At 38.2% G+C, this 54,553-nt stretch carries 47 protein-coding genes and 1 pseudogene; 8 read left to right on the top strand and 40 right to left on the bottom strand.

Annotation, left to right across the window (positions count from 1 at the left end):
* Positions 1-2,862: 2,862 nt before the first annotated feature.
* The 4 genes and pseudogenes from gmk to ACYQ21_RS02875 form a co-directional block, all read right to left on the bottom strand.
* Positions 2,863-3,432: pseudogene (gmk, locus tag ACYQ21_RS02860) on the bottom strand (guanylate kinase); the annotation flags it as partial.
* A complete protein-coding gene (locus ACYQ21_RS02865) occupies positions 3,425-3,982 on the bottom strand; it encodes a hypothetical protein (RefSeq protein WP_460054931.1) in 558 nt (185 codons plus the stop codon). The pseudogene gmk and the gene ACYQ21_RS02865, both read right to left, overlap by 8 nt.
* Positions 3,983-5,833 (bottom strand): DNA topoisomerase, encoded by a 1,851-nt coding sequence (locus ACYQ21_RS02870; RefSeq protein ID WP_460054934.1) that lies wholly within the window; start codon positions 5,831-5,833, stop codon positions 3,983-3,985. It abuts the gene before it with no gap.
* 157 nt (positions 5,834-5,990) lie between these two features.
* Positions 5,991-11,405 carry a hypothetical protein gene (locus ACYQ21_RS02875; protein WP_460054937.1) on the bottom strand — a complete coding sequence of 1,805 codons (5,415 nt, stop codon included), beginning with the start codon at positions 11,403-11,405 and terminating at the stop codon, positions 5,991-5,993.
* Between the two features lie 223 nt (positions 11,406-11,628).
* On the opposite strand from ACYQ21_RS02875, the gene ACYQ21_RS02880 reads away from it, so the two are divergent.
* Entirely contained in the window at positions 11,629-11,916 is a 288-nt protein-coding gene (locus ACYQ21_RS02880; RefSeq protein ID WP_460054940.1) for a helix-turn-helix transcriptional regulator, read from the top strand.
* A 407-nt stretch (positions 11,917-12,323) separates the two neighbouring features.
* Here the strand turns inward: ACYQ21_RS02880 and ACYQ21_RS02885 are convergent, their stop codons facing one another.
* From ACYQ21_RS02885 to ACYQ21_RS02975, 19 genes are all read right to left on the bottom strand, one after another.
* A complete protein-coding gene (locus ACYQ21_RS02885; protein ID WP_460054942.1) occupies positions 12,324-13,529 on the bottom strand; it encodes a hypothetical protein in 1,206 nt (401 codons plus the stop codon).
* A 348-nt stretch (positions 13,530-13,877) separates the two neighbouring features.
* The gene (locus ACYQ21_RS02890; protein WP_460054945.1) at positions 13,878-14,147 is read right to left on the bottom strand and encodes a hypothetical protein; all 270 of its coding nucleotides are present in this window, start codon (positions 14,145-14,147) and stop codon (positions 13,878-13,880) included.
* Between the two features lie 186 nt (positions 14,148-14,333).
* The gene (locus ACYQ21_RS02895; RefSeq protein ID WP_460054946.1) at positions 14,334-14,852 is read right to left on the bottom strand and encodes a SemiSWEET family sugar transporter; all 519 of its coding nucleotides are present in this window, start codon (positions 14,850-14,852) and stop codon (positions 14,334-14,336) included.
* Positions 14,849-15,370, bottom strand: coding sequence for a hypothetical protein (locus ACYQ21_RS02900; protein WP_460054948.1), 522 nt, complete (start codon positions 15,368-15,370; stop codon positions 14,849-14,851). Before ACYQ21_RS02900 ends, ACYQ21_RS02895 begins: the two co-directional genes overlap by 4 nt.
* A gap of 39 nt (positions 15,371-15,409) precedes the next feature.
* Positions 15,410-17,503, bottom strand: coding sequence for a hypothetical protein (locus tag ACYQ21_RS02905; protein ID WP_460054950.1), 2,094 nt, complete (start codon positions 17,501-17,503; stop codon positions 15,410-15,412).
* Between the two features lies 1 nt (position 17,504).
* The gene (locus tag ACYQ21_RS02910) at positions 17,505-17,984 is read right to left on the bottom strand and encodes a hypothetical protein (RefSeq protein ID WP_460054952.1); all 480 of its coding nucleotides are present in this window, start codon (positions 17,982-17,984) and stop codon (positions 17,505-17,507) included.
* 69 nt (positions 17,985-18,053) lie between these two features.
* Positions 18,054-18,539 (bottom strand): ImmA/IrrE family metallo-endopeptidase, encoded by a 486-nt coding sequence (locus tag ACYQ21_RS02915; RefSeq protein WP_460055034.1) that lies wholly within the window; start codon positions 18,537-18,539, stop codon positions 18,054-18,056.
* A gap of 6 nt (positions 18,540-18,545) precedes the next feature.
* The gene (locus ACYQ21_RS02920) at positions 18,546-21,479 is read right to left on the bottom strand and encodes a hypothetical protein (protein ID WP_460054953.1); all 2,934 of its coding nucleotides are present in this window, start codon (positions 21,477-21,479) and stop codon (positions 18,546-18,548) included.
* 81 nt (positions 21,480-21,560) lie between these two features.
* Complete coding sequence (locus ACYQ21_RS02925; protein WP_460054955.1) at positions 21,561-25,148, bottom strand: hypothetical protein; 3,588 nt, start codon at positions 25,146-25,148, stop codon at positions 21,561-21,563.
* A 136-nt stretch (positions 25,149-25,284) separates the two neighbouring features.
* Complete coding sequence (locus ACYQ21_RS02930; RefSeq protein WP_460054957.1) at positions 25,285-25,788, bottom strand: hypothetical protein; 504 nt, start codon at positions 25,786-25,788, stop codon at positions 25,285-25,287.
* Positions 25,778-25,981, bottom strand: a complete 204-nt coding sequence (locus ACYQ21_RS02935; protein WP_460054959.1) for a hypothetical protein — start codon at positions 25,979-25,981, stop codon at positions 25,778-25,780. The genes ACYQ21_RS02930 and ACYQ21_RS02935 overlap by 11 nt, the downstream gene beginning before the upstream one ends.
* Positions 25,981-26,298, bottom strand: a complete 318-nt coding sequence (locus ACYQ21_RS02940) for a hypothetical protein (RefSeq protein WP_460054960.1) — start codon at positions 26,296-26,298, stop codon at positions 25,981-25,983. Before ACYQ21_RS02940 ends, ACYQ21_RS02935 begins: the two co-directional genes overlap by 1 nt.
* A 102-nt stretch (positions 26,299-26,400) precedes the next feature.
* Positions 26,401-26,859, bottom strand: a complete 459-nt coding sequence (locus tag ACYQ21_RS02945; protein ID WP_460054961.1) for a hypothetical protein — start codon at positions 26,857-26,859, stop codon at positions 26,401-26,403.
* Positions 26,860-27,016: 157 nt separating this feature from the next.
* Positions 27,017-27,430, bottom strand: coding sequence for a nucleoside-diphosphate kinase (gene ndk / locus ACYQ21_RS02950; RefSeq protein ID WP_460054964.1), 414 nt, complete (start codon positions 27,428-27,430; stop codon positions 27,017-27,019).
* A 22-nt stretch (positions 27,431-27,452) separates the two neighbouring features.
* Entirely contained in the window at positions 27,453-27,890 is a 438-nt protein-coding gene (locus ACYQ21_RS02955) for a hypothetical protein (protein ID WP_460054966.1), read from the bottom strand.
* Positions 27,891-28,658: an ABC transporter ATP-binding protein gene (locus ACYQ21_RS02960; protein ID WP_460054967.1), complete on the bottom strand. Its 768-nt coding sequence runs from the start codon at positions 28,656-28,658 to the stop codon at positions 27,891-27,893.
* Positions 28,648-29,487, bottom strand: a complete 840-nt coding sequence (locus tag ACYQ21_RS02965; protein WP_460054969.1) for an ABC transporter permease — start codon at positions 29,485-29,487, stop codon at positions 28,648-28,650. Before ACYQ21_RS02965 ends, ACYQ21_RS02960 begins: the two co-directional genes overlap by 11 nt.
* Positions 29,488-29,526: 39 nt before the next feature.
* Entirely contained in the window at positions 29,527-30,528 is a 1,002-nt protein-coding gene (gene trpX / locus ACYQ21_RS02970; RefSeq protein WP_460054972.1) for a tryptophan ABC transporter substrate-binding protein, read from the bottom strand.
* Between the two features lie 48 nt (positions 30,529-30,576).
* Complete coding sequence (locus ACYQ21_RS02975; protein ID WP_460054976.1) at positions 30,577-31,041, bottom strand: hypothetical protein; 465 nt, start codon at positions 31,039-31,041, stop codon at positions 30,577-30,579.
* Between the two features lie 201 nt (positions 31,042-31,242).
* On the opposite strand from ACYQ21_RS02975, the gene ACYQ21_RS02980 reads away from it, so the two are divergent.
* The 3 genes from ACYQ21_RS02980 (at position 31,243) to ACYQ21_RS02990 (ending at position 34,673) form a co-directional block, all read left to right on the top strand.
* The gene (locus tag ACYQ21_RS02980; RefSeq protein WP_460054979.1) at positions 31,243-32,871 is read left to right on the top strand and encodes an Rqc2 family fibronectin-binding protein; all 1,629 of its coding nucleotides are present in this window, start codon (positions 31,243-31,245) and stop codon (positions 32,869-32,871) included.
* A gap of 272 nt (positions 32,872-33,143) precedes the next feature.
* Positions 33,144-33,467, top strand: a complete 324-nt coding sequence (locus ACYQ21_RS02985; RefSeq protein WP_460054981.1) for an STM3941 family protein — start codon at positions 33,144-33,146, stop codon at positions 33,465-33,467.
* A gap of 228 nt (positions 33,468-33,695) precedes the next feature.
* Positions 33,696-34,673 (top strand): L-lactate dehydrogenase, encoded by a 978-nt coding sequence (locus tag ACYQ21_RS02990; RefSeq protein WP_460054982.1) that lies wholly within the window; start codon positions 33,696-33,698, stop codon positions 34,671-34,673.
* A 76-nt stretch (positions 34,674-34,749) separates the two neighbouring features.
* Here ACYQ21_RS02990 and ACYQ21_RS02995 read toward each other — a convergent pair whose 3' ends face one another.
* From ACYQ21_RS02995 to ACYQ21_RS03030, 8 genes are all read right to left on the bottom strand, one after another.
* The gene (locus ACYQ21_RS02995; RefSeq protein ID WP_460054984.1) at positions 34,750-35,706 is read right to left on the bottom strand and encodes a Gfo/Idh/MocA family protein; all 957 of its coding nucleotides are present in this window, start codon (positions 35,704-35,706) and stop codon (positions 34,750-34,752) included.
* Positions 35,707-35,784: 78 nt separating this feature from the next.
* Positions 35,785-37,167, bottom strand: coding sequence for a PTS sugar transporter subunit IIC (locus tag ACYQ21_RS03000; protein WP_460054987.1), 1,383 nt, complete (start codon positions 37,165-37,167; stop codon positions 35,785-35,787).
* 80 nt (positions 37,168-37,247) lie between these two features.
* Positions 37,248-38,102, bottom strand: coding sequence for a DUF7916 family protein (locus ACYQ21_RS03005; protein ID WP_460054990.1), 855 nt, complete (start codon positions 38,100-38,102; stop codon positions 37,248-37,250).
* Between the two features lie 2 nt (positions 38,103-38,104).
* Positions 38,105-39,154 (bottom strand): oxidoreductase, encoded by a 1,050-nt coding sequence (locus ACYQ21_RS03010; RefSeq protein WP_460054993.1) that lies wholly within the window; start codon positions 39,152-39,154, stop codon positions 38,105-38,107.
* 20 nt (positions 39,155-39,174) lie between these two features.
* Positions 39,175-39,498, bottom strand: a complete 324-nt coding sequence (locus ACYQ21_RS03015; RefSeq protein ID WP_460054996.1) for a PTS sugar transporter subunit IIB — start codon at positions 39,496-39,498, stop codon at positions 39,175-39,177.
* A gap of 159 nt (positions 39,499-39,657) precedes the next feature.
* Entirely contained in the window at positions 39,658-41,046 is a 1,389-nt protein-coding gene (locus ACYQ21_RS03020; RefSeq protein WP_460054998.1) for a PTS sugar transporter subunit IIC, read from the bottom strand.
* Positions 41,047-41,058: 12 nt separating this feature from the next.
* Complete coding sequence (locus ACYQ21_RS03025) at positions 41,059-41,382, bottom strand: PTS lactose/cellobiose transporter subunit IIA (RefSeq protein WP_460055000.1); 324 nt, start codon at positions 41,380-41,382, stop codon at positions 41,059-41,061.
* A 19-nt stretch (positions 41,383-41,401) separates the two neighbouring features.
* Positions 41,402-42,379 carry an aldo/keto reductase gene (locus ACYQ21_RS03030; protein WP_460055003.1) on the bottom strand — a complete coding sequence of 326 codons (978 nt, stop codon included), beginning with the start codon at positions 42,377-42,379 and terminating at the stop codon, positions 41,402-41,404.
* 231 nt (positions 42,380-42,610) lie between these two features.
* On the opposite strand from ACYQ21_RS03030, the gene ACYQ21_RS03035 reads away from it, so the two are divergent.
* Positions 42,611-43,330 carry a GntR family transcriptional regulator gene (locus ACYQ21_RS03035; protein ID WP_460055006.1) on the top strand — a complete coding sequence of 240 codons (720 nt, stop codon included), beginning with the start codon at positions 42,611-42,613 and terminating at the stop codon, positions 43,328-43,330.
* Positions 43,331-43,382: 52 nt separating this feature from the next.
* Here the strand turns inward: ACYQ21_RS03035 and nadA are convergent, their stop codons facing one another.
* The 8 genes from nadA to ACYQ21_RS03075 all read right to left on the bottom strand — a co-directional run bounded on the left by nadA (position 43,383) and on the right by ACYQ21_RS03075 (position 51,087).
* The gene (gene nadA / locus ACYQ21_RS03040; protein WP_460055008.1) at positions 43,383-44,495 is read right to left on the bottom strand and encodes a quinolinate synthase NadA; all 1,113 of its coding nucleotides are present in this window, start codon (positions 44,493-44,495) and stop codon (positions 43,383-43,385) included.
* 49 nt (positions 44,496-44,544) lie between these two features.
* Positions 44,545-45,411 carry a carboxylating nicotinate-nucleotide diphosphorylase gene (gene nadC / locus ACYQ21_RS03045; protein ID WP_460055011.1) on the bottom strand — a complete coding sequence of 289 codons (867 nt, stop codon included), beginning with the start codon at positions 45,409-45,411 and terminating at the stop codon, positions 44,545-44,547.
* Between the two features lie 7 nt (positions 45,412-45,418).
* A complete protein-coding gene (nadB, locus tag ACYQ21_RS03050) occupies positions 45,419-46,909 on the bottom strand; it encodes an L-aspartate oxidase (protein WP_460055013.1) in 1,491 nt (496 codons plus the stop codon).
* Between the two features lie 164 nt (positions 46,910-47,073).
* Positions 47,074-48,009, bottom strand: a complete 936-nt coding sequence (gene ftsX, locus ACYQ21_RS03055; protein ID WP_460055015.1) for a permease-like cell division protein FtsX — start codon at positions 48,007-48,009, stop codon at positions 47,074-47,076.
* The gene (gene ftsE, locus ACYQ21_RS03060) at positions 48,002-48,697 is read right to left on the bottom strand and encodes a cell division ATP-binding protein FtsE (RefSeq protein ID WP_031365686.1); all 696 of its coding nucleotides are present in this window, start codon (positions 48,695-48,697) and stop codon (positions 48,002-48,004) included. Before ftsE ends, ftsX begins: the two co-directional genes overlap by 8 nt.
* A 74-nt stretch (positions 48,698-48,771) precedes the next feature.
* Positions 48,772-49,872, bottom strand: coding sequence for a peptide chain release factor 2 (gene prfB, locus ACYQ21_RS03065; RefSeq protein WP_332407220.1), 1,101 nt, complete (start codon positions 49,870-49,872; stop codon positions 48,772-48,774).
* A 22-nt stretch (positions 49,873-49,894) separates the two neighbouring features.
* The gene (gene queG / locus ACYQ21_RS03070) at positions 49,895-50,950 is read right to left on the bottom strand and encodes a tRNA epoxyqueuosine(34) reductase QueG (RefSeq protein WP_460055019.1); all 1,056 of its coding nucleotides are present in this window, start codon (positions 50,948-50,950) and stop codon (positions 49,895-49,897) included.
* A gap of 14 nt (positions 50,951-50,964) precedes the next feature.
* Positions 50,965-51,087 carry a hypothetical protein gene (locus tag ACYQ21_RS03075; protein WP_460055022.1) on the bottom strand — a complete coding sequence of 41 codons (123 nt, stop codon included), beginning with the start codon at positions 51,085-51,087 and terminating at the stop codon, positions 50,965-50,967.
* A 182-nt stretch (positions 51,088-51,269) separates the two neighbouring features.
* Here ACYQ21_RS03075 and ACYQ21_RS03080 point away from each other — a divergent pair, with 182 nt between their 5' ends.
* Positions 51,270-52,151 (top strand): metallophosphoesterase, encoded by an 882-nt coding sequence (locus tag ACYQ21_RS03080; protein WP_460055024.1) that lies wholly within the window; start codon positions 51,270-51,272, stop codon positions 52,149-52,151.
* A gap of 65 nt (positions 52,152-52,216) precedes the next feature.
* Entirely contained in the window at positions 52,217-52,744 is a 528-nt protein-coding gene (ntdP, locus tag ACYQ21_RS03085) for a nucleoside tri-diphosphate phosphatase (RefSeq protein ID WP_460055026.1), read from the top strand.
* Positions 52,745-53,029: 285 nt separating this feature from the next.
* Here the strand turns inward: ntdP and scrK are convergent, their stop codons facing one another.
* Positions 53,030-53,911 (bottom strand): fructokinase ScrK, encoded by an 882-nt coding sequence (scrK, locus tag ACYQ21_RS03090; RefSeq protein ID WP_460055028.1) that lies wholly within the window; start codon positions 53,909-53,911, stop codon positions 53,030-53,032.
* Positions 53,912-54,104: 193 nt separating this feature from the next.
* On the opposite strand from scrK, the gene ACYQ21_RS03095 reads away from it, so the two are divergent.
* On the top strand, positions 54,105-54,553 hold a 449-nt coding region (locus tag ACYQ21_RS03095), incomplete at its 3' end, for an ISAs1 family transposase (RefSeq protein WP_460055031.1).

Raw genomic sequence — 54,553 nt, forward strand, 5'->3', positions numbered from 1 at the left:
GCACAAGTCCTTGATAGCACTTGCGAAAAAATGAATTTTTCGTAGGCTTATTTAGTGTACCTTAGTTTCATAAATCTTGTAAAATAAATTTACAAGTCTTACTTGACTTATTACCACTAGACTTAATTTTTTTGGACACAATGGCGATTGGTTTTTGTGCACCCTTTTTTAGGGTGTACTGACAATATTAATTTTTTTCAAACTTTTCCTCTTTTCTTCTTTCATTTAGTTAATATTGTGATTTGCCGATTTCATTTTAGCCGATATTTATCTTACCTGTCCTTTGGATTTATTGGAAATATTTTCCATAAGTTTTGAAATTTTATCTACCTTAGCTCTTTCCAAAACTTTACCTGCGTTCGGAAAAGAGGAATTAATAGCTTCAATTTCTACACGGTTAGTTTTCAAATCATGTGCAATCATGCCAACTGGTTGTTGAACTGTATTACCAGAACTCTCAATTATAAAGGGAACTTCCGAATCATTTGAAGGTTTAATTCCAACTTTTAGATACTCTTCATTCAGAGCCTTTTCAAGCTTTTCGTTATTTTCAAATCCAGCAACAAAGAAATCATTAGAGCCATCTGATAGGATAAGGCTATACTCCTTATTCATGCTTTGTTCTAAAAATTCACGGTTCTCATATTTAGAAGATACGCCAACCAACTGATTATCTAATTTCTCAATAAGCTCAGTTCTCAAAGCTTTTTCATCAGAAGTGATTCTTGCTCTCTCCAAATCTGATGTTGAAACTGTGGATAGCAACCCCTTATTATCAGAGCCTTCGATGACCTTAGCCTCTCTTTTACTCACTTCTTCAACATGATAACCATAATCTTCGCAAATTTCCCGATTAGAAATACCTTCAGGCTGACAAGGTTCATCATCTGATTGAGAAAGTTCTACCACACGTTCAGCAGCTGCCTCTAATGCTTCTTTTTCCGATTGATAAACCATTCCAGCCTTGAAGCCATTTAGTTGTTCATCAAATACTGCAAAATAACGATTACCAAAATTTTCAAACTTATCATGCAATAATGCTTCAATCGCATCTTTGGTTTCAAAAAATGAGTCATAAGGGGCTGAATCAAACAAATTAATAACTGTATCAGAATCAAGACAAATGTCCCGTGAATGTAGCTCAGACATCATTTTTTCGTATGTTTCAACTTCATTGTAATAATCGTCCATCCAATACCTCAAATCTGAATCATCCTCTGCCATATCACTAATTTCACTAAAAGTACCTTTAGTCTGTTGCATCAAATTATTAGTTAGGGCGAGTATTTCAACATCTAACAATTTAGTCAGTTCAAAATCGTCAAGAGCATTTTGGGAATAATAATCAATATCCGAAATTTCTTGACCGTTGATTTTGCCCTCAATCCAACCTGTTTCAACCAATGTTTTTTGGAATTGAAGAGAAGTGCCTTCCACTTTGGTGCTTTCTTCTTGATTGTTTTCATCTTGGAAAGCAAATTTTTCTACTTCTTGAACAAAATCCTCTCCCAAACCTCTATCAGAATACTGTTCTTGAAGTGCTTCTAGAAAACTTCTATTATCCAAAAACGTATTCTCACCAATTTTGATATTCAAACCTTCTTCTTCAAAAGAGAATCTTGCCTCCGCAATATCTTGTATCATGATGCCACCAATATCTATCTTGTCACGATTATCAAAAATATATTTTTCAGCAGCTTTCTTATCTCTTTTAAATTGCAAGTCTGTCTTCAGCCAAATTCTTTCAGCTTCTTCGCTTGGTAAAAAATTAAAAGATTTGGTATTCAACTCTGTAGCAGCATAATCAAATCCTTTCCCACTAAGATCAGCCGTCAATAAATCAAATCCTTCATTATCTGAATTAAATTCAAATTCAACATCAGTAATTGTAGAGTTGTGTTGTAGTAAACGACTATTAGCGCCCCTTAAATCACCAAGAGCTAAAGCTGCCATGATATCATCATATTGTCGTTCCACTTCTGGAGAAATCTGAACATGGTTCAAAATATGGCGCTTCAATGCTTCAATTCGTTCAGGGAAATATTTCTGATAAAGTATTTCTGTTTCTTTTAGATATTGAGCAGTTTCAGTAGGCAATGCTTCACTTCCTGACTCAGCCTCAGTATAAAAAGCTATCTCACTATGTTCGTCCACCTCAACTTCTGGAAAATCGCTATCTGATACATTAGCAAATCTTTGTCTCATGTCAGAATATGGACTATACAAAAAGTCTGTTAGATTGCTATAAGAATAGCTAGAGACTTTAGGAAATACCTTATTATCTGGATCATTCGCATACAACATCATCAACTCATCATCCCATGTTCCAACACCTGTTTCAAAACGAAGCCCATATATCGCATCTGGAAAAGCACTATCATGAGGTAATTCTGGTATATCTGCTTTGAGTTGTTCCCAAGCATTTTCCATTGTTTCTACATAATAAGAAATTAAACCTCTTACTTCTTCAAGTTGATCATGTTCTAATAACCATTTCACTTCCACATCAAGCGTAAGTCGATCGTCAAATGATTCTGACATATTTTTAGGGATTGATGCTCCTGAGATTTCTAATGCCTCCTTAAATGAATGAAAAACTCCATCATCATCATAAAAAGCTCTGGTAGATTGGATTAATATTTTTTGTTCATCTGTTAAGATTGAATTATCATCAAGATCAAAGTCATCACTTAGCATATCCAAATCGGATGCAAAGGTTTTTGCAGGATAATCATCCGTTTCCTCTATTTTTTCATAAGGCGTATCTAACCAATCGGGTGATCGCCCATAGATTTCTTCCCATGTGGGTTCATTTTTACTTTCAATCTTAACATCTGTCATCTTCTCCCTCTTTCTATCATGAATGATTGCTACCACCTGCTCAGCAGCAACTGCAACATCAGCATTAACAACTATGTGATCATACTCGCCCATAGCAGCAAGTTCTTCAATTGCTTTATCAAGACGATAGTTGACAATCTCGTTAGATTCCGTGCCACGGCCACGCAAGCGCTCACGCAGCTCATTCACATCAGGTGGTGCAAGAAAAATAGAAACACTATCAGGCATCACCCTTTTAATTTGTCGTGCCCCTGCAATATCGACTTCCAAAAAAATATCCTTGCCTTCAGATAAAGTTTGTTCTACATAATCAATCGGTGTCCCATAAAAATTTCCGACATACTCAGAATATTCAAGTATTTGCCCATCTTTGATTTTTTCTTCAAATTTTTCACGATTTGTAAAAAAGTAATCTTTCCCTTCTATTTCACCTGGTCTTTTGGAACGAGTTGTCATTGACACCGAATATTCAAACTGATTTCCTTCGGTTTTAAAAACAGCATCTCGAACTGTTCCTTTTCCAACACCAGAAGGCCCCGAATAAATAATGAGCAAGCCACGTCCAAGTCTGTTTATTTCAGTATCAGTCATCATCATCTTCACCTTCTTCTTCATCTTCATCTCCAAAGAGACTTGCTGCTTCAAGTAGCCCAGCGATACCACTTTTTACTGGTTTCTTTTTCTGAGTCTTTTCACTTGATACATCTGAAATCGCCTTAGAAACGCTCTCTCGCGACTCGTTTTTTTCAACATTTTCAGTGGCAGGTACGCTTACCTCTGGCTCTACTATTTTTGTTGGTTCTTCAGTTAATTTTGATTTAACTTCTGATTCAAATGATAAATTCTGTGCCTCAATAGTTTTACCAGAATATAAAGCTTCAAAATCAATTTTACCTAGTTGGACTTTTGAAATTTCGTCAATTTTAACTTCAGGTTCTGCCGATTGATTTTGGCCACTTTGTAAAACCGCATATTCAAAATTAATTTCTTCATCGAGAAAAATTTTATTTACAAAATCTTTCTGAACAATAAAGAAGTCCATGTCATTTGTAGAGTTAGCCTGCTTAACCCCAAGTTCGATGACTGTCTCTCCGTTTACCTTAATAAAATTTGCACTTTGTAAAATACCATTGATTTTCATTTACTCACCTACTCCTTTAAATTTACGAATTTCTTTTACTAATTCTTCCTGAACGACATTAACAAAATCATTCATTTGAACCTTACCTTGGCCAATCAGTTTTAAGATTTTTTCCCACTTGCCTGTTGTCTCTGGATCTATAAATTGACTACCAGTCATTGCATTAATTAAGTTAATCCCTTTTTCAAGGGGGAATAGCTCTTTCTTTTGATTCTTTTTAATATATCCTTTATCTTGGACCACTCTAAGAATTGATGCACGTGTTGCTGGTGTACCAATCTTATATTTCACTTTCATGATACTACCAATCATAGTCGACTCGGTAATTCTGGCAGGCGCTCTAGTTGTATCTTGTTTAATTTCTGGTTTAACAGTTATCTTCTGACCTTGAGTAAAATCAGGAAGGATATTGTCCTTTTTCTCAGTATCTTCAAAAACTTGAAAGCCCATATCAATAATTTTATTTCCTGTAACATAAAAGAGTGACTCTCCATCCCTAACTCTCACAACCGTTTCATCATAGACATAATCTGGTGCAAACATCAACGCTACTCGTTTAAGCACTGCAAGATAAATATCTTTTTTAATTGGTGCAATTCGTTTGGCTAACTCAATCTCATTTTGATATGCTTTTCGTTTTTTAATATCCCATTTTTGTTCTGCCATAACTATCGGGCTAATTTCTTCAACAACAAGAAAATTTTCAATTTCTTCAGCTGTTGCAATGACATCAGTTGGCATGATAGCGAAATGCTCTTTAACTTTTTTTTCGTTCACATACTTACTTCGTGGTGACATATTGGTATTTTTGAACTCAATGCCAACACGTGCCTTGGACACTTCCAAATTCTCTTTGAGTATTTCAAAATGTTCAGGTGTAATGTATGAAATTCCTGTTCTGGGATAAGTCAATAAACCCAAAGGTTCTTGATAAAGTTCTTGAGCTGCGGTCAACACATCTTCAGGAGAATACCCCCATTTTTTTGAAGCATACTTTTGCAAACTATCTAAATCAAATAATTTTTTTGAACTCTGAGATTTTCTCTCAACTTCGATATTCTCGACTTCAGCAATTCCAGTTAGAGTGGAAAAAATATTTTCCGCTTCTGATTGTTCAAAATATTTTTCTTCATTGACAAAATTAATATTTTCTTCCTGATCACTGAGCGACAGTTTCCAGTAATCTTCTGGTACAAAATTTTCTATTTCTCTATCATTATCAATGACAATCTTAACGATGGCACTTTGTACCCGTCCAACAGATAAAGCCCCTTTCTTAAGAGTACCGTTGTTTTGCGAGTGCAAAGTAATAATTGGCGACATATTGTAACCAATCAAATAATCTGCTTGGGACCGTGCTTCAGCTTCATAATAAAAATTGATAGTCTCAGAAGCATTTTTTAGATTTGTAAATGAATCCCTCAATCCTTTCGCAGTAGTTGAGTTAATCCAAGCACGATATCTTAACTTTTTAATGCCATTCGGAATCAAATTAAGAATCGTGTATCCAATTCGTTCCCCCTCCCGATCGGCATCCGTGGATAGAATAATTTCATCAGCTATCTTAACCTCTGATTTAATTGTGGCAAACCGCTTTTTAATATCTTCGTCTCCTTTTTTGATTGAGTAAGAGAACTCAGGAAACCACGGGAAATTATCCATGGTCCATTTAGGCGGCTGAATATTTGTCTCTACTAAATGACCACGTGCTGCAACAATATGTAACTCACCTGATAAATATTTAGAATCCTTTATAATAAGGACATAACCTTTTTTCTCTACCGTTCCAAGCGCTGCGGCAATACTACGTTGTTGGTCTGGTTTCTCCGCCAGTATTAATTTGACTACCATTTGTTCCTACTTTCTTTTTATCTATAAATTATTCTCTCAATAATTCGATTTCCTGAAAAAAAAGGAACAAAAAAGACAGTATTTAGAGCGATTTAAAACCGATATTAATCATAAATTGACAATCAAAAAAAGCCACGATTTCTCGTGACTTCTTGATTTATTTCTTAGCAGAAGATTCAGAAGTTCTACCATCCAAATCTTTCTTAACTGCAGCTTTCAACTCCTCCACAGCCTTGCTAATGGCTTTAGTATTTTCCACCAATTGCGCATAGGTAGGATTTTCAATCTTACTTGTATCAAGAGCGACAATCTTTTCCATTGCTTTTTTAACAGAGGTTGGATAATCTTCCTTGAGTTTTTCGTAAGTTTCATAAGCATCCGTCATAGCCTTATTAGCGACCTTTACGATTGCAGCGTTTTCTGCATTTGCCTTATCAGCCATTTCTTGCGTAATTTTGGTCACATCGTACTCACTTGATACAACAAAACCATCAGATTCTACTGCATTTTTTAAGTCAACAATTGCTTTTGTTAAATCATCAACAGTTGATTTAACATTCTTAGCAGGATCAAGAGCCACAATCGCTTTAATCGCTACCTCAACTGTGTTAGGTACAGGCTGCTTAGCTGATTTATAAGCATCATAAACATTTGTCATCAGAATATTTGCAATGTCTACCGCTTCATCCATGGTTTGTGAATCAGTTTTACCAGTGTCTGGATTGACAGTTTTATCCTCATCTGGTTTTGGCATATTATTCACGGGATCCTTTGGATTATTTGTGGTATCTTCTTGTGTGTCAAGCGAGCCATCACTAGCTGAATTACCTTCAACAAATTTTTCAATAATTGGTTTGATCATAGGTGGCCGAACGTGTGATTTGTTTGTCTCACCTTTCTTATTCCAATAATCAATGTTGGCATTATTGGTTGCAATGATAGTGGTTTGATTCGGGATAACAACAGTATCATCCTTAGTCAGATAATTCAGCTCTTGCTTAGCGGTCGCACCTTTAAGCGTTGCACCACGAACAATTAAGGTAAGCCGTGAATATTTTCCTTTTTCAATATTGGTACCACCTTTACCAAGGTCATCAAATTTATCAGCATATTGTGCTTTCAAAACTGCCTTGATATCAACTTTACCATCACCACCTTTAGGATTTGTACCTGAAATCGTGAACCATGATGTGATATCATTATTTTCACCATCTTGAATCAAAATCGCATAATCCTTTTGAAGATTTTCAAAATGTTCAGTAATAACAAGCGAACCTTCACCATCAAAGTTATAGTACTCAGGCACTTTGAAGGAATTCTTCCATGAATACTCTTTATCATGTTCTGATAGTGCTGCAGCTGTTTCAGGTGTATCAGCTTTCAACCAGGTCTTTTCATCATCTACTGAGACTTCCTTTTTATTTCCGTCTGTTCCTGTTTTATCAAACGGTGTCGGAGGGGTCACATTCACTTTAGCAATATTGGTATCTTTCTGTTTAGAGAAATAATCCATATTGAACGTTGGATTCACTTGAATTGTCGTTTGGTTAGGAATTGTCTCCTTACCGTCTTTGATGAATGGTGTCTCAGTCTTAGAATCAACACCTTTTAGAGAAACATCTGAAACAATCATCTCAAGTTTTGCCATCGCAACATCAGTGATATCATCAAATTCAGCAGGAGTTTTAGCAGTTGCTAAAATAGCCACATTGTTACCTGATTTTGCTCCTAATGACAAAGTAAAGTGATCCGTGATATCTTTACCGTTTTGCAAAATCTTAACTTGTTTGGCTAAGTCAATATTTGGCAACTGCACGTTAGCGATGTGTTCCTTCAAGACAAGCTCTTCAACATTATTATACATGGTCAACTTAAATGTATTGCGCCATGTATAAAGACCATCATGATTTGGCAGGTCTTTTTCTGTTGCCCATGTTTTTCCGCCATCGATGGATACATCCTTAACCGCTTCAAGTTCCGTTGGTTTTGGTGGTGTCACGGTCGCAACTGGTGTACCAGCTGATTTAGAAAATAGATCATTTTTAAGACTTGGATTGACTTCGACTGTTGATTGATTCGGAATCACTTCCTTACCATCTTTAACAAATGGTTTTTCCGACTCTAAAGTAACACCCTTAAGAGTTTGGCCATTTACCGTCATGATTAATTGAGTCATAGCGGTATCTGTGATATCATCAAAATCATTTGGCGTTTTGGCAGTTGCGATAATATCAACAGTATTGCTACCTGCTTTACCCACTACCATTTTAAGCGCAAACTTACTTGTGATATCCTGAGCATTTTGAGTGATTTTAACATCTCTATTGATGTCAAAGTTTGTAACTTGAACATTGGCAAAGTGATCCGTTAAAATCAGCTCATCATAATTGTTAAACTTAGACAATGTGAAGGTATTTTTCCAGTCATAAACACTGTCATGACTTGGCAGTTTACCATCTTTGACAAAAGTTTTGCCATTATCGACTGATACCTTTTTATCAGCCGCAACATCCGTTGGTTTTGGTGGCGTTACTGTTACTTTATTTGATTCAAGATGATTCGGCTCATCTGCAGCTGGTGTTTTATCTAACCAGTCCATATTGGCAGTATCAGGCACTACTTCTTTACCATCAGTGATATAAGCTACCTCATCTGCAGCATTCGTCTGGCTTAACGTTGTTCCAATGATATATAGAGACAAAGTGCCACCAATTCGAGTATATTTACTTGGATCATTTGCTCGCCATGACAGTGTAACAGTACCTTTTTTACCGTCCTTATAAAGCCCCAATGCCTTGATACTTTCCGCTGGATTACCCGTTTCTTTGCCATTAACTAGCCACTTACCTGTAGCTGTAATGTCATTTCCTTTGGCATCCAACACCTTAGCTGAATCAAAGACTTGAATGTCTTCCATTGGATCATTCAGGATTAGCGTCGTATAATCTGCATGATCAGTCAGCTGATAATCAATTTTATAGTTATACTTTTGGTTATGTGTATCAAGCTTTTCGTTTGTCACATAATTTCCGCCCTCTTTGGCAACTGCTTTTTTAACACTAGGGGTATTAAATTTAGGCGTAACTGTCACTTTATTTGTTACCTTACTCCAAGGCTTATCATCAAGTGTTTTACCAGTTGTCGTCCCAGTATTATCGGTTTTCAACTCCTCAGCAGTTTGTTTTTGAACATCAATATTAACCAAAGTATCAATGACGATATGATAAGTATGGCCATAGAAATCAGAATTCAAATCGTTTAGCTTATCAGCTTTAGCTGTCGCTGTAATTTTGTTTCCTGATTGCTTCAATGTCAATCTGTCTGCTGCATCATTACCTTTTTCATCAATGATTTTTACAGATTGAATTTTGGCAGTTGTGGGCACATCATCTCCCATCACAAAACCAAGATAAGCACCATCAGCTGGCACTTCTTGTGCAACATCAAAAATCCAATGCGTATTAGGTGTTGTCACACTACCATTGATATCCTTACCACCATCTGTTACTGTTTTGACAGGTGTTGGCGGTGCAGGTGGAACCTTAACTTTAACGTCAACTTTGTTTGAATCAAGGTGACCTGGTTCATTCGTGGCAGGTGTTGTGTCTTTATAATCAAGTGCTGAAACATTTGGTACAACAACCATTGAATCAGAAACATATTGCTTCAAGTCTGCTGCATCAGCATCATTAAGTGTGACACCAGAAAATTGAAGTGCGATATTACCACCAACACGAGTGTAGGTAGAAGGTGTATTAGCAATCCATTTAAGGGAAACTTGCGCTTTTTTACCATCTTCAGATGCTTTTAACGCTTTCAGAGCAGCACTTGGATTGGTAACCTCAGCACCATTGAGAGACCATTTCCCTGAACTTGAAATATCTTTTCCTGAGCTATCCACAACTTTGACAGAATCAAAAGTTTGAACATCTTCAAGTGGATCGCTTAAAGTTAAACTAGCATAATCCACATGATCACTTAACGTGTAATCGACCTTGTATTCATATTTTTGAGTAAAGCCTGAGAGGGTGGCAGAATTTACCCAATTTTTACTATCAAGAGATACAGATTTCTTGATTGTTGGTGCCACGAATTTAGGCTCTGATGTCACATGGTTCGTTGTTTTGGCCCATGATTTATCTTCTGGCCCAGTAAATGTTGAAGTTGCTGCATTATCTGCTTTTAGCTGAGTACCCGTTTTTGTTTGATCACTGATATCAACTAAAGTTGTGATAACCAAATCATACGTTTCACCATAGAAAGCATCTGCACCAAGTGTTGCATTTGCTTTGGCTTCAACACTTTGGCCATTCACTGTGACGTTGAAACGTTTATTTGGACCGTCAGTTGAGACATCCGTCCCATTTTTAGTCACTACTTTTACAGACTGAATCTTAGCGGATGCAGGTACATCGTCATGCAGTGTAAATGTCGCATATTTCGTCCCAATCATCTTATCGAGTGTAGGCACTTCTTGTTTAACGTGATAAACCCATGATTTATCAGGAGTAGTCGTTTTACCGTTAATATCAGCTGAACCATCGGTAACTGATTTTGTTGGTGCTGGCGGTTCTGGAACATCTGGTTTTGGAATCACAACACCCTTGGGCTGTCCTAAAATATCTAGGCGGAAGCCAGCGACATTGCTTGCAGTAATTTGGGCTCTAGCACCTACATTGACACCACCAAACTCATAGGGGGCTTGGAAAGCCATACGCAAAGAAGAACCTTTACCAACACCATAGTAGGCAGTTTTAGCTAAACCTTCCTCGCCGTCATAGTCGGTCCAGTCCGTGGTTACGACAAAGTTATCTGGGAATCCAGCACCTTGATAGTTATTAAGAGTTGTCCCACTCGGTGCAAAAGCGCCTAAATTGGACTGCGTTTCATGAAGTCCCTGTTTAACATCAATATCAGACCAGAGTGCAATCACGCCTAAAGACACTGGCGTATTTGTGCCATGAAGATAATAAGAAATTGATGAGTCAATTGCTTGAACACCTGCATAGTTTCCACCAATACCATGACTAGTTAAATTAGTCGTGCCATTTGTCCCAATAAAATCAGTATCATCAAAGCCAACTGATGGTGGTAAAACACCATTAGGGTTAAATCCATTGTAAGTAATCACAATATCAACTGCTCTACCATCTTTATCTTTGGCAACATTTGTGAAACGAATTTTAGTACCTGCTTGAAGCGTGAAGGCTTTACCATCGGCTCTCATAAATTGATTTTTAGCACCCCAGTCCATAAAGATGGAAGCATAATAATTCTTAGCAGAGCCTAAATCGGTTGTATTAGCCTCTCCTAAAATTTCGGTTTTTCCCGCACCATCCCATTTTAAAAATGTAAAGTAAGTACCATTTTGCATGATTTCATTTTTGGCAGCTTTATCAACATTTAATACTGCACTACCGTTAGTTTGAAGATTCATTCCACCTACAAGTGCTGAAACTGATTGTGTGCTGACACTAACCCCACCAGCCACTAAGGCTAATGCCGTTGCGGCATAAAGCCATTTTTTTCCTGACTTCCATTGTCGAAAGCTTATTTTCTTGTTTTTGTTCAAGAGAGTTCTCCTTTGAAATTTTTATTTACTAGTTTAATAGCTAGCTTACCTTTATTTTATAAATATTTTTAAAACAGATAAAAAAAGGCACATAAAAAACACGACTTTGAAAAATCGTGTTTTTAAACTATCAAATTTACAAATTATAAATTATAAGAAGAAATCTACTATTTCTTCATTGCATCACAAAAAAATGGTATAATCGAGAGAAGGGAGAATGCTTATGTTGAATCGAAATCATAAAATCGCCGTTGATGTATCTAACTTTTCATCAGCTGATACACTAAAAGAAACAATGAAGCATTATCAAATTACGCAAGCGGATTTAGCTGAACATATTGGTGTAACGCAAGCTTATATTTCTGATATTTTAAACAGGAAAAAATTCATGAGTTCTGAAGTTGCTTTAAAAATTGAAATCGCAACAGGGATTCCTATTAATTTTTTGTTAAAAATGGACAGTCAGTATCAGCTTGATTTGTTGCATAAAGAAAAATCGCAAGAATTATAGGCAGTTAGACCTTATGATTGGGCTATTGTCTGAAATAAATCGAGACTAAAAACGTAAGGAAAAAAATGAATTCACTTAAATTTGACAACATATTTCTTTATGATATAATTAAAGCATATCTTTGGTAAAGAATTAAGCATCACAAAGAGCCATGTAGTTGCATACATGGCTCTTTTTTTGCACTTATTTAAAAGCGTGTGCGGACAACCTGTCTAGGTCATTTGTCCTTGTTCATCATTTTCTCAATGATGATGAGCAATATGCCAGCGATGACACTTGCTAATACTTTGGTAAAGAAATCAAGCATTCTATACACCTCCTTCCTAGACAAAGAGGTGCCGATAAATATTATAGCATAAATTAAAAGAAAAAATCATGACTATTTCAAATCATGATTTCGGATTAAATTAATGTGGATTACCTAAAGCATCCAATGACCCCACTGGATCACTAATATATTTTTGCCCTTCTTCAAAAGAAGAGTACCCATCATGATTGTAATCATATTCTGGAACATAGTACCCTTCCCATCCACCGTTTTGCTTTGGAGTATTTGGAGCAGGCGCTGGACTTGGTGTCGGTGTTGGCCTCGGAGTTGGAGCAGGTGTTGGACTTGGGGCTGGGGCTGGTGTCGGAACATTAGGTGAAGGCTCTTGAGTTTCTGGCTTTTCAGAAACATCTGGCTTTTGAGCTTGAGCTTCACGATCTGCAATAGCCTTCTTCACTGCATCAATTCGAGCTTGAAAATCTTTTTTCTTGTTGGCATCAAGGACTTTGTTTACTGCTTCTTGAGCAGGACCAACATTGTCATTCGTCTGATTAGCTTCAAGGTTTTTGACAGCTTTTTCAGCCGCATCGTTTGCCGCACTATTAGCCCCTTCTTTTTCAGCATTTTTTACAGTATCATCAACTGTCGCAGATGAGTTATCTTTTGGTTTCTCAGGTACTTTAGGCTTGTTGACGACACCAAATTCTGTGATGACATTTCCCTCAATAACAATAGCGTTGTCCGCAAGTTTACTTGTTTCAGTAGCTTGTTTGACTGAATCTGAAACAACTTTTTTTTCATTTAAAGTTTTTTTCAAAGCTTTTTGAGATGTCGCAACTTTTTCTTGAGCTTCTACCACTTCAGTGATAGCCTCTTTTGATTTTTTGCTAAGATTTGAAACTTTTTCAGCTTTTTTATAAGCAGAAATAGCCTCATCTTGTGCTTTTACAGCTTGTTCTTGCAACTCATTTGCTTTTGCTTGTTCAACCAAGGCTACTTTTTGGATTAGCTCAGCTTCTTTTTTTAGTTGGTCAGCTTTATCACTATCCTTAGCTGCTGCTGATACTTTTTCATCAGCCTTAGTTTGAAGCGCTACTGCTGCTTTTTGAGTATTGACAACTGCAGCTTGTTTGATTGAAACATCATTTTGTTTTTCAATCGCTTCCTTGATTAAACTAGATGCTTCTTTTTGGGCTACTTTGGCACTTTCAGCTGCCTTTACTGATTGGTTGTGTCCATTGACAGAAATTCCAATGCCACCACCTAAAAGAACAGCTACAATCGCTCCTACTACAATTTTCTGTTTAGTTGTTGAATTTTTGATTTTATCCATAATATTTGTCATAACGTGCCTCTTCCTAAGATTTATTCTGATCACTTCGAAAAGTAAATATATTTTTATTACTTATTTCTAAACTCAGTATATCAGAGCTTTTTTTATTTGTCAACAAAAAAAATTTACTTTTTGTACAAATATTTTTGTTGACAAATTGTCGTTCATGTAGTGACAAATGAGTATAAATTGTGATACAATTTATTTGCATCTCAAAGACCCTATTGACTGGTTTCTAGATAATTACAGCATAGCATCTTTGAGATGTTTTTTTATTGGAAAAAAATTCTAATAATGTAGCTAACTTCATTCTACAATTTGCGTAGATTATAAGAATAACAGTCACTCTTGATCTCATAATCATTTAGGATTATACGTCGGCACTTCAGTAATTATATGCCCTTCAATCTCCACTGCTGTACCATTTTGCTCAATTGCTTTGGCCAGTTTTTTAGATATTTTCCTATCTTCATACTTTACACCTGTTTGATTAACTCCTTGCCAACTTCCCTTACTCTCGAACATGAAAATCCCAAAAGTGATGATACAAGTAACTACAACAACTCCTAGAATACTTCCAATGATAACTCTAAAGTGATTTTTTTTCTTCTTTGCTTTTTTAATTGTCATGATTTTTCTTTAAATCTCCATATTCTCCACTATACTAATAGGCTACTTAGTATTCAACATATTCATCCCAATATTTCTTATCCAGGTAACTAAGTTTACAGTATGATTCTTCAGATAAAAATTGGTATTCTGGATAAACCTTACCTTTTTTGATATCTATCAAATACTGCTCTTTTCCAGAATCACTTAATCTTTGATACTGTTCAAAAGTGATTTTTTTGCTAAATCAACTTTTTGCAAATCTAAATCCCAGTATTTTTTATTGATTTCTTTAAGTGATTCATAGCTCATCCAATTTAATAGTTCAACTTTACGAATTATTTTATCTTCACTGATATCTCTTATGCACTGTCCCTTTTCAAAATCACTCATTTTTAAGTAATTATCAAAAGTTACTTTTTTCCTGCGTGGGACATAATCTTTTCGGCAATCATCTGCCTCTGGTTGTCGCTTCCTGACCTTAAAAAAGATTGTTAAAGAAACAAGAGGCAATGTAATGATTGTTCCTGCGGAGACCCAATAACTTTGAATAGACAAGCCGTACAAGCACCACATGATTGTGTTTGCGGCAGCAAATAGTTGAGTGCCTAGGGATATGCCTTTTAATGCTGTCTCTTCATTTCGATTTTCCCAGGTCGATTTTGCTTGCGGTAACCACAAGATTAAACTTGTTGCATTCGCAAGTATTGCTAGAATAGTCGTCATTCATCTCCCCCTACTAATTTCTTTTTGGGGGATAATTTAACACTGTCGCTAAACTCAAAAACATCTTCAATGTATGGATGTTCTAAATCTGTCAATCGACAATCATATCCTGCAGCTTGATATTTTTGAATACGCTCTTTCAAAGAAGCTAATTTAGTTGGCATGACACGGTTATACCACTCTATTCCTGAGCGCTCAATGACAAGTTCTTTGTACTCAGCCATAACAGCCCTATCAAAGACATTTGGAAATACCAAAGTCAGCTGATTTTTCAATGTCAAACTCAAACGAGATACAAGCCTTTCATCTTCGGTAATGAAGATATAGTCATAATGACCTGTTTTTACCTGTAAATTCACTATTTCTGCACAACTGTCAAAGAATCGTTTAGTACTCTCGACATCCATTTCTCGAACAGAACGAGATTCATTAAATTCTCTATCAAACACTGTATCCTTATTTAGACTATAAAGTGTCGTTTTACCTAAGCAAGGGAATGCTGCGATAATATGTGTCATTGTAATTTCCTTTCATTACCATTTTTCTCCTTTGATACTCTATCTTGTTTTCGACATTTCTTGATTGACAAGTACACCAGCAAAAACCTTGCGTGTATCTCGTGAAGTTTTTAAGATATCACCAAAATCTTTCGACATTGGATCTAGTAGTTTTGGATTACTACTTTTAAGCCGTAGCTCTACCATCGCTTTATCTGATTCCTCATTATCCAATTTATAAAAAATATGAGCTAATCCATTACTCTTTTCGGTAACAATCTTATCTAGCGTTCTGACATCCTCATCACGAAATCTATCCGTAACATCTACCATTAATTTTTGAATTTTTTCTTGGACAAATTCAGGTTTATAAAATTCTTTAAGTAATGGTGCTTGTTGGCTATCAAATTCATCTGCTCCCCATGCTTTAAGAATCTCCTCAATCCGTTCTCTAGGCGGGTGTTTTTCATTTTCACCAAACAAAAGATAGTCATCTTCCCATTCACCTTTGGTAAAAATACGAGCCGCAACTGGATTCAAACCATTATTAACGTTCTCGCTGACAGCTTTAACTAAAATACTACTTGTACCAAACGATAATGTATCTCCCATTTCTGCTTGCTGGAAGAATTTCTCTGCTTGATTAACTCTTGCCTCAAACTGTGCCTCTGGTAAGTAGGTGGCTTCATTTAATCCAAATGACTTGAAATGATAGTAAGCTAATGGCATATCACTTTGTAATACTTCAAGTAATTTCTGATGATTATCGTTGTGATGGATAAAGTGATCCATATCGATAATCTTCTTAATATCATCTTCACGACTTTGACAGTCTCCAAGCAATCCCTCAAAAACTTCCGTTACAGAATATTGCGATTCAAACCTTTGTTGAACAAATTCATGATTTTCTGGCGTATCAAAGTTGGCATATAAGGTGTTTGAAACTTTGACAAATTCATCAATAGTATCATGAGCTTGCACCAATTCTTCATGTAATGATTTTTCATTGACGATTATGTCATTAATATCAACTTTTGCATATTTAGGACTTGTCCCATGATTAAACTTGAGCAAGTCGTAAGTTTCCTTGGCTTCACGTTTAGAAATATCAACACGATAGCCCATTTCTTGACCTTTATCAAAGAATGGATTAGTGCCATATTGTGCTAAATTATGGCAGTTATTTTTAAAATCGTCCAAGACAAATGATTCAACCGCTTCTAAATTCATACGCAAAATATTATATTCTGCACCTTCCACTGAATTCCCTTCGATAACAATTTGATCATGGATAGCTGAAAGTAAAAAGCCATCATTTGCTGCATCACTAATGAACTTTTCAATTAGATGATCTAGCCCTTTCTTAGCCGTGTAGGCGACAATTCCCTTGTCTTCAAGAACTTGTTTAAACCGTTCATCAATTTTATCCTCATACTCATTAGTAGGAATACGATACTTATTTTCAAGCATTTGAGTCATTTCTTCAGTTGCTTTTTCAAAAAATGCTGTATCACGTTCTTCAAAATTACCTTGGAGGATAGTCACATATTGTTCAAGTGATTTGATAGCTTCAGAATATGTTTTTAATTCTTCCTTTGTTTCAATATCAAACGCATCCCGATAAACATCATAAACTGGATAAGGAAGTGGTAGCACAGACACTATGTCCTTATCAATCTCTTTCCAAATTTCAAATCCTTGTAATTCTTTGGCTTTTCCAACACTAATGTTTTTGAACTCTAATACTGCCAAATTCTCCACATCAGAATTTTCACGGATAACTTGAAATTGCTCACCACTAATTACAATAGTTTTATAAGCACCTTGAAGTTGAAATTGAGCTGCATCTTTTGCGATGATGTCATAAAGCGCTGCACGTCTTGCCTTGGCTGTTTTGAGCTTGAAAACATCCGAAACACCATCTACAATGACTCTGATATTCGGAACTGGAAATTTCTCTAAAAATTTCTTTGACCTCAGTTGATAGAGGTTAGTTATCTGCTTAATTATCGAATTCCCAGTGGACTTTTCATTTTGTTCGACAATCAATCGCATATCATGTTCAAAGTCAAAACTCATCAATTCACCATTATCGGTGATATTTTGTTCTGCTAAAGCATTATATGCCTCTTTTATCTCTGTATAGTGTGCCATTTTATCTCACGCTCTTTCTCTTAGTTGCTAAAAAACTGTCATTATCAAAAGTGATTGAGTGACTTCTAGGAAGTTGATTTTGTTTTCCAAAATCAAAAGAAGCTAAAGTTTTCTCCCAGCTACCTTTCGGCGGTCTCCGAAATTCTCCAGACCAGAGTTTATCAATAATTGCTGGCTCCTTATTTCCCATCTCTTCATGTTTCGCCAAACTTGCCTCCTGAATATCCTCGTCAACTTGGCTGGATATAGGAACCGCAACTTCAATGGCTGGAATATGATCAAACAATTTCTGATAATTATCCATTTCAACATAGATCCTATCAAAATAGTCCATATCGGGCATACATGGCGTGCTTTCAAGCGCAACATAGACTGAATAACGATTATTTCTCTGAAGCTTGTCATAAGCCATAAGTGCCTTTTTCTCACCTTCAGTATCCGTAATAATCATCAATTTTGATTCTGTGATATTTTTGTCCATGGTTTCCCTTTCTAAAACGGGCTTCTCACCCCGTTCGAGCGTTAATATAGTCGCTGTTTAGTTGACAGATCATCTGCCTTTAACTTTTGGTTGATTGATTGGTTTACCAACATTAGTAGCAATATCTTTATTTTTAACTGGTGCAATCTCGAATTCTCTCTCAATAGATTTAACAATTGTTTTAACTGTGCCACCTATTCGAGTGAATGAATGGTCCAACTCTTCATCACTTAGAACAGTGAGTTGTTTAGACCAATCTGCCATGTAACCAATAGAGTCTTCAGCAGTATCCATTCCAAAGTGTTTAGAGACAATATATGAGGTCATTTCTGCTTCCAATTCTTTACGATTCGTTGACAGATCTTCTTTATATTCTGTCAACGGATTGTGCAGAGTAGCATGGGCCAACTCATGAATCAAGGTCGCAATATTATCTGTTTCTGTGTTACGTGGATTCATAATAATATGTTGCTCCCCTGTGATTTCACTATGACGAAAAGCACCTTTGGCATTTCCTAAGAAGTTATTTTCATCTACAAAAACAGGAACTTTGATTTTATCTTAATAGGCTTTCAATCCTCTCATCATATTGTTCGCACTATCAATATCGACATCATAATCAACCTTGCGATTCGGCATCGCTTTAGGATAACTACTTGATTTCAAATTTGTTTGCGTAATGTCATAAACTGGGAATTTAGCAAACTGAACTTTTCCTTCAGCTATCCTCGGCCTAGATTCGATTTTGAGTGTACCATTTGCAATCTTAGCTTTTTCTTCAGCAGTTGCTTTAAAAGATGGCTTGAACATTGGATAACCTTTATCGTTTTTCTTTTGTTTGCCATTTTCATCTAGTAGTGGAATAACTTTTGTAGTTTGCGGTCTGAACAAATAAATATTTGATTTCTCACCTTTTTTAACTGAAAGACTGCCATTTTCGATAACCTTTTCTTCACCAGTTTTTTCGTTTTTGAAAGTAACTCTGTCTGTTTCAAGGTCATCTGATCTAATACCAAGTTTATCTCCTAACTTCGCCCACTGATCAAAAGATGCTACTGCCACTGCACCATGCCATTGTCTCCGAAGTAGTGCATTATTTTTAGCTGAATATTGTGGGAAGTTACTCATAAAGTCCATATATGATTTTAAATCAGCTGGATTTTTCGAGTACTCACGTATTTGCACTGCTGCATCATTCATCATCTGTTCAACCGTGATATCTTTTGATTTATATGGTGTAACAGTATTTTCTGTTGATTTCTCAACTATTTCTTCAACAATTTTAGCCTTAGAAAATGCCTTGGCCAATTCTTCAACTTTTTCAACATCTTCAAAAGTCACTGAAACTTCAGGTGTGTCAAGAAGAGAAAAAGTTGAAATAACATTGATTGCTGAAAGATCATTCTGCCCAATTTCTGAGGCTTGTGCTAACTCTCCGAGAAGATGGTATGCAGTCTGCTCACGTCTCTCTTCTTTTGTCTCACCTGCTGTAACATTTAATACACCAACTGAGAAAGATTGAATGGTATTCATTCTTTCATCCAGAATGGCTAAATCAATTTTATCTGGTTCAGAATCAAGAGGCGCTCTCTGTGACATTGTGACAAAGCCATCTGAAATTTGAGTAATAATTTTCCCTACTTCTACTTCATCGTTTTCTACTGTTGGCTTAGCCCTATTTTCAGAAACAAATTCGGCAGAACCTAATCCCATTTTTGATTGCAATTCTGCGATAGCTGGACTATCTTTATCAACACCATCATATCTTGAAACATCGGTTAATGATTTTTCAAGTTCAGTTACTTCAGGGAGTAATTCAGGATGATTATCTAAGTCATCTAAAACCTCTTGAAGTGTGCTAATCGACTCAACCTTTTCTGCATTATATTTAGCAAGTAGATTATCTACAAAATCTTTATCAGTTTGAGTTTTCGGTGCATATTTTTGAGAAATTTTGAATTCTCCTGTTTCTGCATCAAGTTCCAAAGCAACTTTTTGTAAGCCATTCACAAAATAGAGTGTTGGCTGCTTTATCCATTGCTTGATATCACCACTGGTAATTAAAGCCTTAGTTGCATCACTCATAACCCCTTGGACTTTTTCTGAGTTATGCTTCATTTCTTCTAGCCTAACCAACTCTTTTTGATATTTTTTAATCGTTTCACCAGAAAGTTTCGCTTTGTTACCTTCAATGAGTTCACCTGTTTCAATAGCACGTTTGATATTATCAATATTCCCAACGCTCATCTCCAAACCAGTTCCTTGTTTATTGAGACCGTGTTCCTTATTAAATACTTGCTGTTCAAGTCTATCAACACGATCACGATGATCTTTAAGCTCCGAATCCAAATTACGAGCTTTTCGCTCAAGTTCTTCACGTCGTTTAAACCATGCAGGACCATTACGCTTATCGTTCATAGGCTGACCATTTGTCAGTTTTTGATGGGCATACATCTCATCCGTTGCTTCGGACATCTCCCGCTCAAGGCGCTCCAATTTACGTTGAGCCTGAGCCAGACGGCTATTATCTTCTTCCTTGGTCGGAATTGATTTTTCTTGAGTTTGTTGCTCCGTAACCTGAGTATCTTCCTCAATATCAATTTGGTCAACAATTTGATTTAACTTACTTGAGTTATTTTCATCATCAAACAAGTTCAGGACACCATTTTGCTCATCCAAAATTTTCTCTTGTTCTAGCTTAGGCAATCTTCGGAAATCAAGCTTTTTTTCTAAAGCAACGACGTCATCTGAAGAACGAACTTGTTTGTCAATCGCTTTATAATTGTCTTGCCACCAGGTTAGAAAATCAGTTTCTCTTGGGTTATCTACAACGAATGGCGTATAAATAACAGGTTCTTCTGTTTCGATGTCCTGCAGTTCAGCACGGACAAAAAGACGACTGTCATCTGCCCATTTAAGAGATTCCGAGTCTTCCAAAACCAATGTCAAATCCTGTGGGACTTTTTCGCTATTTTTATAGGAATCAGAAAATTCTACCGCCTGCAAATCAAGCTGAATATCTTCTTGAGATTTCCCAAATCCAATATCTTTAGGTGTTAATCCAATTTTTTTAGCTAAATCAAGATAGTACTGCTTATTTTCAACCAAACCGTCTCCTAAATCGATTCTCAGATAAGGTTCACTCTCGGTCACTTCTCCATTTTGGAAAACTTCATCAATATAGAGTTTATCGTAGCCACGACTAAATTCATTCAAAGAATCAATACTTATTATTTTTTCAATGAGTTCTTTTGTCACTTCTTGTCCTTCTGCGAGTGTTGGATTCTCAGAAAATTCCACTACAAATTTTCTAGCTTGCTCGGCTAAGCCAAGATATACCAAATCACTTGATTCAACAGAAATATTCGTATCAAATAGACGGTAATCTGGATTAGCTGCCACAAAATCTGACATGATATTTTTTATATCTTCATTTTGGCTGAACATTCCTTGAAGGACATGATAACCATTTGGAATAACCGTTTTTTGATTCAAATCAATTTCAAAGAAAGGTTGTTTGCCAGAAAATACTCCGTCTTCTAAACCAATCTGAATAATTCCCTCTCTTCCACTATCTCAAGCAGTCATAACTGAATGTTGTTCATTGAATCGGTCATTAAAATGCTTAATTAAAATTTGTTCGTTAAATTGCTTTATTAACTCCTCACTTTCAACTTCTATTTTTCCATTTTCAGATTTTTTGATGGCTTCATCTGAAAAGAATTTTTCGTCTTTTTCATGACTGATAATCGTATCTTCTTTCTGATTATGGATTTCAAAAAAATCTGGAACATCTGGAATATCATCCTGTGCTTGTTTAACAAGTGCAAATGTTTTTTCAAACTCTGATTGACTCAGATCACGATATTCATCCATATTTTCATAGTAAGCAGATAACTCTTGAGGTGTGTCCACAAAATCAAGCTGGTCTTCAACCTTTCTCAAAGTTGCTTTAACAGCTTCTAAGCTATGTTCTAAAGCATACTCACCTTCATCATTGATTTTTTGTTTGCGGTCTGAAGTCAAATGAATCTCAAAATTATCCGCTCCCTTACTCTTGAATACATTGGCATAAAGTGTCTCGTCATCATATTGCTCAAGGGTTTGAATGTCAATTTCTTGTTGCAATACTGGCGTTTTATAGTCAACTTCATAGTATTTTTCTAAAAAGTCATCTAAGGCTCCCCTTGCTACTTCGTAGGTTTTTTGTGTTTCTTCTGGAGATTTGCCAAAGTCATGAACAAGATTAGCTTGAGAGAAGTCAAAAATAAGCTCATTTTGATTTCGAGTCAATTTGTTTGAAACAACATCTATATCCTCATTCAGATAAGTTAAAATACCATCACTATCTTTAAGTGCAATCCCTACTGAATCAGATACCACTTCAAGATTCATGTCGCTTAAAAGAGCCTTGACTGTTGTTTCCTTGTAGTCTTCAGCTTTAGGGTAATTAGGATCAAATGTGTTTTTTGATCCATCTGCCTCATTAGTTGCCTCTATTGCCTGATAGACTGGTAAATCCTCAATTGCTTCAAGCACGGATTGATTGATTTCCTCTTGCTCTAATTCATCAAATATAACCTGCATAGATTTAGGATGTTCTGGTAATTTTTCACTACTTCTATCTGCGCTTGTAATCACATCAAACATCATTTTTTGAAGTTCCATCATGTCTGAGAGGTTTTCAAAGACATCTTGATTATAGTCAAGAATGCCAATGCTGCTACCTGATTGGGTACGTTCTTCATCAAAGATTGCAACAATTGGTCGAAGCTCTCCAACTTTTTGATATTTCTGTTTGACCTTATCTTTCTGCGTATTCATAAGAGAATAAGGTGTTAAAAATTCATTTCCAAAATCTCTCATAGCAAGCATCATCTCATCTGATTGCGTTTTGAAAGCATCGTCAAATTTGATATTGCTTTTTACTTGAGAAAAGTCTTTCATATAAAGCGATTCTAGATTTGATAAGTCTTTAAGTTGACCTAGCACCTCTATTTTCTTTTTGTAATTATCCCGTTCAGTCACGAGAATAGCTTGATGCTCAAAATTTCCCTCCACAAAGTTCTTCAAAACATCTTTAGCGGGTAATTCACGATTATCATCAACTAGACTAACACCTGTTGAATGAGCAAAGTTATCAGCACCATATCTGACTGGTACAACTTCATAATCTCCAGCATCATTAACTGTCACATAATGATAAATCTCATCTTTCATCTTCTCGTCATAAAATTGTGCCGCTTCTTGAATGGTAGAGAGGTATTCATTCAAGAAATTAATGTCACTAGCATTTGCTACCTTATAACCTTGCTTATTATTTGACAAATACTCCCCTGTCATGGTAAACTGAGGTAAATGAGGAGATAGTGTAGGTGCACTGGTGACAGAGGCATCATGGGATTCTGTTATAACAGAATCGGGTATGAGACCGCCTTTCGTTTCGGACGATAAAAATTCCGTACTCCAATTGGTCTCCTCAATTTCAGACGACTTAGTTTCTAGGTCGTCTTTTCTTGTACTCTGTTCCAGTGTTTCGATTTCGTTTCGTAACTCTTGAACGGCTGATATAGCTATATCAGATAAGATGACCTCATCCGTATATTCTTCTCCCAAGCCATAATTAGCAGCACTTTCTTCAGTTCTAAAGGTTTCCTTTTTAAAGTTCTCAATCACTTCATCTGTTTTGGACAGCAAGCCTTCAAGCTCTTTAGAAAAATCGTCAAGTTCTTGCATCGTAACAAATTCCGAAATACCTAAGTCTTCCGACAATTGAAGGTCATTTTCCTCATGTTGTACTAAAGCATCATTCTCTGCTTCAGCAAGACTTTGTTTTATCTCAGCATTTTCACGACGGTCATCTAAAATGTTTGTTTCTAACTCTGAAATTTTATCAATTAACTGATGTGTCGTAATTTGACCAGCTCCATACTGTGCTTCTAGCAGAGTTTCTCGAACAAAATCCAGCGGTTTATAGCCATCTATAAGTGGATTGAACTCAAGATTAAATTCACGTACTTGATAGTCACCGTGAGTTACCGTGACAAAGACAGTTGATGTTGGTAAATCGTCTTCTGCTTGATAAGACAAATAGATAAAGCCACCATGAGGTAATTTTGATCTGTACTCATACGCACCATTATCTTCTGCACTCAATAAGTCTGTTGTAATAACTGGACTATCACTATCTAACCAAGCGTTATAAAAATTAGCGTATGGCAAGTTCATTTCATAACTAGCCCATTTAAACAAGTTCTCCCTAGTAATCGTATCGTCTACGCCACCCTTGTATTTAATAAAATCATAGATGTTTGCACCAACATAGAAACTCTCCCCATGCACACATCTCCAGATATTTTCAGGTGTGATATCCGTTCCCTTTGGAAATTCCCCCACTTCCAAAACGTTTTCCAATGTCGGTTTGATTTTATTTGACCAACCTGAAAAATAGGCAATCGTTTCTTTTTTGACATCTGCCACAAATTCCGCATATTTGCCATCGACTTCAGTATCGCCAAGCGCTTGTGCAATTTGAAAAGCTTGTCTATCTGTCAAAGTATCAAGTTTTTGATCTAGCATAAATAACGGTGCACCTGTCAAATCAAGCTCTGCGACATCTTGTGCATAAGCTGAAATCACATCTAAATCTGAAATGTTTTGATACTTATCATCATCTACTCGCTTGCCAAACGCTTCATCTAGTGCTCTAGCAATTCTAATCATAGTTTCGTTTGATAAGTCAGTAGTACCTGTCGCATGGCCAAGAATAATTTGACGTGCTTCTTGAGCAAGTTTTAATTCGACTGGATCACTATCTGGAGTTGTTGGAGCTGCCGTTTTTCTCAGAGGGATTTTTTGCCATGCTGCTGCTTGAATGTTATTGAGAATATCAGGAAATTGCTCAAAAACTTCCAGAGCATTTTCAGAAGAATCAGCCAACTCATAAAACTTGTGCAGTACATCTGCCCCAGTTCCAAGCAAATCAGGTGTCTCAATTAGGTTTTCAACTCGCTCACTTGTGAGATAAGGTTCTTTCTCACTTTGTTTCTCCAGATAACGCCTTGTTAGTTCAATCTTAACCCCTTGAGTGCGAGTATCTTCCCAAGTAGGGTAAGCTCGAAGTTCAAGAGCATTGTCTCTTACATCACCTGCTGTAAAGGACAAATCAGCTTTAATTGATAACTTGTTATCAAGATGCTCTTTAAAGAAATTTTGATAGACCTTTTGAGTTTCTTCATCATTCAGTTCCTTAACAGCACTCTGAGCGGTCTCAAAAGCACTCTCAAGCGATTTGTAGTCTTTATCGAAAGAATCCCCACCCGATAACTTTTACGCTCTCTATCGGGTCATTTTGAGCCTTTGTGAGCATGACAACGTTTAAATAACTCTCTTTCTTGTAATCTAGTATGAAAGTTTGCCCCTCAATTACCACACGAGCAGCATTTTTATCATAGCTATTCAGCTGGCGCTTCGCAACTTCATAGACGCCATAGCCATATTTTTTCTCAAATTGCGAATCCAAATAAGTACGATAGTGGAGGATATCATCTCTAGTCAAATATGGGCTAGTCTTTAAAGCCTCCGCTGTATAATGGCGCACTTGAGCATCACGAGTTTCAAAATTTTCTGAGTTAGTGTACCGACTAACTGTAAAATTATCCTCATCTTCTGAGATGTATTTTTGTAAGAACGCAACATCTGAGGCACCCCCCGCTCTTTTCCCATACTTATAGCTACGAAAAGCAGCCGTTTTGATTTTTTTAATCTCAGCAGCTGAAAATTCAGGTGCTTTTTCAAATTTCATATCCTAACCTCTTCCTATTTTTCTGCAAATTCAATGAGCAAGGCACATTTTCAAGCCAATTTATCTCATCAAGTTTCCGAAACATGTCACGCTTCGTTTCAAAATCTTCGATAAACAGTCGTCCTTCTTTGAGTTCACGGTAGATAATCGTCAATGTATCAAAATCAATTTTGGCAATACGTGCCTTCGTCATCAGATTTCCCCCTTGTCATAAAATGTCGGTGCATCAAATGTTTCAAATACCATGATAGGTTCATTCAAAATTGAATCATCCTCAGCCATTAAAGCTCGATTGGCCCTGTCCGCCATCATGTTGTTTTGAATCATCATCAGATTTTTGACTTTGTTCTTGAAATCTTGTTCGCTGAAGTCAATCTCCATCGTCCAATCATTCAAGTCACCAGTACCTTGATAAACAATTGACTTGTTGTCACGGCTCACGGCAATTACTTGCCATAAAGTGTTTGGGTCGTAGACCTCGGTGTTAAATACAGTCTTTGTTTTAGCCATTTTTTACCTCAATTTCTATTTTTGATACTACATTTTCCCAAGAATTTAAAAGAGCAGAAAAAAAGGCACAAAAAAATCACGATTTCTCGTGACTATCTGAAACTATCGTTTGGGATTATAAGTAAATTGGATACGCTCAACTGGTTTTGTCCAATCGCAACGTCTTACTTTTTTTCTTAGCCAATAGTTGCTCCACCCCGTAATTCTCGCTAAATCATTATGGCTATAACCTATACTAACTAAGTATCCAAGATCTGACATGCTATTTTGAAGTGCTTTCCCAACTTTACCCAAATCTTTCTTTTTCTCACGTAAATCCTGATATTGTGAGTCTTCATTCCAAGCTTTTTGCATATTAGCTTTATGCTTTCTAGCCTGATAAATCGAATCTTTGACTTTTTCTTTAAGTTCAACATCAGTAATTGATTGAACAACTGGTAAATCGTCAACCAATTCTTCAAATTCATAAGTTTTGGGGTTCAAAGTCCCTAAATCAACAAGTGGATCATAGCCGTAACCTCTTGCAGCTTGAAACATCATACCTTGATGATTGATTCCCATTATACTGTCTCCTTAGTTTTTCCCTTAACTTTTCGTCCCACTGATACCTTATCAACTTTATTACCTTCTTTTATAATGACCTGGTAAGCATCAATGTTTTCTTTGTCCATCCAATATTTTTCAGCAAGTTATTTTCTTTGGATAGAATTTGTATGGATTAGTTGCCAAACCAAAGGGCAATTTCACGTGCTGCTGACTCAGGGCTGTCTGAACCATGGACAATATTTTCAACAGAATCATCATCAGAAGCATGCGCAAAATCACCACGAATCGTGCCCGGCAATGCGTCTGAGGGGTTCGTTGCACCCATCATTTTACGCCAAGAGTTAATCACATCAGAACCTTTCAAAACGCCTATCACTACTGGCCCTGAGGTCATGTAAGAAACGATATCAGGATAAAAAGGACGATCAACAAGATCGGCATAATGCTGTTCAAGCAATTCTTTCGTGATATGACGCATTTCTAGTCTTTCAATTGTAAACCCACGATGTTCGATGCGATTAACCACTGAACCAATTAATAATCTGCGAACACCATCAGGTTTGATGATAAAAAAAGTATTTTCCATTTGAAGTCTCCTCTATCTATTATTAATCATTATTTTTATTTTCTATCTGTGCCATACGCTTGAGCTTATGCAGAAACCAATATTCACAGAATAGGACTAGGATAATCAAAATAGCCCACCCCATCAAGGTAAATGCTAAAACTAGCAGACTGGTCGCACCTTTTCTGATATAGATTTTTGTCGGATGATTATGATTGACATAAACAGGAATCTCCGTCCCAACTTTACCAAAGTTTTTAAAAAAATTAGCGACAGGAGCTGCCTGATAGTCTTTCCCTTGGAAAGTGTAAGCCACCAATTTGCCACGCTCAGGATTTTTAACCACCTGACCGATAACTAAAGTCTTAACTTCCTTATGTTCCGTCAAATACCGTTGAAAATTCATACCCCCGACAAACAGCAGAATCAGAGCGAAAAATGCCAAGACCACACGTGAAATTCTTTGTAGTATCTTATTCATTTAATCAAATATCCTATAGAAATCTTCTAATTTCATCTGTTCTTTCTCCGAAGTTGGCAAATCTTGTACGATTTGACCATCCTTCATGACAATCAAACGATTACCATATTTGAGCGCATCCTCCATGTGATGCGTAATCATTAACGCAGTCAAATCTTTGCTAGTAACCAAATCATCCGTCAACTGCATTAAAGCCACTGACGTTTTCGGATCCAATGCCGCCGTATGCTCATCTAATAAAAGCAAATCTGGTGGCACAATCGTCGCCATCAACAAACTCAGTGCCTGTCTTTGCCCACCCGATAAATTCCCAGTCGGCGTATCCAGATGCTTCTCCAAACCATTACCGATTTGCTCAGCCAGACTCGCAAAATCTCCCTTGTACTTGGCGATATTACGTAAACCCAGACTTCTTCTCTGTCCCCGAAGCGCTGCGATAGCGATATTTTCCGCCACCGTCATCCGAGGCGCTGTTCCCACTTTTGGATCTTGAAACACGCGTGAAATGGCAGCAGCACGCTTTTCAGGACTGTGATTTGTCACATCGTTGCCCTTGATGAACACTGAACCTGAAGTTAGTGTTAGCGTACCTGAAATCGCATTAAATAAAGTAGATTTCCCAGCACCATTCCCACCTAAAATAGTAATGAAATCTTTGTCGAATATTTTTAATGACACATCATCTAAAATAACTTTACGCTCGTCACCATTTTCAATGACTTTCGTCGCATTTTTGAGTTCAATAATTGGGTTCTTGTCATTTGGCATTGAGCTTCACCCCCTTGAAAAATTTGTCTTTAAAGGTCGGAATCATCAAGCAAATGGCTAAGACAATGGCACTGAAAAGTTTGAGATAATTAGTATTGAAGCCTAGTTTAATAACAGCTAAAATCAAAAATTGATAAAAAATCGATCCGATAACAATGGCAAATAAACGTTCAAAAAGTGAGACATTACCAAAGAAAACCTCACCAATAATGATACTAGCAAGTCCTATGACGATGACACCGATTCCTTTAGAGACGTCTGCATACCCATCGTTTTGTGAAATTAAAGCACCCGATAGCGCTATGACACCATTGGACACGACTAAGCCTAAGACTTCCATTCTTCCCGTGTTAATCCCAAATGACTGAGCCATCTCGACATTGTCACCCGTTGCAATGAATGCCTGACCTAGGTTGGTATTGAGAAAATAGAAAATGAGCATTAACACAAGGAGGACGGCAGATACACTAATCCAAGTGCTTTTGAGCTTATCAGCACCAAGTAGACCTAGATTAGCACGCCCCATAATCATGAGCATGACAGAGTTACACGATGTCATGACCAAAATCCCAGCCAAAAGGGTCGGAATTTTACCTTTGGTGTAGAGTAAACCGGTAACAAGACCTGCCACACATCCTGCAAGAAAGGCAACAAACGTTGCAATGACAGGATTAACACCTTGTGTGATGAGTGTCACGGCAACCGCACCACCCAAAGGAAATGCCCCTTCTGTCGTCATATCTGGAAAATTTAGAATCCGAAAAGTCATAAAGATACCCAGACCCAAAATCGCCCATAATAAGCCTTGATTAATCGTTGATAATATCATAGTAAATCTAAAACGTCATCTATTTTTTAAAATGATGCTTTATTTCGTCCCCTTTTCTTCTGCTGCTTTGGCAGCTTTAGCGACACTTTCAGGAATAGTAATGCTTAACGTTTTAGCTGCTGCTCCATTAATCACTGGTTTGGTTGTATCGTAAAACTCGACTGGCAACTCTGACACTTTTTTACCTTTCAAGACTTGTGCTGCCATTTTACCTGTTGCCACACCTAAATCGTGTTGATTGATGGTCACTGCCGCTAAACCGCCTTGTTCGACCATTGTATCAACTGATGGAAAAACTGGAATTTTGGCTGCATTTGATAGCTCAATAACTGTCGGAAAGGCTGAGGCAATTGTATTATCTACGGGTACATAGAGGGCATCTACTTTTGAAAGTGCAACGTTAACGGTTGTTGTGATATCATTAGTTGATGACACGGCATATTCAGAAACTTCATAACCTTGCTCGCTCGCAACTTTTTTAAAGTCAGCAACTTGTGATTTAGAGTTATCTTCTGATGAGCTGTACAAAATACCGATTTTTTTAACATGAGGTGTCATTTCTTTAATCAGATCAATTTCTTTCGCAACCGGAAACTTATCTGAAACGCCTGTTACATTCCCTTCTGGTTTTTTGACATTTTTTACGAGTTTAGCCCCTACTGGATCTGATACAGCACCCATGATAACAGGTATGTCTGTTGTCGCATTAGCAAGGCCTTGTGCTGTTGGTGTCGCAATACCGATGAGGACATCATTTTTTTGATCTACGAGTTGGCTTGCCATTGTCGTTACTTTTGATTGGTCAGCTTGCGCATTGTAAAAATTGATTTTAGCATCTGCATAGCCTTCATCAGCTAAGCCTTCTTTAATACCACTGTAAATTTCATCCAAGGCAGGATGAGTCACGAACTGTAAGACACCGACTTTTACGTCAGCATATTTAACTTTATTTTGTTGCTGGAAAAATTTCGGGATGAAAATAGATCCCAAGCCTAAGATGGCAATAACAGCAACAACGACTAGCATTTTTTTATTTTTCATTTTGTAATAACTCCTTATTTATAAGTAGATGGGGCAAGAAAACTTGACTCAATTAGCCGAAAGTTTTTTAAGTTGGTCAACTAAACTTTGATCAAAAGCAGTTTTTGATGTAACCGGATAGATGGCAGTTGACTTACCACCTTCAAATTGTACGACATTGATGGCTGTCTTGTCGAGATTAAGTTTCGCAATCAGCTTATCGTGATAAAGTTCTTGGAAAATATAGATGGTTTGAGATAAGTTTAAATTCTGATTTTGATTGATAAACTGATCAAATTTTTGATTGAGCTTGGTATTTTGCACATTCAAAATAATCACGGTTGCTTTGGAATGAGATCTAAGCAAGGCTTTGATATCATCATTTGGCACTGCCTTAATTTGATCTGTTACTGTGACTTTTGGAATAATTCGACCTTCCTCTCGTCGAACATGCCGATGAATGCGAGGGGTTATAATAATCAAGAGCAGCACAATGCCGATGCAGACACCCCAAATTCTATATTTTTTATTCATAGTCTCATTATAACTGAAAAAGAGGCTTTTTACAAAAAATTCTGATAAAATAGGAGAAAAGAGCTAAAGTCCTTCGTATTTTATTTCTAAGATAATTCAAATGACCTAAAATAGCAAGTTTTTTAAAGAGGCGTTGCAAGATGTACTGACTAGTTGCCAGCTTGACTTGTTCTACTAACGTATTCAGACTAAGGAGTTACCATGTCTTTTGACGGTATTTTTTTACATCACATGACTCAGGAGTTATCTGAGCATCTAACAGGTGGTCGCATCCAGAAAATTAATCAAGTTTTCGACCATGAATTGGTGCTGCAGGTTCGCAGCAATCAAAAATCCCACAAATTATTATTATCCGCCCACCCTACTTTTGGGCGTGTCCAGCTAACCGAAACTGTTTTTGAAAGTCCTAAAACACCTTCGACCTTTACCATGATTTTACGGAAATATCTCAGCGGTGCTTTCATTGAAAAGATTTATCAGATTGACAATGACCGCCAGATTATCTTTGAAATTTCTTCTAAAAATGAAATCGGCGATAGCATGAAAATTGCCTTGATTGCTGAAATTATGGGGAAACACAGTAATCTTATTCTCATGGATTGGGAGTCTAATAAGATTTTGGAGTCCATTAAGCATGTTGGCTTTTCACAAAACCAATATCGGACAATTCTCCCCGGATCGACTTATATTGCGCCACCTAGTGATAGCAAAAGTAATCCTTTTACGGCATCTGATGAAAAAGTGTTTGAAGCCTTGCAAACTGGTGACAATTTACAGAAAATTTTCCAAGGACTGGGGCGGGATAGTGCCGTGGCTTTAACAGGTCTAAGCTTGAACCATTTCAAATCGCTTTTAACAACGGTCTCTCCTTCAATTTATCCCAATGATACTTTTTCAGCGATTTGCTTATCTGACGATGCGCAAGTTTTTGAGACCTTGTCTGCTATGCTCGACCATTATTACCAAAATAAGGCTGAGCGAGATCGAGTCCACCAAGTCGCAAGCGAGGTCATCCGCAAGGTGGCTGGAGAGCTGGATAAAAATCGTAAGAAACTGAAAAAACAAGAACGTGAGCTGAAAGCAACGGATAATGCTGAGATTTTCCGCCAAAAGGGCGAGTTGTTGACGACTTTTCTGCACGAGGTGCCTAATAATAAACTATCGGTCACATTGGAAAACTATTATACCAATGAGCCACTTGAAATTGCACTCAATCCAGCTTTAACGCCCAATCAAAATGCTCAGAAATATTTTCATAAATATTCTAAGCTGAAACAGGCAGTCAAGTTTTTGGGGGAACAGATTGCCAAGACTCAACAGACGATTACTTATTTAGAGTCTGTCGAAAATGCGCTAGAGCAAGCTTCTGTGACTGAGATTGCCGATATTAAAGAAGAATTAATTCAGACTGGTTTTATCAAGCAGAAACACCGTAACAATAAGAAACAAAAATTGCTACCGCCTGAAAAATATCAGGCAACAGACGGCACGATTATCCTAGTCGGCAAAAATAATCTGCAAAATGAACAGGTCAGCTTCAAACTCTCTCGAAAAGGCGATTTATGGTTTCATGCCAAAGATATTCCCGGTTCTCACGTCATTATCACAGGCAATCCTGCGCCGTCTGATGAAACGATTACTGAGGCTGCTGAACTTGCTGCCTACTACTCCAAAGCACGCCTGTCCAATCTCGTTCAGGTGGATATGATTGATGTTAAAAAACTCCATAAACCAACAGGGACACCGCCCGGTTTTGTGACTTATGTTGGTCAAAAAACCTTGCGAGTGACGGCCAATGAAGCTAAAATTCGTGAGATGAAGTGTGATTAAGCTCGCCTTCATTCTTCCCAAACAACTTATAACTAAAGGAAATGGTTCTCTATGTCCACTAACTCATCAGAATTTGTTGTTTATCAAAATAAATTGAAACAGTTTGGCTTAGCTATTTTAAGTCTGTTAATGGTCTTCATGTCTCTCATTTTATTCATGGGTATTTTAATTCAAGGACAGTTTTTATTAAGTAGCATTCCTCTAATTGCCCTATCTTTTTTGGTTATGCTACTTATTATATTTTTAAGCAGTTGTTTAAAGGTAAAAAATTAGTGGTTTTAACACCAGAAGGCTTTTATGATTACTCGTCTGCATTGGCAACAAAAGATAAAATCATTCCTTGGGAATGGGTGGAAAAAATTCAAGAACAACAAATGGTTGGTCAACGCCTTGTTTCTATCTACTTAATAGTTCCTGTTGCTTTCCTCTCCCAACTTTCAGCCTTTCAAAGAAAAGCGATTCAAGCCAATGTCAAATTAGGTTTTGGCGAAATTAATATCACGCTGCAAAGTGCTAAAAGCTGTACAAATTCTGACTTAATCACTAAAATGATAAGTTGCCATGCCACTGTTCCGAAAGATTTAACTATAAATTGACGATAGACTTTTTGTGTCGGCTTCATAAGTTGTGACCCTAAGCATAATTTTTTAATCTTTAAAAAATCGACAGATTAAACTTAATTAAAAAGTCTTTTTAGAAATCGTTTTCAGAAATTTTCTTGAAAAAGCCAAACTTATTGTCTGACAAAATCACGCTAAAGTGATATAATTTAACTGTTTGAAAAACTTGGAAATACCAAGAATTTGAAAGGAATTCATAACATTATGACTGATGTAAAATTGCACAAAAAAGTAATCCTCGTAGGCGATGGCGCTGTCGGATCTTCTTACGCATTCGCCCTTGTTACCCAAGGTATCGCTCAAGAACTTGGTATCGTTGATATCTTCAAAGAAAAAACTGAAGGTGATGCCGAAGATTTGAGCCATGCGCTTGCCTTTACGTCACCAAAAAACATCTACTCAGCAACTTACGCTGATGCACATGACGCTGACCTTGTTGTCTTAACCGCTGGTGCACCACAAAAACCGAGTGAAACACGTCTTGATTTGGTTCAAAAAAACCTCCGTATTAACAAAGATGTTGTGACACAAATCGTTGCTTCAGGTTTCGACGGTATCTTCCTTGTTGCCGCTAACCCAGTTGATATCCTGACTTACTCAACATGGAAATTCTCTGGTTTCCCTAAAGAACGCATTATCGGTTCAGGCACATCACTTGACTCAGCTCGTTTCCGCCAAGCCCTTGCGGAAAAAATTGGTGTTGACGCACGTTCAGTCCATGCTTATATCATGGGGGAACATGGAGACTCTGAATTTGCAGTTTGGTCACACGCTAACGTTGCCGGTGTGAAACTTGAACAATGGTTGCAAGATAACCGCGACATCGACGAACAAGGCTTAGTTGACTTGTTCATCAACGTTCGTGATGCTGCTTACTCAATCATCAACAAAAAAGGTGCGACTTTCTACGGTATCGCTGCTGCCTTGGCTCGTATCACAAAAGCTATCTTAGATGATGAAAATGCTGTCTTGCCACTTTCAGTTTACCAAGATGGTCAATATGGCATTAACGATGTCTTTATCGGCCAACCTGCGATCGTTGGTGCTCACGGTATCGTTCGTCCAGTCAATATTCCTTTGAATGATGCTGAACAACAAAAAATGGAAGCTTCTGCTAAAGAATTGAAATCAATCATTGATAAAGCCTTCTCTAAAGAAGAATTTAGCGCTGCTGTTAAATAATAAAGTGATATCAACACACCCAAAAGCTCTTGCCTTTCGATTCCGAAAGACAGGAGCTTTTGGGTTTTAATTTCCTTTATTTATTAAAGTTATCTTGATATAAAGCTTCAACCACTTTCCCTGTTGCAAGGGTCATCTCTGGCGTCATAATTGGACTCACAAATTGACCTGCCTTCAGACAGGATTCAACGTGAGCAATTTCGTAGACAAACTCACTCTGATAAGGAAAATGAATCTGTTCAGTTTTATCTCCAATTTCAATCACAGCAGTATCTGCTTTCCAATAATCTGGAATGGTCACCCGACCTTTACGACCATGAATGACCAGTCGACTTTCCAACTGAAAACTCGTCGCAATCAAGGTACTCATGACCATATTTCCCTTGGTTAAAATCCCCTGACCTTTATCATCAGACTTATCCGGCAAATGTGTTAAGACACCATGAGCCGAATCAAACCCAGTGCCAAATAAATACTGTAACACACTCAAAGGATAGGAGGCACTACCAATATAAGCGCCGCCACCAGCCGTCACATCACCAAACCACGGAATTTTTTCAACACCGGGATGGGATTGCTGACTATCAACCCACTCAATCTCTCCGATTTCTCCTGCTTCAAGCCGCTTTTTGACTTCTTGAATGGTAGGTAAAAAAACAGCTTTTTGTGCTTCCATCAGAAAGACATGCTTTTCTTTTGCTAAGTCAAAAAGTTGTTCTGCTTCTTGCGCTTTAAGCGTGAAGGGCTTTTCGAGTAAGACGTGTTTGCCGTGCTCAAGGGCAAGCTTGGCACCTGAAAAATGTCCTTTATTCCAAAGTGGGATATAAATCATATCCACCTCAGGATCTTTCACCAAAGCTTCATAAGTCTCATGAATCACAGGAATATCAAGTTCTTCTGCTAATTTTTGAGATTTTTCTCTACTGCGCGTTGCAATCGCATAGGCGAGACTGCCACTACTTTCCTTTAATCCAGCGACAAATCTCGGTACAATACTTGCACCACCCATGATACCGTATTTTAATTTTGTCATATCAAACGCCTTTCTCATCTAGTTTAATACAATGATAACAAAACTCGCATGAACAGTCTCACACGAGCTTTTTAGATTTTACGTAAAATCAGCAAAATCGCTGAAATCATCGTCTGCTACAACCGCAACCTCTCCATTGCCATCTTCGATTGGCATCGTATTTTCATATAACCTCAAGAAAGGCACATAGATACCTACTGAAACAGCTAACACAATAACTTGTAAGATAACATTACGGAAATCACCACCTGACGCGAAGAAAGCATTCAAAAATGGTGGTGTCGACCAATGCACATAGACAACAATGCGACTGACCAAATTAAATGAGGTTGCCACATAAGCGATGATGAGTGAAATCATTGGCGCTAAGACAAAGGGAATCATCATGAAGGGATTAAAGACGATTGGGAAGCCAAAAATAATCGGTTCATTGATATTAAAGATAGAAGTTGGCACCGTCATTTTACCAAACGTTCGATTTGACCGTCTCTTAGATAAAATAAAAATCACAATAATTAAGGCCAAGGTTTGACCTGTCCCGCCAATGTGACCATATAAATCACGAAATGGCGTTGTGATAATATGCGGAATGGCTTGATGGGCAGCAAAAGCATCCATATTTTCAGCAGTTGCTGTGTTTAAAATTGGATCTACAAAAGGGGTTACACCCGTTGGATGAATGCCGACTGAAAATAAGAGAATGCCAACACATTCCAAAACAAGGAAACCAGCCGGATGTGTCGTTAAACCAATCAAAGGTTTTTGAATCGTATTATTAATTAGTTCTTGAATTTCTTGCCCTGTCAGTAAATGGATAAAGAAAGTGAGCACTGCAAAAATAATCAAGGTAAAGGCAATCGGAAAAAGCGAATTAAAACTTTCTGTCACGGCTTCTGGCACATTTGAACCCATATTAATTTTAAATTTGGAACTTTGAAGAAATTTTGCGTATAATTCCGTTGCAAACATGGCACAAAGAATGGCAATTAACATCGTTTGTGTGCCAAAAGTACTAGAAGCGATAGCACCCGGCACCTCAACTAAATTATCAAAGTCTGCTATTGAAAATTTAGTTACCATTGGTAACGTGATGAAAAACGCCCCCAAGGCAACTGAAATGGCTAGACCAGCATTTGGTAACTTACGAGATTTGGCAATCGAATTCGCAATCAGCACAATCACGATAAGTGAAAAGATATTCATGCTACCATTAATCAGTCTTGCACCGAAGCCTTGGATAGTTGTTAAAAGTTCAGCATCAACAACTTTCCCCAGTAAAAAGCCATCTGGTGCTAAAATCACATAATTGATGAGAATCATAATCCCAGCAATAAATAGAAAAGGTAATGAGGTGACAAAACCGTCACGCAAAGCGCGCATGTGCATTTCTGATGCAACACGTTGCGCATAATCATTGACTTTTGAAATAAAACTTTTTTGATTTGTTTTTTCTTTCGACATTTTTCTCCCCTAAACAAGTTATTCGTTGTTGAAAAAAAGCAGATGAAAATAAACTTCATCTATCTCTTTTTATATATGCCTTAACGATTTGCACCACGCGCCATGCGAACAAAGGTATGACGGCGACCACGAATGGCGATAGAGGCATGGTAAATCGTAGATGGTACAGGCATGCCTGCGACGCCGGCATCACCGAGTTCAAAGACATCTGCTCCTGCGCGTTTAGCTGCAAGGGCGATATTTTGAATCGTTGCCTTGTCTGTCCCTTCTTGCGAAGTCCCAACGGTTGTTGAAACTAGCGCACCAGCCGCACGAACAGCTAGGATAATCTCCGCCAATTTAGCTTCGGTCACACCGGCAACAGCACCGGGTGCTGGTAAAGTGAGTAAATCCACACCAGCTGCAACGTAGGCAAGTAAGTTTTCAAGTTTTAAATCTGCACCATGGCTGACTACTGGATTGAGTGCCAAAAGCCCGTCATAACTGCCACGTGTGAGCTTGATATCAGCGATAATCCGCTCAGGTGTTGCCTCTGGTTTCACATAGGCTGTTAATGATAAGAAATTTGCACCTTTAGTCAAGACTTCCGCCAATGACGCAGGGGTCAAGCATTTGAATTCTGGTCCACCGTCTGCGATTTCCAGATTAATCCCCACACCCGTTCCTGTCAACTTGCGAAGTTCAGACAAATGCGATATCTCACCGAGACCTGCTATTTTCAGAGTTTTAACGTCTATCCCTTTTAGTAATAATAGGTCTGCTCCGAAGGCTGCTGCCATTTCACCATTGGTCACTTCTGGATATAATGGCGCATTTTCTGCGGCTAAGTTGACGAGGACGACACGCCCTTCGGATGCTTTGATTGCCTCTTTAATTTCCAAAGGCGTTGTTTCTTTGCCAAAATCTGATGCGGTACAAGCTAAAATACGATTCATGATTAGAGTTCCTCCACTTTGTAGACACTTGGACTTGGTGCTTTAAAACCAGCTTCCAAAATTTGAATGTTGGTCAAGGTCTCTTCGTCAGACACGAGTTTGTCAGCGCCATTTTTAAGCGTTTCATAGACCGAATCATAGTAGCGACCATAATCTCCCAGAGGTGTCTTGATTTGTTTTTCAATCCAGTCACCATTTGAATTGCGGTATTTAGCGATCCCATAATACATCACTGAATCTTCGCCAAATCCTGCGGCATCTGGCATGACACCAGCTTTCAAATCATTTTCTTGTTGGTCTTCACCATATTTAATAAATGAACCATTGCTACCATGAACGATGAAGCGCGGATAATCGCTTGCCACAACATGATTTGTTTTAACCTTGACCTTGAGCGTATTGCCATAATGCAAGTCAACATCAAAGTAGCTATCGACTGCACCGACAACCTCGTTGTTTCGGATGTCGTAAGCCACTGTATCTGGGCGACCAAAGAGGGCAATCATCCGATCCATGGTATGAATGCCAAGACCATAGAATGATCCATTTTCCTTAACCGCAGGCTCTGTGAAACTGCCCGGACGGTAGTAGTCGATATGTGTTTCAACTTCGTTAATTTCACCTAAGAAACCTTGTGCAATGACTTGCTTAACTGCCAAGTAATCACCGTCAAACCGACGATTTTGGTAAGGTTGAACCAGCACACCTTTTTCTTGCGCAAGGGCAAATAATTCTTTAGCGTGTTCAACTGTATCACAGAAAGGTTTTTCCACGATAACACTTTTGCCAGCTAAAATCGCTTGTTTGGCAAGGTCATAGTGCGTATGAGCTGGTGTACAAATCGTGACTAATTCAATCTCTTCGTCATTGAGCAAGACTTCAATGTCCGTGGTGAAAGCAACACCTTTAGCACGGTAAGGGGCAGCTAATGCCTCATTGATTTTCAGGTCAAAGATGGTTTTAACCTTGATATTTTCTCTCAAATTCACGTAGGGAAGATGGTAGCGGTTGGCGCTTTTACCAAAACCGATAAAACCTGTTACTAATGTCATATGATGTAATACCTAACTTTCTATTGTTGTGCGCGACGTTCGCGGATGAGGTTTAAAGCTTGTTTTAAAACGGCAGGTGCGTTGACACGACCAAAATCTTCAGCGCTGATCGCCTTAACTGGCACTTTTTCACCAATCCGTTCGGTGATTTTATCTTCCAAAAAAGCTAATTGTGGTCCTAACAAAACGACATCAGCCGTATCCGATTCTGTATCCACACGCGGCTCAGCTACTGCCCAAATCTTCACATCGAGCTTGTTGTCTGCTGCTACTTTTTGCATTTTATTGACTAAAAAGCTAGTCGACATACCTTCATTACAGCATAGTAAAATGTTTGTTGTCATCGTTTTTTCTCCTAATTAAGATGTTGAGGCGACTGCTTTGGTGTGTAGAAAATTAGGAAAAGACGTAAACGAACAACGTTCGTGCGTACTTTTATCTATTTTCCTAACACCAAGGAGCCGAAATTCAATTAATTTTATATCATCTATTTTTGCCGATAGTTACTGGAAATCTGCAAAGTCTGAGAAATCATCATCATCGATAGTAGATTCAGACTCAGCACCCACGACCTCAGACTCCATACTTAATTCGTAAGCCTTGAGGAAGGGAATATAAATCGCCACCATTAAAGTGATTAAAAGCAACTGTAAAATAACATTTCTAAAGTCACCACCTGAAGCAACAAAACCATTAATCAGCGGTGGCATCGACCAAGGAACATAGACGGCAATTCTGCTGACTAGTCCTGCCGCAGTGGCAAAGTAGGCAATGATAAAACAAATAAGTGGACCAAAGATAAAGGGAATCATAATCAATGGATTAAAGACAACTGGGAAACCATAGATAATCGGTTCATTGATATTGAAAATCCCAAGTGGGCCAGACATTTTTGCAAAGTCACGATTAAATTGTTTTCTTGAAACGATGAAAATCGCAATCACCAAGGCAATCGTTGATCCTGTCCCACCAATATGACCATACAAATCACGGAATGGCAACACAATAATATGCGGAATGTCCAAATGATTTTTGAAAGCATCTGAATTTTCAGCCATAGCTGCAAGCAATGGTGGCTCAAGAATTGGATTGACAATCCCTGACGGATGAATCCCGAGTGCAAATAAAAGATTGGTAAAGAAACAAAGGACAATGAAACCTGGTAAGCTAGTGGTCAGACCAACCATTGGTGCTTGAATGACTTTATTAATCAGGGCATGGACTTCTAAGTTTGTCAGTTGATGAATACCAAATGAAACAAAACCAGCCGCGACCAAGGTGATGATAATGGCTGTCAAAGCATTGAAAGATTGGGCAACTGCTGGTGGCACCGTTCCTGTCAATTTAATCTTAAGCTTTTCATTTTTGCTGAGCCAAACGAATAATTCCGTTGATAACATGGCAGCAAAGATAGCGACAAAGATACCCGATGTCCCTAATAGTGAAAAGGGTAAGACACCACCAACTTCGACAGCTTTTTCAGCACCGTTAGGAATGACTGCATTGACCAAAGGCATGAGTGTGAAAATCGTCCCAACCGCAACTGCTGAACAGAAAATTGGACTTTCTGCCTTACGGCTAGTACCGAGTGAATAAGCAATCATAATTGCGATTAAGAGTGAGTAACAGTTCAGTGAACCGTTAATAATTTTATTGCCTAATTCTTGCCAAGTTGCGAGTGTGCCATGATTGACAAAGCCAGCAATCCAACCGCCGTCAGGCGCAATGATGACATTATTAATCAGAATCATCAATCCTGCTAAAACGAGAAATGGCACCGATGAGACAAAGCCATCTCGCATGGCTCTAAAATATCTTTGCGATGCTGCTGCTTGCGCCACATCACTTAATTTTTTTAAAAATGGATTCGTTTGTTTAACTTGTGTTGCCATAAATATCCTTTCTTAGTTCCTCGTGAGTTCATACATTTTTTCATACATATCAATCATCTGATCTGCCATATCTTTCATCAAACCTGTCGTCATCAACTGATCTTCGGCGTGCATGAATAAAATGCCAAATTCAACTTTTCCACCACTTGCTTCTTCTTGAATCAAACCGAAGTGTTCATTGTGTGCGACACCTAACTTTTCATTAGCTTGTTTGAGTAGCTCCTTGCCTTCTGCAATTTGATTATCGCGTGCTTTTGCGATAGCACCCATAATCAGTGATTTTGCTTCACCAATTGCTGCAATCATTGTGAATGCAATTTGTTCCATTCCGTCCATTATTTATCTCTCCTTATGATTATAAAATGTGTTGAATTGCTTGTAATTCTGTATTTGTAAACGAGATATTGTCAAGTGCTTTGACATTTTCTTTTAGCTGACTAACGCGACTCGCACCAATAAGCACACTTGTAACTCCCGCATCTCTGAGTTGCCAAGCAATTGCAAGTTCAGCTATCGTTTGCTGACGTGTTTCGGCAATTACTTGTAGTTTGCGAACCTTGGCCAAATTTTTTTCAAATGTGACCGCATCCGTCAACGCCCCTTTTCGAGAAATGCGAGAATCTTCTGGAATTCCATTTAGATAACGATTGGTTAATTGCCCTTGTGCCAATGGACTAAACGATATATTACCAATTCCTTCATTAGCCGTTACTCCCTTCAACTCATCTTCAAACTCTCGTTCAAACAGATTATATTTCATCTGATTGATGATAAATGGCGTTTTTAATGTCTTGAAAATGCGACTCATTGCTTGGGCATCAGTAGCAGAATAGTTGGAAATACCGATATAGAGCGCTTTACCACTACGAACTAGCGAGTCCAAGGCCAAAGCTGTTTCTTCCAAGGGGGTCTCAGGATCATAGCGATGATGATAGAAAATATCAACATAATCAAGCCCCAACCGTTTCAAACTAGCATCACAACTTGACACTAAATATTTTCTTGAACCTCCATCACCATAAGGGCCATCCCACATCTGATAACCCGCTTTAGTAGAAATAAGCAACTCATCACGGTAAGTTTTCAGATGTTCTTTAAAAATCAGACCAAAATTTTGTTCTGCTGCACCCCCACCATAATTATTGGCTAAATCAAAATGCGTGATACCTAGATCAAATGCTTTTAAAATTAAATCCTTTTGCCTCGTTAATGGCATATCATCACCAAAATTTCGCCAAAATCCAAGAGAAATAGCCGGTAATTTCAGACCACTCTGACCAACTTGACGGTAAAGCATTTTATCATAACGTTTTTCGTTTGCTTGATAACTCATGTGTCAAAACTCCTTTTAAAATCAGAAAGCGCTTCCTTATATTTAAAAGTATATAGTTTTAAAAACTGTTTGTCAATAGATTTTTAAATATTTATTTTATTTTCAAATACAAGTCATAAATAACCTGTTTTAATGATATTGAAATCATAAAAAGACATTTTAAAACTATATTCTTTATTTTTAGATAAAAATGATATAATATATCTATATAGACTTTTATAAGGAGCAATCATGAGAACTAATACCAAGTATATTGATATTTATACACAAATTAAATACGATATTGAGTCGGGTAAATACCCAATCAATGAGAAGTTACCTCAAGGACGCATCCTCGCTGACCAATTTAATGTCAGTGAATTAACGATTACAAAAGCCATTAATTTGTTGGTGCAAGAAGGCTATATCGTGCGACGTAGAGGTTCAGGAAGTTTTGTCAAGAATTTCAAAAATTCGACAATTACTAAATTTTCACCTTTAACTGGTAGTACAGCTTTACATGAAGGTGAAGTTAGCTCGACGATTATCGGTTTTTCGACTGAAGCACCTACTCAGTATATCGCTGATAAGTTGAACATTGACAAAGAAAGTTTGGTTTACAAAATCATTCGACTGCGGACGATTAAAGATGTCCCCTCTATCATCGAATATACTTGGATGCCACTTGAGATTATTCCTGATCTGACAACCAAAGAGTTGGAAACGTCAATTTATAGTTATATTGCTAAAACACTCAATTTAACGGTTAAAAGTGCGCATATTAAAGTCGCTGGTGTCCGACCAAGTATTCTTGAAAAAGCCTATCTCAAGTTAAAAGATACGGATTTTCTGATGCAAACCGAGCAAATTGGCTACCTAGACGATGGGAGAATCTTTGAGTTTTCTATTGCTAGCCACATTCCAAGTGAATTTACTTTTGAAACTGTTTTAATCGCTAACGAACACGATTAATAAAAAACTCCCTCACACGAGCTAAAGCTTGTGTGAGGGAGTTTTTATCATATTATTTTGCCAACATCCGGTCAAGTGCCTTGAGGCCAGAGATTTGTGTGGTCTCATCTACTGTTATTTGCTGAATGGTTGAGCCTTGCTCTATTTCTTCTAGTGTCCATAAAAGGTGCGCTAGGCGAATGCGGTTCATGGTGATGCATGAAAAGGCAGAGGTATTAATGGACCTAATGTCATGATTAGGGAAGGTTTGAATCAAGCGATTCACCAGATTATTATCCGTGCCAATTGCCCACTTTGTCCCTTCGGGGCTAGCTGAGACTTCATCAATGATTTTTTTAGTTGAACCGTAACTATCTGATGCCTGCACGACCTCAATCGGACATTCAGGGTGAACCATGACCTTCAAGTCTGAAATTTGACTGCGTAAGGTTGCAATTTGTTCAACGGTATATTGTTGATGCACACAACAGCGCCCTTGCCAGAGAATAACTTTAAGATTTTGAAGGTCACCTTCTGCTTCCAGTCTATTTTGCTTAGGATGCCAAACTGCCATTTGCTCAAGTGGCACTCCTAATTGGTAGGCTGTATTACGCCCTAAATGCTGGTCTGGTAAGAAGAGGACACGTTGGTGTTTGTCAAAAACACGTTTTAAAATGGTCTCAGCATTACTAGATGTCACGATGACACCATCGTGATTACCAACGAAGGCTTTAACTGCTGCAGTTGAGTTGATATAAGTTACTGGTATGACAGGCTCAGTATAGGTTGTTTCTAAGACTTGCCAAGCCGCTTCTAACTGCTCTAAATTAGCCATATCTGCCATTGAACAACCTGCTAAAGCATCTGGCAAGTAGACTTTCTGATCAGCTGTTGTGAGCATATCAGCTGTCTCAGCCATAAAATGAACCCCACAAAAAATGATGTGTTTGGCTGACTGATTGGCCGCTGCTTCTTTGGCTAATTGTAATGAATCGCCTACATAATCTGCAAAGGGGATAATTTCATTTTTTTGATAATGATGTGCTAATATCAATAAATCATTGCCAAATTGTCTTTTTTTCTCATAGATTTTACGAATCATTTCACCGTCTGATAGGTGTAGATAGCGTTCAGGAATGATACGTTTCTTGTCAAATGTCGGGTTAGCTGTCTTTATAGCTGTCATGATTTCTCCTCATTTTATCTCGTTCAAGTTTATCTCAACTCACTTTTAGTCAGTCAACATGAGGCAAGTTTGTTTCGCCTTTTTCGCCGTTCTGACTGTTAAAGCTAATATCAAAAGCTAGGACTGAATGGGTTAGAGCACCTAGAGAGAGGTAGTCAGCGCCTGTATGCGCATAGTCTGCTAAGTTATCAAGTGTGATGCCACCAGAAATTTCAGTCAAAATCGTCTCAGGCACTAGCTTTGTCCAAGCAGCGACTTGTTCTGGTGTTCGGTTATCAAACATGATAATATCAGCTTTAGCATCAATCGCTTCAAGTAATTGTGCCTCTGTTTCGATTTCGACTTCAATTTTAAGCATTTGACCAATCTGCTCGCGAACTTTCTCAACTGCTTTTGAGATACTACCCGCATAAGCAATATGATTATCTTTGAGCATGACGCCGTCGTAGAGTCCTACCCGATGATTGAAACCACCACCGATTTTAACGGCCAATTTATCAAAATAGCGCAAACCCGGGGCTGTTTTTCGTGTGTCACAAATCTTAATCGTTGAATCATTTAATGTTTGAATCGCTATATCGGTGAAAGTGGCAATCCCACTCATCCGCTGTAAGAGATTCAAAATCACGCGCTCCCCAGTTAGCAGGGTTCGGATATTCCCCGTTGATCGCCCAATAAGCTGACCTTTTTTAACGCTATCACCATCCGCCACGCTAGAGATAAAAGTCGCATCTTGACCTAACAAATCATAGACTTGCTGCGCCACTTCTAGTCCGGCAATGATACCATCTGCTTTGGCAACAAAGACGCCACTTCCTTGTTCACGCGCATCAAAAATTAAATCTGCCGACAAATCGCCAGTGCCAATATCTTCAATCAAGAAGGCTTTTAGTTGTTCTTTTGCTTGTAAATTCATGCGACGGTTATTCCTCCGATAATAAGTAGTGTGCACCGAGACTTTCAGTCCGAGCAAGCGCTGCATTGGCAATCGTTTCTGCGACAAGACATAGGTTAGCTGTCTCAATTTGATGACGATCTGTACAGGTTTGGTCTAAGCGCTGATAATTAAAGCTTGCTAACCAAGCTAGAAACTGGCGGATGGTTCTAGGTCTTCGGATGATGCCTAGTGCATCAGATGTTCGTTTGACCAAATCAGCGCGATTTGGTAGGCGCATCTTACTTGATGATTGTGTGACTTGCTGTACTTGCTCACTTGCAGACCTGTTCTCCTTGTCTGACAAAATAGCATGTGCCACACTTCTAGCAAAACTAAGCCCTTCTAGTAAAGAATTACTCGCCAAACGATTAGCACCATGAACGCCTGTAAAGGCGACTTCTCCTACCGCATATAAGTGTTTAACTTTTGTGCGACCTGAAAAGTCTGTTTTGACCCCCCCCATCAGGAAATGCATGCCTGGTTTAATGGGGATACGCTGACTGGTTTCAAAATCAATATTATTCTGCTTCAAATAGCTTGCAATAGCTGGGAATTGCTGAGAAAAATTCGTGACAGACGAGACGTCCAAATAAATCTGGTGTCCCGCTTGTATCTCTTCATTGACGATCCGACTGACGACATCTCGTGGTGCTAGGTCAAGCTTACCAGAGCGACCAATCATAATCGGACGATCGTTTTCATCAACCAAAATAGCCCCAGCACCTCTGACAGCCTCTGAAATCAGAATCGGATGTACTTTTTCGCCACCGTCTAAAAGACTAGGATGGAATTGCAAAAATGCCATATCAGACAAATCGCATCCTGCACGTAAGACCATGGCGATACCATCTCCAGTAATCGTCTGATCATTACTCGTATCCTGAAACAAATGCCCAATGCCACCACTTGCTAAGACAACATCATCTGCAATTATCGTTTGCCGTTGATTCTCGACATCAAGATAGCTCACTCCGCAAACTTGACCGTCTTCTACAATAAAATCCACAGCAAAAGTCTGGGGTAACCATTTGACCGCTGTCAGTTGCTCATGGATAAAACTTGTCAACTGACGACCTGTTTGATCGCCACCTGCATGTAAAATTCGCTTATGTGTATGCGCGCCCTCAAGTCCTAAATCTAGTCGTCCATCAGCAGTTTGGTCAAAAACCATCCCCAGATCAATCAAATCTTGAATCACTTGAGGCCCTTCATGTACCATTTTCTCAACTGCTTCTTTCTGATTATGAAACACACCAGCAGACATGGTATCCGCGACATGAGATGCTTCATTATCTGGCGCTTGTCCTTCTTCAATACGCTTGCTTGGCATGACAGCCGCAATGCCACCCTGAGCCAGCATCGAATTACTGTCTTCTTGATTTCCTTTACAAATAATTGTGACAGCCGCTTGCCCTTTTAAATATAAAGCAACGGTTGCACCTGCAATGCCCGAGCCAATAATCACAACTTTTTTCATCGTCTCTTCTTTCAACTACTGTCCATTTATTCAGGACATTATTTAAGTTAAATAATGTACAAACTTATAATATCGTTACTATTTTACCATAAAATATCCCTAATGAGACAGCAAACCATGAAAAATAGCAAAAAAGAGCAAGTAGTCGCTCTTTTATTCAAGATTTAAATTTTAAGGAAACGTCTCATTGAGATAATTGACCCGATTGACCCAATCGCCACACCGACGACAAACATTAAAACAATCAATTGTGGGACAAATGTGTTAGGATTCAGAAGGTATAACCCTTGTTGCGATAATGGTTTTTGCAAACCGACATAACCGACACGATAAACGAAACCGATAAGAAGGCTTGGTAAAATAGCACCGATTAGGCCAACCCATGCCCCTTCAAGGAAGAAAGGCCAACGGATATAACCATTTTTAGCACCTACCAAACGCATAATTTGAATCTCTCGTTGACGAGATAAAATCGTAATCCGAATCGTATTAGAAATCAGAAAGACTGCGACAAACAAGAGAAGACCAGCTGCACCGAGTCCCCAAGTTCTGATAACTTTTGAGAGACCAAAAATTTTCTTGGTATTGGTCCCACCGTAGTCTGCACGATCGACGCCATCAATTTTGCTAATACTCTTAGCAACTGCCGTCACATTTCCAGGTTTATCCGCTTCAACGATATAAACATCATAAAGGGGATTACTGTCACCTTTAAACATTTTCCAAGTGTTGCCCATCGATTTCATGAGTTTTTCCAACTCATTTTCCTTACTTGAATAAGTCACTTTGACCACGTGTGGCACAGCTTTAATTTCTTTTTCTACCTTGTGGTAGTCTGCGTTAGGAATCATCTTTGATTTATCATTGGAATCTGGAATTTCTTTGTCAGCATCATGGACGCTAAGTTTCAAAAAGGTTGAAATGCGAACATTATTTTCCAAATCAGAGGCTAATTTCGTTGTATTGAGGATAACGGCTAGAAAGATACCGACCAATACTAGGGTAATGGTGACAGATGAAACAGCAGCAACTGTCATCCAACCATTTCTGCGGAGATTTTTAACGGACTGCCACAGGTGTTTAAAAAATGTTCTAATCATCGTAGCCATATTCTCCTTCTATTTGGTCTCGGACAATTCGACCATTCTCAATCGCAATAACACGATGACGCAAGGTGTTAACAATTTGTGAATTGTGGGTCGCCATTAAAATTGTTGTCCCTTGGATATTAATTTTTTCCAGAAGGTTCATAATTTCCCATGAGTTTTCAGGGTCTAAGTTACCTGTCGGTTCATCGGCAATTAGTACTTTGGGGGCATTAGCAATTGAGCGCGCAATCGCCACACGTTGCTGCTCACCACCTGATAACTCATTTGGGAATGAGCGAACTTTGTGTTTAAGACCAACAAGGTCTAGTACTTCCATGACACGTTTTTTAATTTCACGTGGGCGTTTGCCGATAACTTCCATAGCATAAGCGATGTTTTCATAGACTGTTTTATTTTGTAGCAATTTGTAGTCCTGGAAAACGACACCGATAGAGCGACGAAGCATCGGCACATCACGTTTTTTAATTTTTTCAAGATTGTAGCCAGCGACGACGCCCTGACCTTTATCCAACTTCACTTCACGATACAATAATCTGATGAACGTTGATTTACCAGCGCCTGAAGGTCCTACGACGTAAGCAAATTCTCCGGCCTCAATATCAACTGAGATATTTCGCAAGGCGGTCGTTCCGTTATTATATTTTTTGGTTGCATTACTTAATTTGATAATACTACTCATATTTTTAGTTTCTTTCTGTTTTTTGTCAACATACACATATTATAACAAATTACTATTTCTAAAATATTACAGCCTTACAACATTTTCCATTTGAGATAAGCGTCAATAAAGCCATCTAAATCGCCATCCATAACATTATCAATCTGACTTGTTTCATAACCAGAACGTGTATCCTTAACCAGTTGATAAGGCATGAAAACGTAAGAACGAATTTGTGAGCCCCATGAAATATCGGCTTGATCGCCTTTCAATTCATCGACTTCTGCTTGCTTTTTATCAACTTCGAGTTGGTAGAGTTTAGATTTAAGCATCTTCATCGCCAAATCTCTGTTACCATACTGCGTTCTATCCATAGTAGATGAGACCACGATACCAGTTGGGATATGCGTCAATCGAACCCCTGTTGATACCTTATTAACATTCTGTCCACCCGCACCACCAGAACGGAAAGTATCCATTTTGATATCAGCATCTCGGACATCAACTTCAATCGAATCATCTAATTCAGGCATGACATCAACCGAAGTAAATGAGGTGTGACGACGGTTTTGTGAATCAAAAGGTGAAACACGTACCAGACGGTGCACACCTTTTTCAGAACGAAGGAAGCCGTAAGCGTTGTTACCAGTAAATTTCAGGGTTGCTGATTTAAGACCAGCGACATCACCGTCTTGGTAATCGACAACTTCAACTTTAAAGTTATGGGCATTTCCCCAACGCTCATACATCCGCATGAGCATGCTCCCCCAGTCTTGAGACTCGGTACCACCTGATCCAGGATGAATCTCTAAAAGGGCATTCATGTGATCGTAAGGTTGATTTAAAAGCATTTCAAGCTCATAGGCCTGCATTTTAGCACCTAATTTATCAAGCTCTGTTGCCAATTCCGCCTGCATTTCCTCATCAGCATCTTCTTCCAACATCTCCAACATAACTTCTTGGTCATCAAGCATAGCTTGCATGGTCATGAAAGTCTCATATTTGGCTTTGAGTTGGTTTGATTGCTCAACGACTTTTTGTGCGGCAATGTTATCATCCCAAAAACTAGGGTCAGACATATCATTGTCAAGAAGCGCAATTTCTTCTTCAAGGCGGTCTAAATCGAGATTATCTCGAAATGACGCCATCTTATCTCTATTTTGGGCAATTTGATTGCGAATTTCACTAATTTCCATATTATATTATTCTACCACGTTCTCATCTATTTTTCAAAGATTGATGATGATTCGCCTTTGATTTAATCTTATCTAGCGCCCATTGTGCCGCCTCTTGGTGAACGGCATTGCTAGGATTTGCTGCTATTTCTTCTAATAAAGGAATAGCCGTTTTGTCATTAACATTAGCTAAAACGTAAATCGCATTACGCTGCAAAACATTTTTACCTCGCCATGAGCCTGCAATTTCACTGAATTTAGCCTTGAACTCCTGATTACTCAGCTGAATAAAAGGTTGTAACTCAGGATAAGCCAACTCCGGATTAATCGTCGTCTGAGCCTCGTTCGTAATCCCTTTATTATAAGGACAAGCGATTTGACAAATATCACAGCCATAGAGCATCGTCTTCATTTTGACCCGAAATTCTTTATCAAGCGGCCCTTTTTTCTGGGTTTGGAAACTCAGGCAGCGCTTGGCATTCATGGTTGAATCGCCATTGAGCGCATCTGTCGGGCATGACGTGATGCAATGGTCGCAGTCGCCACAGTCATAATCAACTGGACTGTCTGGTTCAAGCTCAAGATTGGTGATGAGTTCTCCCAAGAACATATAGGAGCCAAATTCTTTAGAAATGACTAGCCCATTTTTACCGATGAAACCGTTCCCCGCGCGTCTGGCAACTGCTGTATCCACTAGCGCCCCTGTATCAACCATGGCCTTGTGGTCAAAATCGTCAGTCAGCTCAGCAATTTTCTCTGATAAATGGGCCATTTTCTCTGTCAAAATATGATGATAATCAATACCCCAACTGGATGAGGAAAATTTGCCACGTTTATAGCCCGATTTTTCAGGTAATTGCGGCAATTTATTAGGATAGGCAACGGCAATCGAAATAATCGTCTTAGCATTGCTAAGTAAAAGCTTGGGCTTAACTCGCTCTTCAATATTTTGGTGTTCAAAACCAGAGTTTATCCCTTTTTCCTGAGCCAGTCTTAGGGATTTTTCTAGGTAGTCAAAATTATCAGCCGTCGTAAAGCCGATTTTAGAAATGCCAATTTCTTTGGAAATGGCAATAATTTGTTCTTTTAAGTTCGTCATGTTTCTATTATACCTTAAATTTCTGTCGTCTCAGGCGCTTGAGGATGCCGTTTTAAATGCATCTTTGATAATTGACCGATTGACTTGACAACCACCAGTTCAAAGCGTTTCAAATCCAGTTCCATATTTTCAAACAAACGTTCGCTGGCTACTGGCTCACCTGAGACATGGTGTCCTTCGACAGTCTTATTTATCTATACCATACCTTCTCCAATTCTTCCTACTTGTCTAACTGTATCTTATAGATTTAAAATAAAAAAGCCACATCTCTACACACCACGTTCAAACATCTTAAAACAAAGCATGCTATACTAAACTTATGAAAACAACGAAAAAGTTAGCCATTCTCTCTGATTTGCATCTGGATGTTAATCAGTTTGATACACAATATAAACAAATTCTAATTCGAACCTTGCAAGCGCAAGACATCACGGATATCCATCTAGCAGGTGATATCTCAAATGACTTTGAAAATTTGTCAAAGCCTTTTTTAGCGCATCTTTCGCAATATTTTACTATTTCCTATAATCTTGGTAACCATGATATGTTGGGCATGACCGAGTCAGATATCACTGCAAATGACTTTCAACTTCGGACAATTGGTCAGAAAAAATTACTGAGTTTTGCAGGTTGGTATGACTATTCATTTTGTCCAGATATTAGTATCAAGCAAAATTTGCGGACTAAAAATACGTTTTGGTTCGACCGAAAAATGACACGAGATGCCGATGATATCACCGTGACTAACCGTATTCTGGCCAAACTTGATGCTGTTTTGACGAACATGACGTCTGCTGATAAGGCGAATCTGATTGTCACCATGCACTTTGTGCCGCACCCTTCTTTTGTGATGACCCATCCTAAGTTTGTCAAATTCAATGCTTTTCTGGGTTCTGATAAATTCCACGCCATTTTTGTTAAACATGGCATCAGGGATGTTGTCTTCGGTCACAATCATCAGTCTTATGACCAAATGATTGATGGCGTACACTATCAATCCAAACCACTAGGCTACAAACGAGAATGGCAGTTAATCAGCGATTACTTCAAAACCTATCCAATCTATCAATCGCTCAACTCCTACAATCTCCATAAGCGTTATCATCTGGTTAAGAAAACAAAAGAATTCGATGCTTATCTCCTCACGCATTTTTCAGAGGAGGTGAAAAAATCTTTGGTTATTTTCGACGTTCAAATCTGACAAATGACGGATAAAATGGTATAATTTTTGTTGAGAACTTTGAATGTTAGAAAGTTGGTAGGATGATGAAAATCCCCAAAGAAGGCGACTTTATTACGATTCAAAGCTATAAACACGACGGAAGCTTGCATCGTACTTGGCGTGATACGATGGTGCTAAAGACTAACGAAAACTCGATTATTGGTGTGAATGACCATACGCTTGTGACGGAAAGCGATGGCAGACGTTGGGTGACCCGCGAGCCTGCTATTGTTTATTTTCACAAGAAGTTTTGGTTCAATATTATTGCCATGATTCGCGAAAATGGCGTAAGCTACTATTGTAACTTGGCCAGTCCTTACACGCTTGACAATGAAGCCCTTAAATATATCGACTACGACCTTGATGTCAAGGTGTTTGCTGACGGTGAGAAGAAATTGTTGGATGTCGAAGAATATGAGCGTCACAAACGTCAAATGCATTATCCAGAAGACATTGATTTTATTTTAAAAGAAAATGTCAAGATTTTAGTTGACTGGATTAATGAAGGTAAGGGACCATTTTCTAAGGAATACGTTACCATTTGGTACGACCGTTATCACCAATTGAAATAAGACCTCAGTGATCTGACGTCTTATTTTTTGTGTCGAAATCAAAATAGGCTGGAACAAAAATCCTCAATCACTAAAAGAGAAAGCGTACGAAGTTATCAAAAAATCAGCGTTTTCTAGCTAATTTCGTATTGTTTTGTCAAAAGAATGCCAATTTGGTATTTTTTATGACACCCAAACCTGCTTCATCCAAAGTGACACAAAATAGGCGATGACCGATTTCCGAAGTTAATCGGAATCATTCATCGCCTATTTTTTGAGGACTTTTGTCCCAGTCACTTGTCAGACTTAGTGTTTTAGATCATATTCCCGTTTCGCCAAAGCAAAATTCCCTACGGTTGCAGACGCATTGTTAGCAATGTTTGGCACTTGGAGATAGTCTGATAGTTCTGGCACAGCAACATAGTCATTCAAGAGGGCCGCAAATTGTTTGCGAACACGTTGCATCATATGCGCTTGCGCCATGACACCCCCGCCAAAAATGATTTTCTCAGGGCGCAGCGTCAAGGTCGTCGAAACAGCAACTTGAGCGATATAGTAAGCCTGAATATCCCAGACATTTGACTCTATTTCAATATTTTCACCTCTTATACCAGTTCGCGCTTCGAGTGAGGGACCTGCTGCGACCCCTTCCAAGCAGTCACCATGGTAAGGACAAACACCCGCAAACTCTAAATCATCTGGATGACGTTTAACAAACATATGCCCCATTTCAGCATGAGAGATGCCTCCGATAAAATCACCATTTTGAATCGCACCCGCACCAATACCGGTGCCGATGGTGAAATAAACCAAGCTTTTAAGTGATGGGTCTAATAACTGTTCACCATAAGCTGATGAATTGACATCTGTCGTAAAGAACATAGGTAAATCAAGCTGAGCTTTCAAAAAGCCAATCATATCAAAATTCGCCCAATGCGGTTTAGGCGTTGTCGTCACAAAACCATAAGTTTCAGAAGTGATATTGACATCAATCGGTCCAAAACTCCCCACTGCAATCGCCACAAGTGATGACCCAAACTGTTTAAAGAAATCCACTGCCTGCTGCAAAGTCGCCTCAGGTTTTTCTGTTGGAAATGTGGTACTCTCAAGAATCACTAGATCTTCATTACCGACGGCACAGACAAATTTTGTACCACCTGCTTCAATACTCCCAAATAATTTACTCATTTTCTCTTAATTGAGTTGCTAACCAACTCATTCCTTTCTAAATGAAAACGTTTCCTCTATTTTACCACATTTACACACAAATAACCGATATAATCGGTTATTTTCACGGTCGTTTCATAAATTAGTGTTGAAAAATTAACCAAAAGTGCTAAACTCCCATTAGGAGAACAATCTGACACTACAAGAAAAATTTATGATTATAGAAGATTCACGAGATGAAAGATACGTTAAATATCCTTTAAGCGATGTCCTAATCATCGTCATGTGCGCCGTTTTATGCGGTTTAGACCAACTCTGTGATATCGTGACTTATGCTGAAAATAAAGCTGAGTTTTTCAAGCGAACTTTCAATATTGAAAAAATCCCTTCAAAACCAACTTTTTCTCGTGTTTTGAGCATGATGGATGGGCAAAAAGTTAGTGAAGTTATTTTTGAGATAATGCGTGAGAATTTTGAAGTCGTTGGCGAGATTATTGCAGTTGATGGGAAAGCAATTCGTAGCACATCGCAAAAGAATAAACCACACTCTGCTTTACAAATTCTCAGTGCTTATTTGACGGAAAGTGGCATAACGCTGGGTCAAAAAGCGATTCATGAAAAAACTAATGAAATTCCTGTTTTTCAAGAAATGCTGGAAATGCT

It is taken from the genome of Pseudolactococcus yaeyamensis, from assembly GCF_054658615.1.

Bases quoted from the DNA above. Each gene is read 5' to 3' on its own strand.
- ACYQ21_RS02945 (WP_460054961.1), bottom strand. From the start codon at position 26,859: ATGGGAATCAATCATCAAGGTATGATGTTTCAAGCTGCAAGAGGTTAC.
- ACYQ21_RS02955 (WP_460054966.1), bottom strand. From the start codon at position 27,890: ATGAATAAGATACTACAAAGAATTTCACGTGTGGTCTTGGCATTTTTC.
- ACYQ21_RS02980 (WP_460054979.1), top strand. From the start codon at position 31,243: ATGTCTTTTGACGGTATTTTTTTACATCACATGACTCAGGAGTTATCT.
- ndk (WP_460054964.1), bottom strand. From the start codon at position 27,430: ATGGAAAATACTTTTTTTATCATCAAACCTGATGGTGTTCGCAGATTA.
- ACYQ21_RS03020 (WP_460054998.1), bottom strand. From the start codon at position 41,046: ATGGCAACACAAGTTAAACAAACGAATCCATTTTTAAAAAAATTAAGT.
- ACYQ21_RS02885 (WP_460054942.1), bottom strand. From the start codon at position 13,529: ATGACAAATATTATGGATAAAATCAAAAATTCAACAACTAAACAGAAA.
- ACYQ21_RS02940 (WP_460054960.1), bottom strand. From the start codon at position 26,298: ATGGCTAAAACAAAGACTGTATTTAACACCGAGGTCTACGACCCAAAC.
- ACYQ21_RS02890 (WP_460054945.1), bottom strand. From the start codon at position 14,147: ATGACAATTAAAAAAGCAAAGAAGAAAAAAAATCACTTTAGAGTTATC.
- ACYQ21_RS02870 (WP_460054934.1), bottom strand. From the start codon at position 5,833: ATGGTAGTCAAATTAATACTGGCGGAGAAACCAGACCAACAACGTAGT.
- ACYQ21_RS02930 (WP_460054957.1), bottom strand. From the start codon at position 25,788: ATGAAATTTGAAAAAGCACCTGAATTTTCAGCTGCTGAGATTAAAAAA.
- ACYQ21_RS02990 (WP_460054982.1), top strand. From the start codon at position 33,696: ATGACTGATGTAAAATTGCACAAAAAAGTAATCCTCGTAGGCGATGGC.
- ftsX (WP_460055015.1), bottom strand. From the start codon at position 48,009: ATGATTAGAACATTTTTTAAACACCTGTGGCAGTCCGTTAAAAATCTC.
- nadC (WP_460055011.1), bottom strand. From the start codon at position 45,411: ATGAATTTACAAGCAAAAGAACAACTAAAAGCCTTCTTGATTGAAGAT.
- ACYQ21_RS03025 (WP_460055000.1), bottom strand. From the start codon at position 41,382: ATGGACGGAATGGAACAAATTGCATTCACAATGATTGCAGCAATTGGT.
- ftsE (WP_031365686.1), bottom strand. From the start codon at position 48,697: ATGAGTAGTATTATCAAATTAAGTAATGCAACCAAAAAATATAATAAC.
- ACYQ21_RS02865 (WP_460054931.1), bottom strand. From the start codon at position 3,982: ATGAAAATCAATGGTATTTTACAAAGTGCAAATTTTATTAAGGTAAAC.
- ACYQ21_RS02965 (WP_460054969.1), bottom strand. From the start codon at position 29,487: ATGATATTATCAACGATTAATCAAGGCTTATTATGGGCGATTTTGGGT.
- ACYQ21_RS02995 (WP_460054984.1), bottom strand. From the start codon at position 35,706: ATGACAAAATTAAAATACGGTATCATGGGTGGTGCAAGTATTGTACCG.
- ACYQ21_RS02960 (WP_460054967.1), bottom strand. From the start codon at position 28,658: ATGCCAAATGACAAGAACCCAATTATTGAACTCAAAAATGCGACGAAA.
- nadB (WP_460055013.1), bottom strand. From the start codon at position 46,909: ATGAAAAAAGTTGTGATTATTGGCTCGGGCATTGCAGGTGCAACCGTT.
- trpX (WP_460054972.1), bottom strand. From the start codon at position 30,528: ATGAAAAATAAAAAAATGCTAGTCGTTGTTGCTGTTATTGCCATCTTA.
- ACYQ21_RS02895 (WP_460054946.1), bottom strand. From the start codon at position 14,852: ATGACGACTATTCTAGCAATACTTGCGAATGCAACAAGTTTAATCTTG.
- ACYQ21_RS03030 (WP_460055003.1), bottom strand. From the start codon at position 42,379: ATGAGTTATCAAGCAAACGAAAAACGTTATGATAAAATGCTTTACCGT.
- ntdP (WP_460055026.1), top strand. From the start codon at position 52,217: ATGAAAATCCCCAAAGAAGGCGACTTTATTACGATTCAAAGCTATAAA.
- nadA (WP_460055008.1), bottom strand. From the start codon at position 44,495: ATGACAGCTATAAAGACAGCTAACCCGACATTTGACAAGAAACGTATC.
- ACYQ21_RS03005 (WP_460054990.1), bottom strand. From the start codon at position 38,102: ATGAATCGTATTTTAGCTTGTACCGCATCAGATTTTGGCAAAGAAACA.
- scrK (WP_460055028.1), bottom strand. From the start codon at position 53,911: ATGAGTAAATTATTTGGGAGTATTGAAGCAGGTGGTACAAAATTTGTC.
- ACYQ21_RS03010 (WP_460054993.1), bottom strand. From the start codon at position 39,154: ATGACATTAGTAACAGGTTTTATCGGTTTTGGTAAAAGCGCCAACCGC.
- queG (WP_460055019.1), bottom strand. From the start codon at position 50,950: ATGACGAACTTAAAAGAACAAATTATTGCCATTTCCAAAGAAATTGGC.
- ACYQ21_RS02905 (WP_460054950.1), bottom strand. From the start codon at position 17,503: ATGGCACACTATACAGAGATAAAAGAGGCATATAATGCTTTAGCAGAA.
- prfB (WP_332407220.1), bottom strand. From the start codon at position 49,872: ATGGAAATTAGTGAAATTCGCAATCAAATTGCCCAAAATAGAGATAAG.
- ACYQ21_RS03015 (WP_460054996.1), bottom strand. From the start codon at position 39,498: ATGACAACAAACATTTTACTATGCTGTAATGAAGGTATGTCGACTAGC.
- ACYQ21_RS03035 (WP_460055006.1), top strand. From the start codon at position 42,611: ATGAGAACTAATACCAAGTATATTGATATTTATACACAAATTAAATAC.
- ACYQ21_RS03080 (WP_460055024.1), top strand. From the start codon at position 51,270: ATGAAAACAACGAAAAAGTTAGCCATTCTCTCTGATTTGCATCTGGAT.
- ACYQ21_RS02880 (WP_460054940.1), top strand. From the start codon at position 11,629: ATGTTGAATCGAAATCATAAAATCGCCGTTGATGTATCTAACTTTTCA.
- ACYQ21_RS02975 (WP_460054976.1), bottom strand. From the start codon at position 31,041: ATGAATAAAAAATATAGAATTTGGGGTGTCTGCATCGGCATTGTGCTG.
- ACYQ21_RS02910 (WP_460054952.1), bottom strand. From the start codon at position 17,984: ATGGACAAAAATATCACAGAATCAAAATTGATGATTATTACGGATACT.
- ACYQ21_RS03000 (WP_460054987.1), bottom strand. From the start codon at position 37,167: ATGTCGAAAGAAAAAACAAATCAAAAAAGTTTTATTTCAAAAGTCAAT.
- ACYQ21_RS02900 (WP_460054948.1), bottom strand. From the start codon at position 15,370: ATGACACATATTATCGCAGCATTCCCTTGCTTAGGTAAAACGACACTT.
- ACYQ21_RS02935 (WP_460054959.1), bottom strand. From the start codon at position 25,981: ATGACGAAGGCACGTATTGCCAAAATTGATTTTGATACATTGACGATT.